Genomic DNA, 51,217 nt, shown 5'->3' with positions numbered 1-51,217 from the left:
AGGTTCTATCAACCCACACACTAAGTTTGAGTCTGAAGTATACGTACTTTCTAAAGACGAAGGCGGCCGTCACACACCTTTCTTCAAAGGTTACCGTCCACAGTTCTACTTCCGTACAACTGACGTAACAGGCGACATCACTCTACCAGAAGGCGTAGAAATGGTAATGCCAGGTGACAACGTTCAAATGACGGTTGAGCTAATCGCTCCAATCGCAATGGACGAAGGTCTACGTTTCGCAATCCGCGAAGGTGGCCGTACAGTTGGTGCTGGTGTTGTAGCTAAAATCTTTGCATAAGATTTGACGAACCACTAGTAAAAAGGGCATCATTTGATGCCCTTTTTCTGCGCTGAAAAAAGAGTTGGATGTTTTGGCATCGATTTTAGCTCTTAGTAAAGAATTAAACGGTCTTTTTGACTAAAATGACTGTTAAATGTGTTGTTTTGCAACGCAAAGGAATGTGCCCTGCAACAGCGGGGTTATTGTCGTCTATATTTAAGACTTATCACAGGTTGGTTTTATGAAAGCAAACGCTGAAACTCCTGATAGCTCAGGTGCAGCAGATACAATGAAGTGGGTCGCCGCTTTTGTTCTGTTAGCTGCTGCTGTTGTGGGTAATTACCTGTATGGTGAATTGTCTGTTGTAATTCGCGCTGCAGGTGTAGTTGTGCTGATTGCTGCCGCATTAGGCGTTGCAGCAACAACAACTAAAGGTAAAGCTGCGATCGATTTTGCAAAAGAATCCCGTATGGAGATTCGTAAAGTAGTTTGGCCTACTCGCCAAGAAACTATGCAAACTACATTGATCGTTTTAGCTGTATGTATTGTTATGTCTCTAGTGCTATGGGGAATTGACGGCATTATGGTCCGTCTGGTTTCTCTAGCGACTGGGGTGTAGAGGGTTCTGATTCATGAGTGAAGCTCCAAAAAAACGTTGGTATGTAGTTCAAGCCTTTTCTGGCTATGAAGGTCGTGTATCTCAATCGCTACGCGAACATATTAAAATGCACGACATGGAAGAATTCTTTGGTGACGTTTTAGTACCTACTGAAGAAGTAGTGGAAATGCGTGCAGGTCAACGCCGTAAAAGCGAACGTAAGTTCTTCCCAGGTTACGTATTAGTGCAAATGATCATGAATGATGAATCATGGCACTTAGTACGTAGCATTCCTCGTGTTATGGGCTTCATTGGTGGTACCTCTGATCGTCCAGCACCAATCACTGATAAAGAAGCTGATGCTATCTTGAACCGTCTAGAGAAAGCGAGCGAGTCTCCACGTCCTAAGACAATGTTCGAAGCGGGTGAAGTGGTTCGTGTGAACGATGGTCCATTTGCTGACTTCAACGGTACTGTTGAAGAAGTCGATTACGAGAAAAGCCGCATTAAGGTATCTGTATCGATCTTTGGTCGTGCAACACCGGTTGAGCTTGAATTCGGTCAAGTTGAAAAACTGGACTAATACTCGAACCTTTGAGCAAGCTGTGGATAATTACTTCATAAGTTGTTCAAAATAAAAGAGTATAAAAAATCACCTTTTTAGGGTTGTTAAAGGCGCGAATTATGATTATAATTTCGCGCCTTTTTACTTCTATGGAAGTAAAGAAGAGTTCATTGAATTTATGGGGAGCTCGCCTTGCGGCTAGCGCATGTACCCAAAATATTAGGAAATATCATGGCTAAGAAAGTTGAAGCTTATATCAAACTGCAAGTTGCAGCTGGTATGGCAAACCCAAGTCCACCGGTTGGTCCTGCACTAGGTCAACACGGCGTGAACATCATGGAATTCTGTAAAGCGTTTAACGCAAAAACAGAATCTGTTGAGAAAGGTCTACCTACTCCAGTAGTTATTACTGTTTACAACGACCGTTCTTTCACGTTCGTAACTAAGACTCCACCTGCTGCTGTTCTTCTTAAGAAAGCTGCTGGCGTTAAGTCTGGTTCAGGTCGTCCAAACACTGAAAAAGTGGGCACAGTAACTGACGCTCAAGTACAGGAAATCGCAGAAACTAAAGCTGCTGATATGACTGGTGCTGACATCGAAGCAATGAAGCGTTCTATTGCTGGTACTGCTCGTTCAATGGGCCTAGTGGTAGAGGGATAAGATCATGGCTAAACTTACTAAGCGCATGCGCGTAATCCGCGACAAAGTTGACGCGACTAAAGAATACGAAATCAACGAAGCTGTTGCTCTTCTTAAAGAACTAGCGACTGCTAAATTCGTTGAGTCTGTAGATGTTGCTGTTAATCTAGGCATCGATGCTCGTAAATCTGACCAAAACGTACGTGGCGCAACTGTGCTACCTCACGGTACTGGCCGTGATATCCGCGTTGCTGTGTTCACTCAAGGTGCAAACGCAGAAGCAGCTAAAGCAGCTGGCGCAGATATCGTTGGTATGGAAGATCTTGCAGAGCTAGTGAAAAAAGGCGAAATGAACTTCGACGTTGTTGTTGCTTCTCCAGATGCAATGCGCGTTGTTGGTCAACTAGGTACAATCCTAGGTCCACGCGGTCTAATGCCAAACCCTAAAGTTGGTACTGTAACTCCTAACGTTGCTGAAGCGGTTAAGAACGCTAAAGCAGGTCAGGTTCGTTACCGTAACGACAAGAACGGCATCATCCACACTACTATCGGTAAAGCATCTTTCGAAGCTAACCAGCTTCAAGAGAACCTAGAAGCTCTTCTAGTTGCTCTTAAGAAAGCTAAGCCTTCTTCAGCGAAAGGTACTTTCCTGAAGAAAGTAAGCATCTCTACTACGATGGGTGCTGGTGTTGCTGTAGATCAGGCTAGCCTGAACACTCAAGCAAACTAATTTGCTTAGGTGCAGATTTAGTGTATACTTCTGCGCCTAATATTTGTGGTTGGGTGGTTTTAAAGCAATTTGAAATCATCTATCCCAAGACCGTAGGCGCCGTCGATTTTCATTAGATTGTTGATGGCTTAATAAAACCTACGTAGGCGATATTGTGGTTTGAAGTGAATTTATTCATTTTTAAATAATATCGTAAACGCTCAATACATTTTGTATTGGGTGCTGTAATCACAACCAGAGGTTAATCCAAATGGCTTTAAATCTTCAAGACAAAAAAGCAATTGTTGCTGAAGTCAACGAAGCTGCCAGTGGTGCACTTTCTGCAGTTGTAGCTGATTCTCGTGGCGTTGAAGTTGGCGCAATGACTTCTCTACGTAAACAAGCTCGCGAAGCGGGTGTTTACATGAAAGTTGTTCGTAACACACTAGCACGCCGTGCGGTTCAGGGTACAGACTACGAGTGTCTAGTAGACACTTTCACTGGTCCAACTCTGATCGCATTCTCTAATGAGCACCCAGGTGCTGCAGCGCGTCTTTTCAAAGACTTCGCTAAAGAGAATAAAGATTTCGAGATCAAAGCTGCTGCATTTGAAGGCGCAGTTACTGATGCTGAAGTACTAGCGACACTACCAACTTACGACGAAGCTATCGCACGCCTAATGATGTGCATGAAAGAAGCTTCTGCTGGCAAGCTGGTTCGTACTATCGCTGCTGTTCGCGACCAAAAAGAAGAAGCTGCGGCATAAGCCTTGCTTTTCACTGGTTGCTATTTAAACTTATTGTTGACTTAAAAGAGAATTGTTATGTCTATTACTAACGAGCAAATCCTAGACGCAGTTGCAGAAATGTCTGTAATGCAAGTTGTTGAGCTTATCGAAGCTATGGAAGAAAAATTCGGCGTTACTGCAGCTGCTGCTGTTGTAGCTGGCGGCGCAGCTGGCGGCGACGCTGTTGCTGAGCAAACTGAATTCGACGTTATCCTAACTGCTGCTGGCGCTAACAAAGTACAAGTTATCAAAGCTGTACGTGGCGCAACTGGCCTAGGTCTTAAAGAAGCTAAAGGTCTTGTAGACTCAGCTCCTGCAGCGCTTAAAGAAGGCGTTGACAAAGCTGAAGCTGAAGCTCTTAAAGCACAGCTAGAAGAAGCTGGCGCTTCTGTTGAAATCAAGTAATTATTACTTAATTTCTTAGCCGCAAGGCTAATGGCTGGTGGTTTATTAACCACCGGCCTTTTTGCGCTGTAGGGCTATGACGAATTTTCCGCTGTTTAACCGTCATAATCCAAGCAAAAAAACAGTCATTTTTTCGAAATGCTTGTTCACTACAGTAAACAGCTGTTTGTCACCACCCCCTCTGAAGAGTGTTTTGGGTGGTTTGGGTCACTTATCAGCGAGCTGAGGAACCCCATGGTTTACTCTTATACCGAGAAAAAGCGCATCCGTAAGGATTTTGGTACTCGTCCACAAGTTTTGGACATTCCATACCTGTTATCGATCCAGCTTGATTCTTTCGATAAATTCATCGAACAGGATCCTGAAGGTCAATACGGTCTTGAAGCTGCTTTCCGTTCTGTATTTCCAATTCAGAGCTACAACGGCAATTCTGAGCTGCAATACGTTAGCTACCGTCTTGGTGAGCCAGTTTTTGACGTTAAAGAATGTCAAATCCGCGGTGTTACTTACTCAAAGCCACTACGCGTAAAACTACGTCTAGTTATCTTTGATCGAGATGCACCAGCAGGTACTGTAAAAGACATTAAAGAACAAGAAGTCTACATGGGCGAAATTCCGCTTATGACAGACAATGGTACTTTCGTAATTAATGGTACCGAGAGGGTTATCGTATCCCAGCTGCACCGAAGCCCAGGCGTGTTCTTCGACAGTGATAAGGGTAAGACTCACTCATCAGGTAAAGTTCTTTATAACGCACGTGTAATTCCTTACCGTGGCTCATGGTTAGACTTTGAGTTCGATCCTAAGGATAACTTATTCGTACGTATCGACCGTCGTCGTAAGCTACCAGCATCGATTATCCTTCGTGCACTTGGTAAATCGACAGAAGAGATCCTAGATCTGTTCTTCGACAAAGTGAACTTCGAAGTGAAAGACCAAACTCTACTTATGGAGTTAGTGCCTGAACGTCTACGTGGTGAAACTGCGTCATTCGACATCGAAGCTAACGGTAAAACTTACGTTGAGACTGGCCGTCGCGTTACTGCTCGCCACATCCGTCAACTTGAAAAAGATGGCGTTGAGCACATCGAAGTACCAGTAGAGTACATCGTTGAAAAGATTGCTGCGAAAGATTACATCAACGAAGCAACGGGCGAGATCATTGTTGGTGCGAACCAAGAAATTAGTCTAGAAGCGCTGGCTAACCTGTCTCAAGCGGGTCACAAGACTCTAGAAGTGCTGTTCACGAATGACCTAGACCATGGTCCATTCATGTCAGACACTCTACGTGCAGATAGCACAGTGGATCGCATTTCTGCATTGGTAGAAATCTACCGCATGATGCGACCTGGCGAGCCACCAACAAAAGAAGCTGCAGAATCATTATTCGAAAGCCTATTCTTCTCTGAAGATCGTTACGACCTATCAACTGTAGGCCGTATGAAATTCAACAGCTCTATCGAGCGTGAAGAAGAAGAAGAGCGCGGTACTCTGGATGAATCAGACATCATTGAAGTGATGAAGAAACTGATCGGCATCCGTAACGGTAAAGGCGAAGTGGACGATATCGACCACCTTGGTAACCGTCGTATCCGTTCTGTAGGTGAAATGGCAGAAAACCAATTCCGTGTTGGTTTAGTTCGTGTAGAACGTGCCGTTAAAGAACGTCTAAGCCTGGGTGACCTTGATGCAATCATGCCTCAAGATCTTATCAATGCTAAGCCGATCTCTGCTGCAGTTAAAGAATTCTTTGGCTCTTCACAGCTTTCACAGTTTATGGACCAAAACAACCCATTGTCAGAAGTGACGCACAAACGTCGTATTTCTGCTTTAGGTCCTGGTGGTCTTACTCGTGAACGCGCAGGCTTCGAAGTACGTGACGTTCACGTAACGCACTACGGTCGTCTATGTCCGATCGAAACGCCTGAAGGTCCAAACATCGGTCTGATTAACTCGCTATCTGCGTTTGCACGTTGTAACGATTACGGTTTCCTAGAAACTCCGTACCGTCGTGTTGTAGATGGTGTAGTAACAGAAGAAGTTGATTACCTGTCTGCAATCCAGGAAGGTCAATTCGTTATCGCACAGGCAAACACAGTTCTTACTGAAGAATCGACGTTTGCAGATGAGCTAATCACGGCTCGTCAAAAAGGTGAATCTGGTCTTCACCCACGCGATCACGTTGACTACATGGACGTTGCAACAAACCAAGTAGTATCTATTGCTGCTTCGCTTATCCCGTTCCTAGAACACGATGATGCGAACCGTGCATTGATGGGTGCCAACATGCAACGTCAAGCAGTACCAACACTGAGAGCAGATAAGCCTTTAGTCGGTACTGGTATTGAACGTAACATCGCTGTTGACTCTGGTGTTACAGCGGTTGCTAAACGTGGTGGTCAAGTTCAGTCTGTTGACGCTTCTCGTATCGTAGTTAAGGTTAACGAAGATGAATTGGTACCTGGCGAAGCTGGTATCGATATCTACAACCTAACTAAGTACACGCGTTCGAACCAAAACACATGTATTAACCAACGTCCAACTGTACTTCCTGGTGAACCAGTTGCACGCGGCGATGTTCTTGCTGATGGTCCTTCAACTGACCTTGGTGAACTCGCGCTTGGCCAAAACATGCGTATCGCATTTATGCCTTGGAACGGTTACAACTTCGAAGACTCGATCTTAGTATCTGAGCGCGTAGTTCAAGAAGACCGTTTCACGACAATCCACATTCAAGAACTGTCTTGTGTGGCTCGTGATACTAAGCTGGGCTCTGAAGAGATCACAGCTGATATTCCAAACGTAGGTGAGTCTGCTCTGTCTAAACTAGACGAGTCAGGTATCGTTTACATCGGTGCTGAAGTTAAGGGTGGCGACATCCTGGTTGGTAAAGTAACCCCTAAAGGTGAAACGCAACTGACTCCTGAAGAGAAGCTACTACGTGCAATCTTCGGTGAAAAAGCATCTGATGTTAAAGATACATCACTACGTGTACCAAACTCTGTTTCAGGTACTATCATCGATGTACAAGTCTTCACTCGCGATGGCGTAGAGAAAGACAAACGTGCACTTGAAATCGAACAGATGCAGCTTAAAGAAGCGAAGAAAGATCTAACTGAAGAGTTCCAAATTCTTGAGGGTGGCCTTCTTAACCGTGTTAAAGCTGTACTTCTGTCTGGTGGTTACTCTGAAGCTAAGCTTGATACGATCGGTCGTAAGCAATGGCTAGAGCAAGTTCTAGAAGACGATGCGCTACAAACACAGCTTGAGCAACTTGCTGAGCAGTGGGACGAGCTAAAAGCAGACTTCGATAAGAAGTTTGAAACTAAGCGTCGTAAAATCACTCAAGGTGATGATCTAGCACCTGGCGTTCTTAAGATTGTTAAAGTTTACCTAGCAGTTAAACGTCGTATCCAGCCTGGTGATAAAATGGCCGGTCGTCATGGTAACAAAGGTGTAATCTCTAAGATTAACCCTGTTGAAGACATGCCATACGATGAGAAAGGTCAGCCTGTAGACATCGTACTTAACCCACTGGGTGTACCATCGCGTATGAACATCGGTCAGATCCTAGAAGTACACTTAGGTTTGGCTGCAAAAGGTATCGGTGACAAGATCAACCAAATGGTTAAGGAGCAACAAGAACTGCATAAGTTCCGTGAGTTCCTACAGAAGGTTTATGATCTTGGTGATACTCGTCAGAAAGTTGATATTGCTGAACTGTCTGATGATCAAGTTCGTACACTGATTAAGAACCTACGTGGCGGTCTACCGATCGCGACTCCAGTGTTCGACGGTGCTTCTGAGTCTCTAATCAAAGAACTACTTAAACTGGGTGATCTGCCAGAATCTGGTCAGCTTAAACTGTTTGATGGTCGTACTGGTGATTCGTTTGAGCGTCCTGTAACGGTTGGTTACATGTACATGCTGAAACTGAACCACTTGGTTGATGACAAGATGCATGCTCGTTCAACGGGTTCTTACAGCCTAGTAACTCAGCAACCACTTGGTGGTAAAGCTCAGTTCGGTGGTCAGCGTTTCGGTGAGATGGAAGTATGGGCACTAGAAGCATACGGTGCTGCATATACTCTACAAGAAATGCTAACAGTTAAGTCGGATGACGTTAACGGCCGTACTAAGATGTATAAGAACATCGTAGATGGCAACCATAGCATGGAACCTGGCATGCCAGAGTCGTTCAACGTACTGTTGAAAGAGATTCGCTCGCTAGGTATCAACATCGAGCTAGAAGACGAAGAGTAATCCCTCTTTTTTATAAAAAAGATTGGATTACTTGGTAAAGGGGGCTCACTTTAGTCGGTGAGCTCCTTTAACTCCTTACAGGAGCTGAACGTGAAAGACTTATTAAACTTTCTAAAAGCACAGCATAAGACCGAAGAATTTGATGCAATCAAAATCGGTCTATCTTCACCAGACACGATCCGTTCGTGGTCTTTTGGTGAAGTTAAAAAGCCAGAAACAATTAACTATCGTACGTTCAAACCTGAACGCGATGGTCTGTTCTGTGCACGTATTTTTGGTCCAGTTAAAGACTACGAATGTCTTTGTGGCAAATACAAGCGCCTGAAGCACCGTGGTGTTATCTGTGAGAAGTGTGGCGTTGAAGTTACACAAACTAAAGTTCGTCGTGACCGTATGGGCCACATCGAGCTTGCTTCACCAGTTGCTCACATCTGGTTCTTAAAATCACTACCGTCTCGTATCGGTCTACTAATGGATATCCCGCTACGTGATATCGAACGTGTTCTTTACTTCGAAATGTACGTAGTAACTGAACCAGGTATGACTGATCTAGAAAAATCTCAGATGCTTACTGAAGAAGAGTATCTGGATCGTCTAGAAGAGTGGGGTGATGAATTCACGGCTAAGATGGGTGCTGAAGCGATCAAAGATCTGCTTTCAACAATGGACCTTCATCAAGAAGTGGAAGAAATGCGCGAAGAGTTGGAAACGACTAACTCTGAAACTAAGCGTAAGAAAGTTACTAAGCGCTTGAAGCTAGTTGAAGCGTTCATCTCATCAGGCAACAAGCCAGAGTGGATGATTCTAACTGTACTTCCAGTGCTACCGCCAGATCTACGTCCTCTAGTACCACTAGATGGCGGTCGCTTTGCGACTTCTGATCTGAACGACCTTTACCGTCGTGTGATCAACCGTAACAACCGTTTGAAGCGTCTTCTAGAGCTAGCGGCTCCAGACATCATCGTACGTAACGAAAAGCGTATGTTGCAAGAGTCTGTTGATGCCCTTCTAGATAACGGTCGTCGCGGTCGTGCGATCACGGGTTCTAACAAGCGTCCTCTGAAATCTCTTGCTGATATGATCAAGGGTAAGCAAGGTCGTTTCCGTCAGAACCTTCTAGGTAAACGTGTAGACTACTCTGGCCGTTCTGTAATTACAGTGGGTCCATACCTTCGTCTGCATCAGTGTGGTCTTCCTAAGAAGATGGCACTTGAGCTATTTAAGCCGTTCATCTACAGCAAGCTAGAAACTCGTGGCATGGCGACGACAATCAAAGCTGCTAAGAAAATGGTAGAGCGTGAAGAAGCGGTTGTTTGGGATATCCTAGACGAAGTTATCCGTGAACACCCAGTACTGCTTAACCGTGCACCTACACTTCACCGTCTAGGTATCCAAGCGTTTGAACCAGTACTAATCGAAGGTAAAGCGATTCAGCTTCACCCACTTGTGTGTGCGGCATACAACGCCGACTTCGATGGTGACCAAATGGCGGTACACGTGCCTCTAACTCTAGAAGCACAGCTTGAAGCTCGTACCCTAATGATGTCGACGAATAACATTCTGTCGCCAGCATCAGGTGATCCGATCATCGTACCTTCTCAGGACGTTGTATTGGGTCTTTACTACATGACACGTGATAAGATCAACGTGAAAGGTGAAGGTATGTACCTTGCTGGCCCTGAAGAGGCTGAAAAGGCATACCGTACTAAGACGGCTGAGCTGCACGCTCGCGTTAAGGTACGTATCACTGAAACTGTAGTAGACGAAGACGGCAATAGCACAACGAATACTGGCCTAGTTGATACGACTGTCGGTCGTGCAATGTTGTGGCAGATTGTTCCAGCTGGCCTACCGTACAGCATCGTTAACCAAAAGCTAGGTAAGAAGCAAATTTCTAACCTTCTTAATGAGTGTTACCGTAAGCTTGGTCTAAAAGATACAGTAGTATTTGCTGACCAAATCATGTACACAGGTTTTGCATACGCGGCACTTTCTGGTGTTTCTGTAGGTATCGACGATATGGTTGTACCTCAAGCGAAATACGATGAAATTGAGTCGGCTGAAGAAGAAGTTCGCGAAATCCAAGAACAATTCCAATCTGGTCTTGTTACTGCGGGTGAGCGTTACAACAAAGTTATCGATATCTGGGCGTCTACCAACGACCGCGTTGCGAAAGCAATGATGGATAACCTATCTTCTGAAACTGTTATTAACCGTGACGGCGAAGAAGAACAGCAAGAATCGTTCAACAGCATCTACATGATGGCCGACTCGGGCGCTCGTGGTTCTGCAGCTCAGATTCGTCAGCTAGCAGGTATGCGTGGTCTGATGGCGCGTCCAGATGGTTCAATCATCGAAACGCCGATCACAGCGAACTTTAAAGAAGGTCTAAACGTTCTTCAGTACTTTATCTCAACGCACGGTGCTCGTAAGGGTCTTGCGGATACAGCACTGAAAACAGCAAACTCGGGTTACCTAACTCGTCGTCTAGTAGACGTTGCTCAAGACGTTGTAGTACACGAACATGACTGTGGCACGCATGAAGGTATCGACATGATGCCTCACATCGAAGGTGGTGACGTTAAAGTTGCACTTTCTGAGCTTGCTCTAGGTCGTGTAGTCGCTGAAGACGTTCTTAAGCCTGGTACTGAAGATGTACTGATTCCACGTAATACTCTGATTGATGAGAAGTGGTGTCAAATCATGGAAGATAACTCAGTAGATAGCATGAAAGTGCGCTCTGTTGTTACCTGTGATGCAGACTTCGGTTGTTGTGCACAGTGTTACGGTCGTGACCTAGCACGTGGTCACCTAGTGAACCAAGGTGAAGCAGTGGGTGTTATCGCTGCACAATCTATCGGTGAACCGGGTACACAGCTAACGATGCGTACGTTCCACATCGGTGGTGCGGCATCTACTGCAGCAGCAGAGAACAGCATCCAAGCTAAGACAACGGGTACTGTGAAACTTCACAATGCTAAGTTCGTAGTTAACAAAGATAAGAAACTGGTTATCACTTCTCGTGCATCTGAGATGACGATTATTGATGAATTCGGCCGTACGAAAGAGAAGCACAAACTTCCTTACGGTTCGATGCTAACCAAAGGCGACAACGCAGCCGTTACGGCTGGTGAAGTTGTAGCTAACTGGGAAGCGCATACCATGCCAATCATCACTGAAGTGGCCGGTCGTATCCAATTCGTAGATATGATCGATGGTATTACCGTTTCTCGTCAAACTGACGATCTAACGGGTCTTTCTTCAAGTGAAGTTACAGACGCAGCAGCTCGCCCAGCAGCCGGTAAAGATATGCGTCCAGCTATCAAACTTGTTGATGAGCAAGGTAACGACGTAATGATCCCTGGTACTGATATGCCAGCTCACTACTTCCTACCTGGCAAAGCGATTGTAAACATCGAAGATGGCGCTGAAGTTGGCATCGGTGACACACTATCTCGTATCCCTCAAAAATCGAGCGGAAACAGAGATATCACCGGTGGTCTACCACGCGTAGCTGACCTATTCGAAGCTCGTAAGCCTAAAGAGCCTGCGATCCTTGCTGAGCACACAGGTACTGTGTCTTTCGGTAAAGAAACGAAAGGTAAGCGTCGTCTAGTTATCACTCGTGAAGGTGGTGACGCTTACGAAGAGATGATTCCTAAGCATCGTCAATTGAACGTGTTCGAAGGTGAGAAGATTGAACGTGGTGATGTAATCGCCGACGGTCCTGAAACTCCACACGATATCCTGCGTCTACGTGGTATCCACGCAGTAACTCAGTACATCGCGAACGAAGTTCAAGAAGTTTACCGCTTACAAGGCGTAAAGATTAACGATAAGCACATCGAGACTATCGTTCGTCAAATGCTACGTAAATGTACAATCACTCATTCTGGTGACTCTCCGTTCCTACCTGGCGAACAAGTTGAGTACCACAATGTTAAGATTGCTAACCGTAAGCTAGAAGCTGAAGGTAAAGAACTAGTACGTTTCGAACGTGACCTACTGGGTATTACTAAAGCCTCTCTTGCAACTGAGTCATTCATCTCAGCTGCATCGTTCCAAGAAACGACTCGCGTACTAACAGAAGCTGCGGTTTCTGGTAAGCGTGATGACCTTCGCGGCCTGAAAGAGAACGTAATTGTTGGTCGTCTGATCCCAGCTGGTACTGGTTTCGCATACCACCAAGAGCGTCAAAAGCAACGTGAAGAAGAGCAAGAAGGTCCTTCAGCTGAACAAGCGACTGACAATCTAGCAGCACTTCTAAACGCTGGTTTCTCTTCAGAAGAGTAAGCTCTACGAGTTATCTCTAAGAGATAAGAAAAGGCACCTTCGGGTGCCTTTTTTGTATCTGGTGTATAAAGAGGCTTATAGATTTGAATCTAATCGATATGTTTGATTACTTGGCGGATAGCGGATAGCGGATAGCGGAGTGTTTTATCTCGGGCAGCTTTGGACCTGACAAGAAGGTTCGTGGTGAAGAGCGAGTTTTGGTTAACGGATAGGCAAAACAAAAAGCTTGCACAGAGGCAAGCTTAGAAGGTGATAAGCCATTAAGCCCCTGGTGGAACCGCTAGGCTGTCGGCAATTTGTTGTATCAACTTGTCTTCAACCGCAAACCTCGCCTCAAGAATCTCACCAACGAGTGATAGCTCGCTATCAAAGCTTTCTAATGTATCGGTCGCTTCAATGGCTGCGTATTTATCGGTGAAGTTGAGCAGTGGATCCGTGGTCAGAACGATGTGACCATATGATTGGTTAATTTCGTCTGTTGCTTTGAAGCCAGTAGACTGCCATCTATCCATCACCATGTCATAGATCTTAAAGTGGCCTTCAGAGATGTAATCCACAAGATGTTGGCTGAATTTTTGGAGCGCTTCTGGAGTGGGAAGTTCAGTGATAGAGGGTGTTTTTGATGATGAAGGCTTTAGAGCAGCAAGCTTACAATACTCAACGATTAGAGACTGTCGAGTTTCGAGCCAATGATCGATGACCTCATTGGAGCCACCCCATTGTTGTTGTACTTGTTTGAATTTATTTAGCATGACCATGTCCTCATGATCTGATCACAACCTTGTGATCAAGTAATTGCCTAAGCAGGGTCCGTTTTATTGGTAGCGACTAAAAGTAATAGTTTGAATTATTCTCTGCTATCACTCTAGTATGAAATTAGATTGCCAGTAAAATGAACGAACTGCAAGCAATGAGGCATAAGGATGTTAAATAAAAGTGATAATGAAATGATAGATCAAGCTTATTGGTGCGTCGTTTCTGGTAGTGATATTTGGGTCAATGATGACCAATTTCCTTTTGGCTCAGCTGAAGAGTTAGGGCTGAGTGTCGAGCATGCTATTTGCATTGGTCAGTATCAGGGTCGTAAGGTGTATTGGCTCAACGATGGTGATGTGGAGAATGAGCTGAATATGGTCAGCCTAAGAGACTTGCTGCACTGGCCTGAATCGAAATTTCTGATGGCAAGTAAAGCGATCCAGTATGGGCACATGACGCAGAGCATACGTTTTTGTCCTCAGTGTGGTGGTCGTAATCATCTCAATCACAATCAGGTGGCGATGCAGTGCGGAGATTGTCGAACGCTCCATTACCCTCGCATTTTCCCGTGCATCATTGTCGCGGTACGAAACGACAACAAGATATTGCTTGCTCAGCACCCAAGGCATAAAACAGGGATGTACACCGTGATTGCAGGTTTCCTCGAGGTTGGAGAGACCTTAGAGCAGTGTGTGGCAAGAGAAGTCAAAGAAGAGACGGGGGTCGATGTGGACAATATTCGTTACTTTGGCAGCCAGCCGTGGGCGTTTCCGTCGAGTATGATGATGGGCTTTCTCGCCGATTATGCTGGTGGCACGCTCAAGCCCGATTACAGTGAATTGTCAGATGCTCAATGGTTTGATGTCACCAATTTACCTGATGTTGCCCCAGCCGGAACCATCGCAAGGCAATTGATCGAAAAAACGGTTGATGATGTGATGCTGAAAGTTTAGCTGGTAAGAAGGTTGATTATTAACTTGAGCCCAAAGAGATCCCAAGTGTACTTGGCTGATGGGAGCCAAAAGTTAAAAAAAACCCTCCACGAGTGGAGGGGGTAAGTAAGATGTCGTTATGAGATGCTGAGTAGTGACTACTCAGATGTTATAATTGTAATTTTCGCTAGCAAACAAATTTTTAACATGCTCTCTTAAGTGGGTGCAAATTAACCATTGATTTAAAAGTTAATAACTTGATCTAGGTTGCAAAGCACACAGCTTTTACCTATTAATCAGTGTTAGAATACTTGCCATTAAAACTAGACAAGATTGAATTGGAATTTAACGGAATGACCGAATTAAAAAACGATCGCTATTTACGCGCACTTTTGAAACAGCCTGTTGATTACACACCGGTATGGATGATGCGCCAAGCTGGCCGCTATCTTCCAGAGTATAAAGCAACGCGCGCTGAAGCCGGCGATTTCATGTCTTTATGCAAAAATGCGGAGCTGGCATCAGAAGTCACGCTTCAACCTTTGCGTCGTTTTCCGCTTGATGCGGCAATCTTGTTTTCTGACATCCTAACCATCCCTGATGCGATGGGCTTAGGCTTGTACTTTGAAACGGGCGAAGGTCCTAAATTTGAGCGTCCTATCACGTGTAAAGCGGACGTAGAGAAGATTGGCCTACCGGATCCAGAAGGCGAGCTTCAATACGTAATGAATGCGGTTCGTCAGATCCGTAAAGATTTAAAAGGCGAAGTGCCACTGATCGGTTTCTCGGGCAGTCCATGGACACTGGCGACATACATGGTTGAAGGTGGAAGCTCTAAAGCGTTCACTAAGATCAAGAAGATGATGTACGCAGAACCACAAACCCTACACCTGCTGCTAGATAAGTTGGCTGACAGTGTTATCGAATACCTGAACGCGCAAATTAAAGCGGGTGCTCAATCGGTCATGGTCTTTGATACTTGGGGTGGGGTACTGACGCCTCGTGACTATAATCTATTTTCACTGCAATACATGCACAAAATCGTTGATGGTCTAATCCGTGAGAATGAAGGTCGTCGTGTGCCAGTGACTCTGTTTACTAAAAATGGCGGGATGTGGCTTGAGTCTATCGCAGCAACGGGCTGTGATGCGGTTGGCCTAGACTGGACAATCAACATCGCAGACGCAAAAGCTCGCATCGGCGACAAAGTGGCACTGCAAGGTAACATGGACCCTTCGATGCTTTACGCTCAACCTGAACGTATTCGTGAAGAAGTGGGCAGCATTCTTGAAGGCTTTGGCGACGGCGGTACAGGTCATGTATTTAACCTTGGCCACGGTATCCACTTAGATGTGCCGCCAGAGAACGCAGGCGTATTCGTTGACGCTGTTCACGAATTGTCTAAGCCTTACCACAAGTAATTCTGAGTCAGTTTATTGAAAGCGCTGTTGGGGAACCAACGGCGCTTTTTTATTGACGAACCTCTTTCAGTAGCGAAGAGTGCATCAGTAACCTTTGTCAAAATCGATGACATGATTCAGTGTAAAGCCATCTCGCCACTGTTTGTAATTCTCGGCGAAGATCTCGACGACTTGTCTTGGCTCACTGAGTGCAGCGATGTGTGGAGTGATGGTGACTTGCGGTAGTTTCCAGAAAGGGTGTTCCTGAGAGAGGGGCTCACTTTCAAACACATCTAAAAATGCGTGTTCTACCCATCTGTTTTTTATGGCGAGCAACAAGGCTTTATTGTCGATGCTTTCCCCTCGACCGACATTAAACAGCAACACATTAGAGCAGTAACCTAACGTGGTTTGGTTCAATAGCTGATAGGTTTCAGCGGTTGATGGCAAGGTGTTGACCACAATATCGGCCTGCTTAAGGGCAGCCTCTATCTCATTGATGTGGAAAGTCTCTTTAAAGGTTTCTTGTTTGGATGGGATGCCGGTACGGTTGACACCTATGGTATGAATACCAAAAGCCGCCGCGGTTTTTGCTAAATGACTGCCGATTGAGCCTGTTCCTAAAATCACCATAGTTTTGTCAGTTAGGCCAGTATAAAGCTGTGGCTGCCAGTTTCGTTGTTGTTGATGCTGGTGGTAATGAGGGAAGTGTCTACAGTGACTGATTGTGTAACCCAATACGTATTCTGCGATAGCCGGGCCAAAGATGCCTTTGACGTTGGTTAGCGTATAGTCCTGACGCAGATCTGGCTGAGTGAGTTTATTGATGCCAGCATAGGTACTCTGTACCCAGTCTAGCTCTTTAAACTCGTTGAGGTGCTGTGCGATTAGGGGCGGTGACGCTAATACAATCTGTGCTGATTCGGGGGTTTGAGTGATTTCTAGATCGGGTAACTCCTGGTTTAGAATCAGTTGCGTATAGGTATCGTCATGCTCAGTAAGAATATAGAGCTTATTCGTAAAATTGTTCATCGGCTTATCTTTTCCCCTCAGGGTTTATCAAGTACACTTTCGCTGTCTTTTTCTGCAATTATTGAGTGACTATGCTTCAGAATCCATTGCAGGTTCGTCTTGAAAAGTTAGAACCTTGGCAACAAATTACCTTTATGGCGTGTCTATGTGAGCGTATGTACCCTAACTATGCCATGTTTTGTGAGAATACCGAATTTGCGGAAGATCGAATTTATCGTGATGTTTTGGATAGTGTCTGGGAAATTTTAACGGTTAAAACGGCAAAGGTGAACTTTGAGCGTCAACTTGAAAAAGTAGAAGAGCTCTTCCCTAGCGGTGATGATTTTGATTTTTATGGGGTTTATCCAGCAATGGACGCCTGCCAAGGTTTGGCGACGCTCATTCATGGTCTGCTTGACCGTGAACATATGCTTGAAGCGGTCATTAAAGTCAGTCAACAATCGGTGAAGACGGTTGCTGAGCTTGAGTTTGCTCAAGGCGCAGATGAAGTGACGAACGAAAACCAGAAAGAAAACGAAGCGGTGTGCGAAGAGTGGGACGTTCAGTGGGCGATTTTCCGACCTCTACGTGAAACGACGGAGCGTGACTTAGAGCTGATCAAAGATCTACGCCACGAACTGCGTGAAGATCCAGTCAGTAACATTGGTGTTGCGTTATAATTCGCAATAGCACCAAAACATGAATAAAAACAAAGGCTCCCTAGGGAGCCTTTGTTGCATTTGACGGTATCACATTGAGATTAAGCGTCTTTTTTGTCTTCGTTCTGCACTTTGTCTTTTGATGCCTTATCTTTGGATTCGTTGTTGTCATCCGCTGACTTTGTGTCTGAAGAGTGGTTGTCAGTTGGAGTGTCTTGCTCTTGCTCATCCTCGTCATCGCGGTTTTCGATAACACCGTGTGTTTCTTTCCATTTTTCCCAGCGTTGGAACGCCAGTTCTTGCATGTCAGTCGTCTTGTCCGCCTCGTCGACAATCTCTTCGCCCACTAGGTGCTCAAAGATATCTTCTAGGGTGATGATGCCCTGAATGGTGCCGTACTCGTCCACAACCAAAGACAGTTGTAGGCGGTTTGCCATCATCTGGTCAAAGGCTTTCGCTAAGCCCATGTTGTTCAGCAGTACATGGATAGGGCGCATGACTTCACCTAACGCTTTCTCACCACAACCTGCTTGCTGCAATCTAAACAGCTCTAAGCGGTGAACAAAACCGATAATGTTGTCGCTCTGATCGCTGTAAACCAGTGGACGTGAGAATGGCGTATCTTTATGTTGCTCTAGGAAGGTATTTACACTCATTTCTGCATCAACACGGAATACCACGGGGCGCGGTGTCATGACTTGAGTCACAGGGACATCTTGAATACCCAGTAGGTTACTCAGAATTTTTGATTCGCCTTCTGCAAACTCACCACTCTCTTTTGCCAAAATCGCCATCGCCGATAGCTCTTCTCGCATTTTTGGTGCTTGGTGACCGCGAGCTAGGCGCTTCGTGATTTGCTCAGAGAACCATACAAACGGTGTCAGGAAGAATACCATCCAACGAAGCACATTTTCTGACGTTGGAGCCAGTTGACGCCAGTAGGTTGCACCAATGGTTTTGGGAACAATTTCAGATAAGACTAAAATACCCAGTGTTAGCACGGCAGAGAAGACGCCTAACCATTGGCTACCAAAAACGACCGCCGCTTGTGCACCTGCTGTCGCCGCGCCGATAGTATGTGCAATGGTGTTGAGCGTTAAAATTGACGCAAGTGGGCGATCAATATCTGTTTTCAGTTTGTCTAAAGACTTTGCTGCAGGGTGCCCATTTTGTTTTAGTTGAGCAATGTAGCTCGGACTAATACTCAAAAGTACAGCTTCCAAAACAGAACAAATGAAAGAAACTCCAATAGCAATGGAGACGTAAATAGTTAGCAGCAGCATGTTTGCCCTTAAATTAAATTGTACGCTTTAGCAGCGATTCAGCGTGGATTATAGAGAATAAATACTCGTTAGGTCATCATTAATTTCACTCTCAAGCCCTTTTAAACAAGGGGTCGCTGTAGAAAATCAGTAACAAATTGTGAGTTATTACTCATATTGTGGCTAAAACTACGGCATTAGAGCTAAAGATCGACGACAAACCTTTGCCAGATAGGGCATTTATGTTTTAGAGTGAATTGAATTCAAAATTACAAAGAAGGGAAACCTAAATGAACAAGACTCAATTAATCGACTTTATTGCTGAAAAAGCGGACCTTTCAAAGGCGCAAGCGAAAGCGGCTCTAGAGGCGACTCTTGGCGGTGTTACAGATGCGCTTAAAGATGGCGATCAAGTTCAGCTAATTGGTTTTGGTACTTTTAAAGTAAACCACCGTGCAGCTCGTACGGGTCGTAACCCAAAAACGGGCGATGAGATCCAAATCGCTGCGGCAAATGTTCCTGCATTTGTAGCAGGTAAAGCACTGAAAGATTCTGTGAAATAATCTAAACTGTACCGAGGTAGTCGTATTTCACCTCGGTACAGGTTTTTATGAAAAAAGCATTCATTCTCGTTTCACTGTTATCTACATTTCTTATTGGCTGTTCTTCAACAAGCCCTCACACAAGTTTAGAGCAATTCGAAACCTACACCGGCGGCCAAGTTATGGGCGACGCGACAAGTTTCTACTGGGTTACTAACCAATCAACACAACCTCACACCTCCGCTGACTACGTCATTATGGGCGATTACGGTTGGTACAAAACCGATTATGTCTGGTCGAACGGTATACTTCGCGAATTTGTTCGTGAAGGCGAACAGCGAAATGCATCGATTGAGCGGGTTCCTTACCATGTCCACGTACGCTTTAATAAGTCAGGCGAAGCTGTGTATCAACAGTATCGTCTCGGTAGTAAGGTATTACCCATTCAAACAAAGCAGCTTGAAAACTATCAGGCAGAAGCTCGGTCAGTTCTAGAAACCGTCAGGGAGCAAAATGATGAGGGGCTAAGAATGATTCAGGGTTACTGGAATGGTCACTCTTTTGATGTCTGCTCAGAGGATGAGCTTGTTCGCTTTGAGTTCAATCAACCCTTACCAAGTTTCGCGACCGATAGCTTAGCACCTGTGAAAAGCTATGCCGCATTTCTTGGCAGCAATTCACGGAGTAACGTGACGGTTAAAGAGTTATTGATGTTAGGTGATGGTAGCCATGGTTGTGTGACAAGACCATCATTGCTCAAAAAGTAGAGTTCAAAAGACTAAGCAATAAAAAGGCGCCGATTAAGGCGCCTTTTCTTGTTATTCAGTACTGCTTATACGGAACTATACGAGTGATGCAGTGGATTACTGCTCTTGCTCGCGCGCAATCGCACGGTAACCTATGTCATTACGGTGGAACATACCATTCCAGCTAACCTGCTTAGTTAACGCGTAGGCGCGCTCCTGAGCCTCAGAAACCGTGTTACCCAGTGCGGTAGCACACAGTACACGACCGCCGTTTGTCACCACATCGCCAGCTTCGTTATTTGTCGTACCTGCATGGAAAATCTTTTGGCCTTCAACTTCGCTTGTTGGGAGTGAAATAACGTCACCTTTTGCGTAGTCAGCCGGGTAACCGCCAGCCGCAAGAACAACACCGATAGACGCGCGAGGATCCCACTTTGATTCGGCTTGGTCGAGTTTCTCGTCGATAGCCATTAGGCAAAGTTCAACAAGGTCTGACTCCATACGCATCATGATAGGTTGCGTTTCAGGGTCGCCGAAGCGGCAGTTGTATTCGATAACCTTAGGGGTGCCGTCAGCATCGATCATTAGGCCTGCGTAAAGGAAACCCGTGTAAGGTGCGCCTTCTGCGTCCATACCACGTACCGTTGGGTAGATAACTTCCTCAAGGATACGGTTGTGGATTTCAGGCGTCACAACTGGAGCTGGAGAGTAAGCCCCCATACCGCCAGTATTAGGCCCCGTGTCTTTGTCGCCAACACGTTTGTGATCTTGGCTGGTGGCCATAGGAAGAACGCTAGAACCGTCAACCATTACGATGAAGCTTGCTTCTTCGCCTTCAAGGAACTCTTCGATAACCACGCGGCTGCCAGCTTCGCCAAATGCGTTGCCCGCTAGCATGTCTTTGATTGCGTCTTCAGCTTCTTCAAGGGTCATCGCAACGATAACGCCTTTACCCGCCGCAAGACCGTCAGCTTTTACTACGATTGGAGCGCCTTGCTCACGTACGTAAGCAAGAGCTGGCTCAATCTCAGTGAAGTTGGCGTAGTAACCCGTTGGGATGTCATGACGAGCTAGGAAATCTTTAGTGAATGCTTTCGAACCTTCAAGCTGTGCTGCCGCTTGAGTTGGACCAAAAATAGGCAGACCCACTTCTCGGAATGCGTCAACCACGCCAATGACTAATGGTGCTTCTGGGCCCACGATAGTCAGTTCGATTTTTTTCTCTTGAGCAAACGCGACTAAACCAGCGATGTCTTCAACGCCGATGTTTACGTTCTCAAGTTTCGGCTCAAGGGCAGTGCCTGCGTTACCTGGAGCGATGAAGACTGTTTCAACGTTTGGGTTTTGTGCTGCTTTCCAACCTAGTGCGTGCTCACGACCGCCGGCACCAATAATTAGTACATTCATGTTTTAAAATCCTTATAGCTGCTTCAGAGCCTTTATTTCTGTGTCAAACATGCTCACTTATGGTCATAAGCTCCGCGTGTTTTCCTTGAACTAAAGTCTCTGACTTGCTCTACGTATTTCAAATATTGGAATATTTAAAAAAACAAAATTATAAGTCTTGCTCAAAGTAGTCGGTGCTTACGTCATTCAACTATTTGAGGTCTCTTTAAATCAGTGGGAGCGCTAACAAGGCGACAAGCGAGCTTATCCCTATGAGCATAGCCCGCTATGTGATTAGGGTAAGCGAGCGTAGTCAACGCAGTTACCGCCCCAATGATGACAAGAGAATTAGTGGCGGAAGTGACGCATGCCCGTAAAGATCATCGCCATGCCGTGTTCATCTGCAGCTGCGATAACTTCGTCATCACGCATAGAGCCGCCCGGTTGGATAACACACTTGATGCCCGCTTCTGCTGCCGCGTCGATACCGTCACGGAATGGGAAGAACGCGTCAGATGCCATCACACAACCTTCAACCTGTAGACCTTCGTCTGCCGCTTTGATGCCAGCGATTTTCGCAGAGTAAACGCGGCTCATTTGGCCAGCACCCACCCCAATCGTCATATCGCCTTTCGAGTAAACAATCGCGTTAGATTTCACGTATTTCGCGACTTTCCAGCAGAATAGGGCATCTTTCAATTCTTCAGCGGTTGGTTGACGTTTAGACACCACTTTCAGGTCATCTTCAGACACCATACCTTGGTCGCGGTCTTGAACGAGTAAGCCACCGTTAACGCGTTTCACGTCAAAGCCAGTCGTCTTCGTTGTCCACTCACCACATTCAAGTAGGCGAAGGTTTTTCTTAGCCGCTACGATTTCTACTGCTTCAGCAGAAACTGATGGTGCAATGATAACTTCAACGAATTGACGCTCAGTGATAGCCGTTGCTGTTGCCGCGTCTAGCTCACGGTTGAAAGCAATGATGCCGCCAAATGCAGACGTTGGGTCTGTTTTGAATGCGCGGTCGTAAGCTTCTAGGATGTCTTCACCTAGTGCAACACCACATGGGTTAGCGTGCTTAACGATCACACATGCTGGCTCATCGAACTCTTTCACACACTCAAGTGCAGCGTCAGTGTCAGCGATGTTGTTGTAAGAAAGGGCTTTACCTTGAATTTGGCGAGCAGTAGAAACAGATGCTTCTTCAGGGTTTGCTTCAACGTAGAATGCGGCTGCCTGGTGGCTGTTCTCACCGTAGCGCATGTCTTGTTTTTTCTCGAACTGCTGGTTGAACGTGCGAGGGAATTTAGACTCTTCGTCTCCTTCCTTGTTCTCACCGTAGCTAGGAACCATAGTGCCGAAGTAGTTAGCGATCATGCCGTCGTAAGCAGCGGTGTGCTCGAATGCTGCGATAGCGAGATCAAAGCGAGTCTCTAGCGTTAGAGATTGCTCGTTCGCGTCCATTTCAGCCACAACACGCTCGTAGTCGTGTGCGTTAACAACGATAGTCACGTCTTTGTGGTTTTTCGCTGCAGAGCGAACCATTGTTGGGCCACCGATGTCGATGTTCTCAACCGCGTCAGCAAGGGTACAACCTTCTTTAGCCACGGTTTCTGCGAATGGGTATAGGTTTACAACTACCATATCGATAGGGTTGATACCGTGAGTTTCCATCACGTCATCATCTTGACCACGACGGCCTAGAACACCACCATGAACTTTTGGGTGCAGAGTCTTAACACGGCCATCCATCATTTCTGGGAAACCAGTGTAGTCAGATACTTCTGTAACAGAGATGCCTTTTTCAGCAAGCAGGCGAGCAGTGCCACCGGTAGATAGGATATCTACACCACGGTGAGTAAGAGCTTGTGCAAATTCAACGATACCAGTTTTGTCTGATACGCTGATGAGAGCGCGGCGAATTGGACGAGCGTTATTCATGCTTCCATTTCCTCAAATTCATGGGGTTAAAATAAAGATATTTGCCAAAAAAGAACTTGTTTCTATCTTCTCAGCGTGGAGTATCTTAGATACCAGTAAGAGATAAAATATTGGTCAGTTTTGGTAAAGACCTTTTGGGTTCGTCTTATGATTAAGCGATAAGATAACCAACACCAAATTTGATGGCGCAGATTCTAACTAATTTATTACAAAAAAGCTCGCGCAATCGTTTGGCATCTCAAAATTAATTATGAAAAGTGTCATTTCAGCTTGAAAAGTAACAACAAGGTTAATCGTGGAATGGACGAAAGAATAGGACAGAACATGTTTCAGATTGGTGAATTAGCGAAAAGATGTGGCGTGACAGCCGATACCTTACGATTTTATGAGAAGAATAACCTGATCGCGCCAGCTGGTCGCAGTGAATCGGGTTATCGTCTATATGATGAAAATAACCAGAAACAGGTGACGTTTATTCTCAAATCTAAAGCGTTGGGGCTAAGTTTGGATGAGATTAAAGAATTGCTTGAGATTCGCCTAGAAGCAACACAGCACAGTTGCGCCGAAGTGAAGTCGATTACCTCAGCAAAACTAGAGATGATCGATGAGAAGATTTCCGAGTTAACTAAGATTCGTACCGCACTTAAAAAGATTAATGATGCGTGTTGTGGCCATGTAGACGATGATGCAAGCCATTGTTCGATTCTGGCAGCCTTAGACTCAGCCAACGTCGACAAAGGGCGCTGTTGCCGCTAACCGGTGTTGTATCAAGAGGAGGGGCATCTCCCGTACAGTCTGCTCTCAGCGACACTATCGACCGGGCAAAAAAAAAGCCAAGCTCAAAAAATGAGCTCGGCTTTCAATTCAAAAAATTACGAAAGAACGATTAGTTCATGCCGTATTTTTTAAGTTTCTTGCGAAGAGTACCGCGGTTAATACCCATCATGGTTGCTGCGCGAGTTTGGTTGCCGCGAGTGTACTGCATGATAGTGTCTAGTAGTGGCTGTTCAACTTCAGCTAATACTAATTCGTATAACTCGCTGACTTCTTGACCGTTTAATTGAGCAAGGTAATTTTTCAATGATGCTTTAACTGAGTCACGTAGTGGCTTCTGCGTGATTTGGTCTTGTGATGTAACTGTAGTTACTGTCAATGCTTCTGAAGTCAGATTTTGTTCGAACATATTCGGTCTAGCTCTTCTCGTAATTATGGTGCAACGTTATCAAAAAAACCTTCGAGCGCTTCAAGCTGCAGATCACCTGCTTCGAATGCGTTGAAGGTACGGCGAAACTCACTCGCTTGTTCATGTTCTTTTAGGTACCAACCCACATGCTTGCGGGCAATTCGGGGGCCTAAAAACTCACCATAAAACTCATGGAGAGCGTTCACATGACCAAGCATGATGTCTTTCACTTCCGAAATCGGGAGCGGATCCATCGTGGTGCCGTTTTCCAAATAGTGTTGGATTTCATTAAAAATCCAAGGACGTCCTTGGGCAGGTCGACCTATCATTAAAGCGTCAGCGCCAGTGTACTCCAGCACAAACTTCGCTTTTTCCGGGCTATCGATATCACCGTTAGCGATAACCGGAATAGATACGGCTTGTTTTGCCGCTTTAATGTGTTTGTATTCTGCCTTACCTTTGTACATACAAGCGCGAGTTCTCCCGTGAAGGGCAAGAGCTTGTATGCCACAGTGTTCGGCTATTTTAGCAATTTGGACACAGTTTCGATTGTCTGTATCCCAGCCCGTGCGCGTTTTCAACGTTACTGGAACATCGACAGCATTTACCACCGCTTTCAGAATATCTTCGATGAGTTCTGGATGCTGTAGTAGGGCTGAGCCCGCAAGCTTCTTATTCACTTTTTTGGCTGGACAACCCATATTGATATCGATGATTTGCGCACCGTTAGCAACATTGAATTGAGCAGCTTCGGCCATAAGCTGTGGATCCGCACCAGCGATTTGTACTGAACGAATGCCCGATTCGCCTTCATGTACCATACGCTGCTGAGACTTTGACGTTTTCCAAACTTGCGGGTTGGAGGACATCATTTCACTGACGGCCATCCCCGCACCATAGCGAAGACACAACTCACGGAATGGTCTATCCGTTACGCCAGCCATTGGAGCGACGATTAGATTGTTCTTAAGTTGATAATTTCCGATTTTCAAAACGTCATCACAGTTCTGTACCAGCAAGGGCGCGCATTTTACGCATTTTTTCGCTGCGTGAAAAGACTAATATTTGAGCATTTACAATTTGTTTTTGTAATTAGCATAAAATTCAATCAATTAGCGCTGAAAGTCTTGTCTAGCCTTGTTTGCGACCAGAGATTCGACACCACTCTTGTTGCTCGATAATTGGATCAATGTGAAGCTCATCACGATAATATGTCGCGACATCTTCCGCTTGGGTATCTAAAACGCCCGACATGGCGAGCACACCATTTGGCTTAACTAGGCCCTTGATGATGCTTGATAGGTCGCGTAATGGACCGGCAAGGATATTGGCAACGACGACGTCCGCTAACAAACCTTCCGGTTGATCTTGTGGTAAGAACACGTCTAATTGATCAGCCACGCCGTTGCGCTGTGCATTATCTTTTGAGGCCAGCAGAGCTTGAGGATCAATGTCGATCCCGATAACTCTTGCGGCGCCCAGTTTGATCGCAGCAATTGCTAGGATGCCAGAACCACAACCGAAGTCGATAACCGTTTTGCCTGTTAGATCGAGACCTTCAAGCCACTCAAGACACAATGCGGTGGTTGGGTGAGTACCGGTACCAAATGCAAGACCGGGATCCAGCATTACATTTACAGCGTCTGGTTCTGGGATATCGCGCCAGCTAGGGCAGATCCAAAGACGCTCACCAAACTTCATTGGGTGGAAGTTATCCATCCATTCACGCTCCCAATCCTTGTCTTCAATTTGCTCTACTTTATGAGCAAAGTCCGCAGGGAACATGTTGCTGGCTTTAATCTGTGCTAGGACAACGCCTGTATCAGTCTCAGCGTCGTAAAGCGCGAGAATGTCAGTGTCACCCCAAAGGCGAGTTTCACCCGGCAGAGGCTCAAATACAGGGGTATCTTGTGCATCAAGGAAAGTTACGGAAAGAGCACCTGTCTCTTCCATTAACATGTCGCCGATCTGTTCGGCATTTTCATTGGTCGCATTAAGCTTGATTTGAATCCAAGGCATGGCTGCATCTTCTATATGAGAAAAATTGGATGGGGAGTCTAGCAGAAAATATGAGCAAATTCATCAAAACACCGTGGATTATAAGAGGGATTATGGCGGGGATTTTCACGAGTGTTTAAAAACAAAAATGCCCACCTAAGTGAGCATTTATTACCGTCCTACAGAGAACGTATTACCGATGGCTAGCTTCTATTGCAGACCAAGCTTCTTCTCAAGGTAGTGGATGTTTGCACCACCGTGTTGGAAGTTTTCGTCGTTCATTATCGCGAGTTGTAGTGCAGTGTTGACATTGATTCCTTCAACAATCATCTCACCCAATGCGTTCTTCATACGAGCAATAGCCACATCACGGTTCTCACCGTAAGTGATCAGCTTACCAATCATTGAATCGTAGTGTGGTGGCACTGTGTAACCCGTGTAGATGTGAGATTCCCAACGTACGCCCATGCCGCCTGGTGCGTGGAAACGTTCAATCTTACCTGGTGAAGGTAGGAAACGAACAGGATCTTCAGCATTGATACGACATTCGATTGAGTGGCCGCGTAGCTTAATATCATCCTGAGTGAATGATAGAGGCTGACCGGCAGCAATACGCAGCTGCTCTTTCACTAGGTCGATACCTGTTACCATTTCAGTAATCGTGTGCTCAACCTGGATACGAGTGTTCATTTCGATGAAGTAGAACTCACCGTTCTCGTATAGGAATTCAAATGTACCAGCACCGCGATATCCAATCTCAATACACGCACGAGTACAACGTTCGCCGATGTACTTGCGCATCTCTTCAGTGATACCTGGAGCGGGTGCTTCTTCGACAACTTTCTGGTGACGACGCTGCATAGAACAGTCACGCTCACCTAGGTGGATAGCATTACCTTGACCATCTGCAAGCACTTGTACTTCAATGTGACGAGGGTTTTCTAAGAATTTCTCCATGTAAACCATGTCGTTGTTGAAACAGGCTTTTGCTTCAGCACGAGTCATTGCGATGGCTTCTGTTAGCTCTTTTTCAGAACGAACAACACGCATACCACGACCGCCGCCGCCGCCCGATGCTTTGATGATTACAGGGAAACCAATGCGTTTAGCGTGCGCTTTGTTTTTCGCGTCGTCGTCGTCAAGAGGGCCGTCAGAGCCAGGTACACAAGGTACGCCCGCTTTCTTCATTGACGTGATAGCTGACACTTTGTCACCCATCATGCGAATGGTTTCAGCTTTAGGACCAACGAAGATAAAGCCACTGCGCTCTACCTGTTCTGCAAAGTCGGCATTTTCAGATAGGAAGCCGTAGCCAGGGTGAATAGCGACAGCACCAGTCACTTCAGCCGCGCTGATGATACGAGGAATGTTCAAGTAGCTATCGATACCACGAGCTGGACCGATACAAATGGTTTCATCCGCAAGCAGTACGTGCTTAAGGTCGCGGTCTGCGGTTGAGTGAACCGCTACCGTTTTAATGCCCAGTTCTTTACATGCACGCAAAATACGCAGTGCAATTTCACCGCGGTTCGCGATGACTAATTTATCTAACATAATGAGTGCTCTCTATTATTCGATAATTACTAGAGCTTGATCGAATTCTACTGGTTGACCATCTTCAAGTAGAATTGCCGTGACAACACCAGACTTGTCAGCTTCGATTTGGTTCATCATTTTCATTGCTTCAACGATACATAGTGTTTCGCCGGCAGTAACCGATTGACCAACCTTAACGAATGGTTTGGCATCAGGGCTTGGCGCGCCGTAGAAAGTACCAACCATTGGAGAAAGAACTTGGTGGCCTGTTGGTGCCGCAGGTGTTTCCGCTACAGCAGGTGCTGCTACAGGAGCTGGAGCGGCGGCTGGAGCTGGAGCGGCGGCTGGAGCTGGAGCGGCGGCTGGAGCTGGAGCCGCTGCATATTGAACCGGTGCGACAGGTGCTGTGCTGTTACGACTGATTCGTACTGACTCTTCACCTTCAGAGATTTCTAGCTCAGAAATACCAGACTCTTCAACCAATTCGATTAGCTTTTTGATTTTGCGAATATCCATTGTTTCTTTCTCTTTATCTGTTAATTGAACTTACTCTATGACGGAGTAGGTTAGTAATAGTTTGTTGTTTATGTTTACTTTGCGTTGAGCTTGCTGAGTGCAGCGGTCAAAGCAAATTGATAACCTTGGGCACCTAAGCCACAAATCACCCCTTCTGCTTTATCAGAGAGGTAAGAGTGGTGACGGAATGGTTCACGCGCATGAACATTCGATAGATGAACCTCAATAAATGGGATTGCAACTCCAAGTAATGCATCACGCAGTGCCACACTGGTATGTGTAAAGGCCGCTGGGTTGATAATAATAAAATCAACATTTTGATAAGCACTATGGATAGCTTCAATCAGTTCATACTCACGATTTGACTGTAAGTGAGACAGCTCAACATCGTGTGCTTTCGCTTGCTCGGTCAATGAGCTAATAATCTGGTCAAGTGTTTGAGAGCCATAGTGTGCCGGCTCTCTAAGGCCTAACAAGTTAAGGTTTGGGCCATTTAAAACTAGAATGCGAAACTTTGTAGACATTATGGGGCTATCTTCCTTTATCGTGTTTACGAACGTGAATGTTGCCATTTTATTGAAAATTTGGGATTGATTTCCAGTGAGAAAAACCCAAATTTAAAAATTAGAACCAGATTATAGCTAATTCAGCGCAAATCGCAGCAATTTACTGGTCTAATCTCCTATGAGCGTTGAATTCAATTGTTATCAACTTAACAAAAAAAAGCAATGACCTTAATTTTATCGAAGAGATTTGAGATCAAGAGCAACCATAAAAAAACCGCCACAGAGGTGACGGTTTAAGGCGGAATGGTTTAAACAGTAAGTCGCCGATGCGCTTTATTATTTAGGCAAGTTCTGCTTTTTCGGCAATCAGTTTATCAACCACGCTTGGGTCGGCGAGGGTTGATGTATCACCGAGGTTACTGGTATCGCCGGTGGCAATTTTACGTAAAATACGACGCATGATCTTACCTGAACGAGTTTTTGGCAGTGAGTCTGTCCAATGCAGAACATCGGGTGTTGCGATTGGGCCTATCTCTTTGCGTACCCAGTCTTTTACTTCTTTATGAAGTTCAGCCGTTGGGAACTCGCCATCATTGAGTGTGATGTATGCATAAATGGCTTGGCCTTTAATATCATGAGGAATACCGACAATCGCAGCTTCTGCAATTTTATCGAATGCGACGAGAGCTGATTCTATCTCAGCGGTCCCCATACGGTGACCCGATACGTTCAGTACGTCATCGACACGGCCCGTAATCCAATAGTAGCCGTCTTCATCACGACGAGCTCCATCACTGGTAAAGTACATGCCTTTAAAGGTTGAGAAGTAAGTCTGTTCAAAGCGGTCATGATCACCGTGAACAGTACGCATTTGCCCCGGCCAAGAGTCGAGGATTACGAGGTTGCCGTCTGTTGCACCCTCAATGATGTTACCCATGTTATCAACCAGCGCGGGTTGTACGCCGAAGAATGGACGAGTCGCTGAGCCCGGTTTTAGGGCTGTTGCCCCCGGCAGTGGTGAGATTAATATACCGCCCGTTTCTGTTTGCCACCATGTATCAACAATCGGAGACTGCTCATTACCAATTGTTTTGTAGTACCACTCCCACGCTTCTGGGTTGATGGGTTCACCCACAGAGCCCATAATTCTTAGGCTGTCACGTGAAGTACCTTCAACGGCTTCATTGCCTTTCGCCATCAGTGCACGAATAGCTGTTGGCGCAGTATAAAGAATATTAACTTGGTGCTTATCGACCACTTCACTCATGCGGCTGGTGTTTGGATAATTAGGCACACCCTCAAATAAAATGGTTTTTGCACCATTGGCGAGGGGGCCGTAAACCAGGTAAGTGTGGCCGGTGATCCAACCCACATCGGCTGTACACCAGAAAGTCTCGCCTTCTTGGTAATCGAATACGTATTTGAAGGTCATCGCTGCATAGACAAGGTAGCCACCTGTGGTGTGCATAACGCCTTTCGGTTTACCTGTTGAGCCTGACGTATAAAGGATGAATAGTGGATCTTCGGCGTTCATCTCTTCTGGTGGGCAATCTGCAGATACATTAGCAATTGCATCGTGCCACCACACATCACGGTGTTCGTGCCAAGCCACATCACCGCCAGTGCGTTTGAATACCACAACCTTCTCGATGTTTTTCACTTCAGGGTTGGTCAGTGCTTCATCGACATTCTTCTTCAGTGGAACCGCACGGCCGCCACGCACGCCTTCATCAGCCGTGATAACGACTTTAGAATTGGAGTCGATAATACGACCAGACAGTGCCTCTGGTGAGAAACCACCAAATACTACTGTGTGAACCGCCCCGATACGGGTACACGCCAGCATGGCTACTGCCGCTTCTGGCACCATTGGCATGTATAAACAAACCACATCCCCTTTGCGTACGCCTTGCTCTTTTAAAGCATTCGAAAATAGGCACACTTCTTTGTGCAGTTCATTAAACGTTAGAGTTTTGTCATCAGCCGGGTCATCGCCTTCCCAGATGATAGCGATTTCATCACCGCGCTCTGCAAGGTGGCGGTCGATACAGTTAGCCGAAACGTTAAGCGTGCCGTCTTCAAACCAACGAATATCAATGTGGCCAGGATCGAAAGAGGTGTTTTTTACCTGTGTGAAAGGCTTGATCCAATCCACGATTTTTCCGTGTTCCCCCCAAAAGCCTTCAGGGTCAGAAACCGATTGCTGGTACATGGCTAGGTAAGTGTCATTATCCGCGTGTGTGGTTGATTGAATATTGTCTTTTACCGGATAAACGTGGGCTTCACTCATTGCATCTCTCCTTGTGCCTACATTCCTAATGAACTGGCAACTTCCTTTGTGTTCAGTTTTTAAGTCAATTTCAGGACTGTCTTTGTGCTATCACTCTCGGCTAGGATGGCGATTTTCACAATTAGACTTTAGGATGAGACGCAGTTTTTCACTTACAAAATAGCGAGTTAAGTTCATTTTTGAGAGGTTGCTCTCTATGTGAAGAGGCTGTGGTTGAATTAAGAATATGAAGAGTTGAAACGGGGCAGGTCACCATGTTTCAGGCGAACGAAAATCAGTGCAGCGGAGATAGCGTCTTGTAATGCATCATGTTTATTGACCGGGATAGGCAAATCGAGTTGGCGACAGATGGCGTCGATACTGAGATCGAAATAGGCGTTGGGCAGCTGTCTTTCCAGTTTATCTTGATAAAGCTGACTCACTTCGATCAATCGGTTAGGCAGTGGAAATCCGAGCTGTTTTAAGCAGGCTCGGTCGAGAATTTTTTTATCATAGCGGATGTGGTAGCCGACTAAAGGGCGGTTACCGATAAACTCGAGCAGTTCGATTAAAGCTTGTTTTTCTTCGATGCCGTGCTTTAGATCTTGATGGCGAATGCGGTGGATTTTGATTGAATTGCAATCGAGCGATTGAGGTGCTTGCAGCCGAACCTCAAAGGGCTGGCTGGTTATGATGCGGTTACCGATGATCTTTGTTGCGGCGATGGTGACTAACTCCGCCTGATTGGGGTCTAGGCTGGTGGTTTCACAATCGAGCGATACATATTCATGATCAATAGGCGCAGTAAACAGAGGCTGGTAAAGAGAGCCTTTGAGCTTGTGGTACCAGCAATAGCGAACTAACCTATTCATCGTTCAATCGCCTAATCCCGTATCTGATAGTGGTAGCCGAGCCATTGCTTGAATTTCTTCACCACATGCAGGCTATGACGAAGCAGATCTCTGTCTGCCCGCTCCATCAGTTTGACGTTAATCTTGTTGCTGCTGTGCTGCTGTGCTGCTGAGAAAGCCTTTGGGCTAAGCGCCACTTAAAGAATTGCTTGAGCGCTTCACTGAGATTATCCGCGGTACTTTGCTCGAGTACTTTTTGGCTGACCAACTGTTCAAGACGTTTGAAGGTATTGTTTACGGTGACACCATGCTCCAGACAAAGCGCTCTCACACCATGCACGATAGGGAAAATACCACCTTGTTTGATATCGAGCCCTGACTTGGATTGTTTGACGTTGCCAAATAGGGTGAGGGGAACCGAGAAGTTCAGCGCCGGGCGGCAGAATTCCGCCAAAATCAGTTCCTGTCCTAGCATTAAATCACTGAGGTGCTGTTTGACTGGTTTTAATAACTCTCTATTACCCGCCACTGCGTGTGCATCTGCCATGATCGCAATATCCATTACGGTGTCTGGCGTGGCTTTTTTTACCCAACGGGTGAGGGTCTGTTTCCACTCTTGTTCTGAGTGTACCCACTTCGGATTGTTGACCATCACATTGCCCGGGCACAGTGGGTAACCCAATTGTTGAAGGGTATGAGTGAGATCGTTCATCGCACTTTGGCATTGATGCCACTGCAAACCATCTTGAATGATTAGTGCGTTGTCTTGATCGGTTTTGAGAATTTGTTCGCCGCGACCTTCGGAACCTAACACGATGAGGCAGCAGTGATTATGCAGTGCTGGCGGGATAATCAACTCAAAAGCCTTCTCTATGATCTGCTCATTAACCGCAGAAATCAGCGCCATGATAAAGCGTGTTCGAATCCCATTACGGAGTAAGCTTTCGACCAGTTGACGCTGTTTGTTAGAGGCCATTGCCAATTCTTCAACGCTGGTGGCGCGTGCAATACGTAAAGTGAGAACGTGGGAGTGTGTGGAGAATGCACTGAGGATCTGTGTCATATCCACCATGCCGACCGCATTTTTACCATCACAAACCATCAACCTTTTTACTCGATTTCTGGTCATGGTAATCATGGCGTTAAACAGGAAATCGCCTTGGTTCACGTGCATCACTGGAAACGTTGCGATCTCACCAACGGGTGCATCCAGCGGGAAATCATCGAGCATTACAGCGTGCAATAAATTGGTTCGAGTGACGATTCCATATGGTAAGGAACATAATGATCCAAAAGTTTTTGGATCATTATGTTCTAAATGAATGAGAGCCGAGTCCAAGCCTTGTTCTTTAAGGGTTTGAGTGACTTGGTTGATAGGTTGGTTTGGTTCAAGTATCAGTGGTGGGTGATAGATAGAGTCATCCACTTTGGTCAATATAAACTCGGCTAGATTTTGCTGTTGCTGGGCTGCTTCAATCAGTGCTTTACGTGTCGATAGGTTGCTATCAAAGTAGGCGGCGAATTGGCCGTTAGCGTGGTAAAGCTCGAGAAAAATATCGGTGGGCAGCAGATAACTTAATGTATCTTCGAGCGCGATATATTGGTGTTTAGTGTGAGGTTCAAACTGACTGCGGACATCAAAAATATCTTCATTGGCATAGTGAGCGTAAATCTCACCGTCACTGCTCGCGCGCTCTTCAACAGCCCCTTTGATTAAAATGTGCAGGTGTCGGCTTGGCCTATCAGCTTCCAGTATCACTTCCTGAGAGCAGTAATACACTACGTCTAATGAAGCACGAAGCTTCAACTGTTCCACGTCGGATAGGCTATTGAAGGGTGGGTGCTGCATATTAAATTTGTCAGGCATAAGCATCACAACAAGAAATGGGCGTCTTTAATCAGTCTGACAAAATACCAGAGAAGCTCCAGACGACTTTAGTCTAAATGCGAGTGTGGGTATCGGTGAGTGTGAAATGATTCATTGAAATGCGATATCCAAATCCATTGAATACGGAAATACTATCTCAGTAATAATTCCCTTTTTCATCGCATGTGAGATAGGCATAATTGGTGCTGCTTTTTTCGCACACTTTATAGGTTATGCATGTTTAGTCCTTCTCCCTATGGCTGGATCTCTCAGTATTTTCTTGGTTTCTTTTTTGCCTATGGCGTTTATTTGCCATTTTGGGCGCTGTGGTTTGAAAACCAAGGCGTGTCTGCGGGTGATATTGGCGTATTGATTGGTATCGGCTTTGCAACTCGTTGTGTGGCTAACTTAGTGATTACGCCACGTATTCATAAAGTGGAACATTTAATGCCTGCCTTACGTTGTCTCAGTTTTGCTGCGTTACTGTTTGTTGGGTTCTACTTCTTTACCGGCGGCAGCTTTTTATTGATGTTACTTGCCACGGTACTGTTTAACCTATGCTGTGGACCGATCGTTCCACTTTCGGATGCGATGGCGAACCATTACAGTCGTCTGAAGATGCTTGATTACGGGCGAACTCGCCTTTGGGGGTCGATTGCCTTTATCGCCGGTTCAACGGTTGTCGGTTATTTGGTGGCACAATTTGGCACTGATATGATTTTGTATACGGCGCTTGCCGGGGTGTTGTTGTCATTGGTTCTGGCGATGCGAAATCCTAATGTGATGCCAGTTACGCAATCTGAGCAACAAGCGGCGCGACCAAAACTAGGTGAACTGCTGCGTGAGTCGTCAGTGGTGAAATTTTTAGCCTTGGTGGCATTGTTGCAAGGGAGTCACGCGGCTTATTACAGCTTCAGTGCGATTTATTGGAAAGAAGCCGGGCACTCTGAAGCGATTATTGGTTATTTGTGGAGTTTAGGCGTGGTCGCGGAAGTGGCGGTGTTTGCGCTAAGTAAGCGATTATTCTCAGGCTGGTCACTGCGTACTCTGTTTGTCATTGCTGCACTCGGTGTGATAGCTCGCTGGGGGATCACGGCTTCGACGACCGCCATTGTTGCTTTGGTTCTCGTTCAGCTTCTGCATGGCGTGACGTTTGCTATGGCACATATTGCCGCGATTCAATACATTCAATCTCAAGAACAGAACAAGATGGTGGCACTACAAGCTCTGTATAACGCGATCCCTCTCGGGGCCTTTATCGCACTCATGACCACCTTAAGTGGCTGGGGGTATGAGCGATGGGGAGCGAACATTTTCTGGGGTATGGCTGCAATGGGTGCGCTTGCTCTGTTTATTAAGTTGGATGAGAGAAGTTCAGTGGTTGAGATGAATCAATCCGATTTAGAATCGTCAGAATCACATAGCCAATGCTGATAATTAGAGTCTAAAGCACAGAATTTAAGCGATGCGATTGAGTTAATCACCCATCCTTAGTTAAATGAAACCTCTCCCTTATGGAGAGGTTTTTTTATGGATGAAAAAAGGATTTTCAATGCAAGGATGGATAGTCATTCCCGTCTCTTTAGCCTACTTGGGCGTGTTATTTCTGATCGCTTGGTATGGAGACAGACAAGTTCGTTGGCTATCACGTTGGCGACCGTGGATCTATAGTCTTTCGATTGCGGTGTATTGTACCTCTTGGACCTTCTATGGCACGGTCGGGCAGGCGAGCAATAACCCTTGGTCCTTTTTACCTATTTATCTCGCCCCGATTCTGGTCTTTACACTGGGGTGGCGGATCTTGGCTCGGCTGATTCTGATCGCTAAGCGTGAACACATCACTTCAATTGCCGACTTTATCGCGGCTCGTTACGGAAAGTCTCAGGGCTTAGCGGTCGCGGTGACGGTTATCGCCGTGGTCGGTATTCTTCCTTATATCGCTCTGCAACTGCGTGGTATTACCATGGGGTTAGATATCGTCGCGCCTAACCTGGCGGCTGATTTCGGTTATCAGGATGTTCATGTCTCTTGGTTTGTGGTCGGCGCCTTGGCTATTTTTACGATGCTGTTTGGTACAAGACACATTGACAACACGGAGCACCATCGTGGCATGATGATGGCGGTGGCATTTGAATCCATCGTTAAGCTCGTAGCATTCTTGATTGTCGGTTTGTTTATCCTGTATCTGGCGATGAGCAGCGATAAAATCGACCTGCTTGATGTGGCGACCTCCACTTATCAATCGCCCAATATCCCCACCTTAATCATCCATACGATGTTAACCATGTTGGCGATTGTTTGTTTACCACGTCAGTTTCATACCATGGTGGTTGAGAACGAACGCCCACAAGATTTACACACGGCACGTTGGGTGTTTCCTATTTACCTAATCTTGATGGGGTTGTTTGTGTTACCCATCGCTTGGGCTGGTCAGGGGTTGATCTCTCACCTGCCAGCAGACAGTTATGTTATCAGTGTGCCAATGGCTGAAGGGGCGAATCATATTGCTTTGTTGGCCTTCCTTGGCGGTACATCCGCGGCGAGTGGTATGGTGATTGTTTCAACGATTGCATTAGCCATCATGGTGTCGAACGACTTAGTGATGCCACTACTGTTGCGTCGCGTGCGTCTGACTCAAAGAACACATAAGCATTTTTCGGGTTTGTTATTGGTGATTCGCCGTGGGTTAATCTTGCTGCTTTTGCTTGGTGCCTGGGGTTTTTATCAGGTATTGGATACGATTCATTCCTTATCTGCTATCGGCTTCCTTTCTTTCGCGGCCATTGCACAATTTGCCCCTGCATTACTCGGAGGTTTGTATTGGCGCCCGGGCAATCGAAAAGGCGTGTATGTCGGCTTAATGGTTGGCTCGTTGATTTGGTTGATTACCTTGATGAGCCAAACCAGTATGTTGGCGGGTGATAGTGAAACTAACCTATTGTTGTGGATTATTACGCCGCCAGAGTTATTCAGTCGTTGGGATATCAGCCGCTCAAATTGGGGCATGGTATTGAGTATTGTGCTCAATACTTTGTGTTATGCCGTGGTTTCGATGACAACCAGACCAAGCTTAAGTGAGCGCTTACAATCAGCAGCATTCGTTGGTACACCATGGCCTGAGAATGAAAACATGAGCCTCTATCAGAGCCGTGTCACTGTTGCTGAACTGGAGATGCTGGCATCGCGTTTTGTGGGGCGCAAGCGAGCCAAAAGTGCCTTAAACAGTTATTGGCAACAGCATGGTCAGCCGCTACTCCCTAATCAACAAGCCCCTGCGAGTTTGATTCGACATGCCGAACGTGTACTTGCAGGGGTGTTTGGTGCTTCGTCTGCTAAGTTAGTACTTACTTCTGCTTTGCAGGGCAGAAATATGCAACTTGAAGAAGTGGCGACCATCGTTGATGAAGCTTCAGAATTGTATGACTTCAGCCGTGGCTTACTGCAAGGTGCGATCGAACACATTAGTCAAGGTATTGCGGTGGTCGATAAACGGATGCGTTTGGTTGCATGGAACCAACGTTATTTAGAATTGTTTGAATTCCCGGTCGGTTTGATTCAAGTTGGCCGCCCCATCTCAGATGTTATCCGTCACAATGCGGAGCAAGGTTTGTGTGGCCCGGGTGACCCGGAAGATCATGTTCGCCGCCGCATTTCTCACCTTGAACAAGGCACTCGACATACCTCTTCCCGCATTCGCCCAGATGGCCGAGTCATAGAAGTGCAAGGTAATCCAATGCCCAGTGGTGGCTTCGTGATGAGCTTTACCGACATCACGGTATTCCGACAAGCAGAGCAAGCACTAAAAGAGGCCAACGAGAGCTTAGAATCAAGAGTGCACGAGCGAACTCAGGAGTTGGAAAAGTTGAATCACCGTTTGGTGAAGGCGACACAAATATCGGATCAAGAATCACAATCGAAGAGTCGCTTTCTTGCCGCGGTGAGTCACGATTTGATGCAACCTCTGAATGCTGCTCGTCTGTTTGCTTCGTCGCTTTCAGAGGTGGCTAAAGAACAAGAGGTAAAACAACTTTCGTCTCATATTGAAAGCGCGCTGGGTGCCGCTGAAGATCTGATTGGTGACTTGTTGGATATTTCTCGATTGGAATCCGGCAAATTAGAAACCAATGTTCACGCGATTGCGGTGCACGATGTTCTCACTCATTTGAATGCGGAATTCAGCGCTCTTGCTACACAACAAAAGATTCAATTCAAGATGATCCCATCATCACTGTTTATTCATTCAGATCCTAAGTTGTTAAGGCGTGTGATTCAGAACTTTTTGACCAATGCTTTCCGCTATAACCCTGAAGGAAAAGTGGTACTTGGTGCGAGACGCGTCGACGGACAGGTACGAATTGATGTGTGGGATAACGGAACCGGCATCGATGAAGATAAACAGCAAGAGATCTTTGAAGAGTTTACGCGAGGCAGTCAAGTACGTGCTGATCAAGGTCTAGGTTTAGGGTTAGCCATCTCTAAAGGTATCGCCCATGTACTGGGTCATCAAATATCGATGCGTTCATGGCCCGGTCAAGGCAGTGTCTTTTCCATTACCTTAGCTCGAGCGGAAAAAGTGGCTCCGGTTGTGCAAGCTTCGATGCCAATGGCGACCAGTGACATCGAACACCTGAAGATATTGTGCGTCGACAATGAGCGAGAGATTTTAGTCGGCATGGAAAACTTGATTGGTCGTTGGGGCTGTGAGGTTAAGACGGCGGTTGATCTGGTTGAAAGTTTGAAGTGTTTAGATGAGGGGTGGCAGCCAGATGTCATTTTCTCGGATTATCGTTTGGATAATGGTAGAACCGGGCTGGAAGTTTTACAACAGTGTCGTTTACGTCTTGGCGGTGCTTTCGAAGGCGTTATTATTAGCGCGGATAGAACCGATGAGATGTTGGCCGTGATAAAGGCCAATGGCTTTAGCTTTATCGCTAAGCCTGTGAAGCCACTCAAACTAAGGGCAGTCTTAAATCGAGTGATGTAGATAAAGATCATGTGGGATCGATAAGATCTCGGCTAGCCTTTAAATAAGGCGTGTTCGACGGTTGCGGGGGCATGAAAAGATCCTCATAAAAAAGCCGACACATGAATCATGCATCGGCTTTCTGGAGTCAGTACCTAATCCCTATAATGTCAGTACTGATTCATTATTTGCTAAACATCTTTGTTTAGTGGTCGTGCTTAGTGGTCGTGAGCTTCACCTGCACCTTTCGGGTAACGGATATTCTCAACCATATCTTGTACATCTTGTGGTACTTCAGCGGTTACTTTGTTTACCACAATCGATACGACGAAGTTTAGACACATACCTAGCGTACCGATGCCTTCTGGACTGATACCAAACCACCAGTTTTCAGGTGTGCTTGCGGCTGGGTTTATGAACTTGAAGTAGATGATGTAGCTTGCTGTGAAGGCTATACCTGACAGCATACCTGCAATTGCGCCTTCCTTGTTCATCTTCTTGTAGAAGATACCTAGGATAATCGCAGGGAAGAAGGATGCGGCGGCTAAGCCGAAGGCAAACGCGACAACCTGTGCTACAAAGCCTGGTGGGTTAATACCTAAGTAACCGGCACCGACAATCGCGATGATGGCTGCTAGACGAGCGGCTAACAGCTCCTGCTTGTCGGTCATGTTGGGTCTGAAGCCTTTCTTCAACAAGTCATGAGAGATAGATGTTGAGATGACCAATAGTAGACCTGCGGCTGTTGATAGTGCAGCTGCTAGGCCACCTGCAGCCAGTAGTGCGACCACCCAGTTTGGTAGTTTCGCTAGCTCTGGAGATGCCAGTACGATGATGTCACGGTTAATCTTCATCTCATTGCGTTCATCGCCCGAGTAGAACATTTTGCCATCGCCGTTCTTATCTTCCCAACCGACTAGGCCAGTGCTTTCCCAGTTTTTATACCAGCTTGGTGCATCTGCTGCTGTGACACCTTGCATGTCAGGGCCGTTGATTGTTTCGATCATGTTGACACGAGCGAATGCTGCAACGCCGGGTGCGGTGGTGTATAGCAAGGAGATGAACAGTAGAGCCCAACCCGCAGAGATACGAGCATCACGTACTTTTGGTACCGTGAAGAAACGAATGATTACGTGTGGAAGACCCGCAGTACCGACCATGAGAGCGGCACAGATGAAGAAGACATCTACCATACTCTTGTTACCTTCGGTATAGGCGGTAAATCCGAGTTCTTCGGTGAGTTCATCCAGTTTATCAAGTAAGTAAACATCCGTGCCTGACAGCGTTGAACCCATACCAACTTGTGGAAGCGGGTTACCTGTCATCATGATTGAGGTAAAGATTGCAGGAACCAGAAAGGCGAAAATGAGGACACAGAATTGCGCTACCTGCGTGTAAGTGATGCCTTTCATACCACCCAGTACAGCGTAGAAGAACACAATACCCATACCAATGATGATGCCCAGATTAATATCGACTTCTAGGAAGCGGGAGAATACAACACCCACACCACGCATCTGGCCGGCCACGTATGTGAACGATATAAAGATCGCACAGAAGACCGCGACCATGCGTGCTGTTTTCGAGTAGTAACGCTCACCGATAAAATCAGGAACCGTAAACTGACCGAACTTACGTAAGTAAGGGGCCAAACATAGCGCAAGCAGTACATAACCACCGGTCCAACCCATTAGGTAAACCGCACCGTCGTAACCTACGAATGAGATGATACCTGCCATTGAAATGAATGATGCTGCTGACATCCAGTCAGCGGCGGTCGCCATGCCGTTTGCTACTGGGTGTACGCCGCCGCCAGCAACGTAGAACTCACTGGTTGACCCTGCACGAGCCCAGATTGCGATGCCGATATATACCGCGAAAGTAATACCGACGAGAATAAACGTCCAAGTTTGAATATCCATGTTCTAGCCTCTAGTCTTCCTGTACGTTGTATTTTTTGTCGAGCGCATTCATGCGAACAACGTATATAAATATCAGCGCCACGAAGGTGTATATCGAACCTTGTTGAGCGAACCAAAAGCCGAGCTTGAACCCGCCAAATTGAACGGCATTGAGGGCATCCACAAATAAGATGCCAGCGCCGTAAGACACTGCAAACCAAACCGCGAGCAGTGTTCCCATAATTCCCAAGTTTTCCTTCCAGTAGGCTTGAGCATGTTCTGTCGATTCGAACGCCATTGCCTTCTCCTTTATTCCGTTTTCGTAGAAATCGTTTCTGTCGAATATTACCGTGTTAACGTAATGTTACGATTTAGAATGTAGCAAGAATAAGTCAAGGGATCTGTGCAACTTTAGTAGGGAGTGTATTAGCACTCATTGACTGAAATATGGGACATAGGAGACAGAACTGCACAAAAGTGTGATGTTGCAATCTTGTTAAATTAGCCAAAAGTCTAAGTTTCGGATGGATTTGCAGTGAGGCGAATAGAAAAGAGTCTAAATTGGTACTATTGACGGCTTGATGCACTGGAGCAATTGGAAGCTCTAAAGGCGCATGACCGTCTTGGGCGCTTCCAATTGCTAGGATGAAGGACTAAAGATAAAAGTTTTTAATGCCCATTAGGAGGTTATTGACCGCGACGGCAGCAAGGATCAGCCCCATCACTCGACTTATGATCGCAGCGCCTACATTACCAATCACTTTCTGGATCTTAGTGGCACCAAATAAAAGCAATAGGGTAATGACTAAAACAGCGACCATGACACCGGCCGTGATGCTCTGGTCGATCAGAGAGTAGCGGTTGTTGTCGGTAAGCATCACAATGGCCATCATCGCCCCTGGAGATGCAATCGATGGTATCGCTAAAGGGTAGACGGCTAAATCCGCCAACTCAGAATGACAGATTTCTTCTGATATTTTTTGTTCTTGCTCTGGTTTGCTTTCACCAAAAATCATCGTCAATGCGAACAATAACAGGACCAATCCCCCCGCCGCCTGAAAGGCTGGAAGTGGGATTTGCATTGCTTCTAGTAACAGTTGACCAGCAATCAAGAAAAACAAGAGAACCCCTGTTGCGATAGCGACAGCTTTGAGTGCAACAATGCGTCTTTGTTTTGGAGTGAGGCGTTGAGTTTGAGATAAGTAGACGGGAACAGAACCGATTGGGTCGATAACGGCCCATAAAACAACAAATTGAGTAACAATAAGGCTAGTAAGCAAGGAAAATCTCCCAGAGTTAGTGACAGAGGGACAAAAGGTGTCTAGATAGCCACCGAATCCATTATAGTGTTTATTATTCTCTTTAAGTCATTTTTGTGTGAGAGGTTCATGCTAATTTAACGTTAATGGCGCCACTTTATTGGTATTTCGCTACTTTTCATGAATTTTAATTGCTTTTATCTTGAGTGGCTAACCTTGGGTTTCCATCTGTTGCAGCAAGATAACCGCTTGAGTTCGGTTTTTGACATTCAGTTTACGGAAGATGGCCGTCATATGCGCTTTGATCGTTGCCTCTGAAACATTCAATTCATACGCGATTTGCTTATTCAGCAAACCGTCAGAAAGCATCCCTAATACCTTGTACTGCTGAGGCGTCAATGTGGAAATCTTTTCCGCAAGGTCGCTACACGCTGCATTATTGGTGATCAGCCCTTCAGGGAAGAACGGGTCGCCATTCAGCACTTGATTGAGTGCGTTCACTAACTCACACATATCGCTTGATTTAGGAATGAAGCCAAAAGCACCATGACTTTTAACTTGGCTGACAACGCTGGAATCTTCGCTGGCAGAAATCACCACAATCGGTAACTCTGGGTATTCAGCACGCAGTTGAATCAAGCCTGACATCCCATTTGCGCCCGGCATTTTCAGATCAAGAAGCAGTAGGTCTGGTTCATCTTCTTTTTTTAATAGCGCCAATAGGCCATCAAGAGAATCAGCCTCAAGCAGGTTCGCGCCACTGATCGCCATATGAACTGACTGAAACAGGGCGTTGCGAAAGAGTGGGTGGTCATCAGCAATAATGATGGTATAGGTCGAGTCCATGACATTCATACTTTTAACAATTTAGTTGATATTTATTATCATCTTGATTGAGTGGGTGGACAATATTTATCCATTAAAAGTCTGAACCATATCGAGTTTTATCCTCAGAATAAGACGCGGTTACTCTTAATCGCAAAAAAGCCACACAGCTATCTCGTTACTGAGCAGCGGTGTGGCTTTCGTCAATGCTTATATTCGGACGAATTACGACGTTATAGCTGGTGGTGTTGCAGGTGTTTTAAGAACTCATCAGCAGGCATAAACCCCGTCACTCGAGCGCTGGGAATAGGGGTGCCTTCGCTATCCCAAAACTCTATCGTTGGCAAACCGAGTACCTGTAGCTGCTTCAGTAGCTGAATGTCTTGAGGTGTATTCTTGGTGACATCGGCCTGAAGTAGTACAAAGTCAGAAAGCTTGTTCTCAACATCCGCTTGATGGAAGGTGTACTTCTCAAACTCTTTACACGCCACACACCAATCCGCGTAGAAATCGAGCATCACCGGTTTCCCCAGTTTTCTTGCTTCGCTTAGTTGCATCTCTAATTCTTCAACGGTGTGAATACGAGAAAACTGTACCTGTTGCTGTGCCACGATGTTCTTTTCTGCGAACCAGTAATTCAATGCCGGTTGAGCTGATGCGAATAGGCCGAGCATCGCGATGATACCAACGAAACTCTGTTTCCAGCCACCGAAGGGCAGTGCATTTTTAGTGTGGTAAAGCCAACCAAATGCGATGAAGCCAAGGCCAGACCAAAGCACCGTCGCCCATAATTCAGGAATGATGCGTTCTAGTAAGAAGATCGGTGCCGCAAGCAAGACAAAACCAAATACGACCTTCACTTTCTCCATCCAGCTTCCCGCTTTCGGCAGTAGCTTATTCCCAAAGACGGCAACCAAGATCAGCGGGATACCCATACCTATCGCTAAGGCATACAGAGCAATCGCTCCAGTCAATAGGTCGCCACTTTGAGCCACATACAGCAGCGCGCCTGACAATGGTGCCGTGGTGCAAGGCGAGCAGACTAAGCCAGAGATCGCGCCCATTGCGAATACGCCCAAGGTATTACCACCTTGCTGCTTGTTGCTTTGATTGTTAAGCCAAGTTTGGATGCTGCTCGGCAGTTGCAGGTTATAAACGCCAAACATCGACATGGCTAACGCCACGAACAGAACACTCAGTGTGATTAACACATATGGGTGCTGCATGGCAGCTTGAAACTGCATGCCTGCTGAAGCAACGACTAAACCTAATAAGGTGTAGGTTAACGCCATGCCTTGCACATAAATAAAGGACAGCATCAGCGCACGACCTTGGCTGAGCTTGCCACCACCTAAAACGATACCCGTCAGAATCGGATACATAGGCAGTACACACGGCGTAAAGGCTAAACCAACACCGAGCGCTAAGAATAAGAGAGGGGTCCACCAACTGTCACCGAGCTTATCGGCTAAGCTTACTTCCTTTGAAACAGGGGCGCTTGGCGGTTGAGTCGTGTTACTTACAACGTCTGCTTTTGGAGACGTTGGTTGCGTAGAAACATCGGTCTCGTGGCTAGCAGAAAATGAAGCTTGTGAGTCACTACCTTGCGAACTAGGAGAACCCGTTGCTGTAAATGGCTGAATATCAATGATGCGGGTTTCTGGTGGATAACAGAACCCCGCATCTGCACAACCTTGATATTGAACGATCAGCTGAGAGCCATCTTGGTAATTCTGTAATGGAACTTGTACGAATAATGGTTGAGTGTAGATGTTCACCTCACCAAAGAATTCATCTTGGTGTGGTTGGCCATCTTCCATTTCAACAGGGCCGATCGCGAGGTTTTTGCCACTAAAAGAGAGGCTGTGTTGGTAGAGGTAGTAGCCCTCCTTTACTTGCCAGTCGAGAAGGACCTTGCCATCTTTTTGGTAGTAATTGAAAGGAAAAGCTTGGTCGACAGGGACAAAGCCATTGTTATTGGCGCCAAAGCTTGGCTGGGCGTTATTGTTCCCAAAAGCAGCCAAGACTGGTTGAGTGAATAGGGAAACACAAACAAAAAGTAATGTGGCAAGTCGTCGCATACTATCAGTCATAAAAGTGGGGTTAGAGATATCTTAACTCATCAGACCGTAATAGTTTGCGATTAGTTTCATCGACGAACAACCCTCTAAGGTGACGGGGTTATTTTCTTGGGGATTCGAGACAGGACTTGGAGTCCGACATGCGCCATTAGTCCTTGTCAATACAACGTTTAGGCAACGCCCAAGCGTGCCCTTACGACTTGTTCGCAAGCTTCAATATTACTCGTGTCTTTCGGAATAATTAATACCGTATCGTTACCACCAACCGTTCCGATTATTTCGGTATGCGGATCGATATCAACTAACCTTGCCACCAGTTGCGCGCAACCTGGATTTGTCTTTACGATCACCATGGCTTGATTGTGAGTAATCAGTTCGATTTGCGATGAGATTGACGCATCAACACGGACCGGTGCGCTTTCCACGGTGATACAGTACACCTTTTTCCCACAGGCGTTTTGAATTTTTACGACACCTAACTGTGACAAAATGCGCGAGACGGTCGATTGGCTTATACCATTATAGCCAATGTCGACGAGCTTCTCTCGAAGTTGATTTTGGGTCGAGAAGCTTTGTTGTTGCAGTAAGCGCTTACACGCAGCCGTCAGTGTTTTATCTTCCGCTGAATACAAACAACCGTGCTCAGTGATTTGGTTCATGAACAACCCCTTAAAGTTACGGTGTGGATATTGCTCATCCATAGTGTTAAGCACACTCTTAAAGCCATAGAGTGCGATTCTAAAGATGAATTCCAAAGTAAATGGCAGAAGGTATGTATGATGTGTTATCTCCTGCATATGCAGTCTACCACTAAAGGATAGTTATCTTTTTGAGGGCGATCACCAAATAAAATTCTATTTGATTCGGTTTAAGTTGGATTTTTACTCTTCGGTGGAATGGATATTTATTCCGAGGAGCTTGGCATAAATATCCATTGATATTAGGGGGCTGTGGTGTGCGTGATAATAGTGCTAAGGGTTAGCGAATTTCACTCATGATCTCGCGAGAGAATACTTTTTCACAGTAATGGCATTTTAGCTGCACATTTTCCTGTTTTAGCTGCACTTTAAAGTGACTTTCGACAGGCTCACCGTGTGAAATACAGTTGCTATTTGGGCAAGCGAACACACTGTTGATTTGATCTGGCAGCACCAGGGTTAGCTTATTGACGACTTTGTACTCTTCAATTTGATTCACGGTCGCTTGCGGAGCATACAGAGCCAATTGATTGGCTTGTTCCTTAGTCAGAAAGATATTCTCAATCTTGATCAGATCTTTATGGCCCAGTGCGGATGAAGGCAAATTTAGCCCTATCGTGATGCGTTGCTCGGTTTTGTGTAATTTAAACAGTTTGAGGATCTTGATCCCAAGGTGAGCAGGGATGTGGTCAATGACACTGCCGTTACGAATGGCTTCTACTTGTAGCTGAGTTTGTTTAACCATGACTGTTTCTCCTGCTTATAAAGTGTCGTTAAGAACTAGGGCTAGTAAAGCTTCACGTGCATACACACCGTTTTCAGCTTGTTCGAAATAGTAAGCGTGTGGTGTTTTATCGACGTCGGTTGTGATTTCATCGACACGTGGTAGTGGATGCAGCACCTTCATGTTTTGGCGAGCGTCTTTCAGCGTATCAGCCGTTAGAATGTAAGCGGATTTCATATGAGCGTATTCTGACGCATCAAAGCGCTCTTTCTGTACGCGTGTCATGTACAGAACATCCAGCTCTGGCACCACATCTTCAATGCTGCTGTGCATGCTGTATTGGATGCCCATCTCTTCCAGTTCTTCACAGATGTAATCCGGCATGGCTAACACTTCTGGTGCGATAAAGAAAAAACGTACGTTGTTGAATTTTGACAGTGCTTGTGTCAACGAGTGCACGGTGCGGCCATATTTTAGGTCACCAACGAATGCCACATTGAGGTTGTCGAGTGTGCCTTGCGTTTCGTAAATCGAGAACAGATCCAACAAGGTTTGAGTCGGGTGCTGGTTTGCACCATCGCCGCCATTGACAACCGGAACACCGTTAGAAAATTCAGAGGCTAAGCGTGCAGCGCCTTCTTGTGGGTGACGCATCACAAAGGCATCGACGTAAGAAGAGATAACCTGCACCGAATCGGCCAGGGTTTCGCCTTTTTTCGCCAATGACGTGTTACCGCCATTATCAAAACCGATGACGGTACCGCCTAGGCGTTGAACAGCGGTTTCAAATGAAAGGCGAGTTCGAGTTGAAGGCTCAAAGAAGCAGCTTGCCACCACCTTATTTTTCAACAGCTCTGGATTTGGCTCGGCTTTGAGTCTTGCTGCAGTATCGACGATAAGCTCCAGTTCATCGCGAGAGAGCTCTGGAATGGAGATGATGTGCTTGTTAAATAACGAATGCGCCATAACGGGTCTTCCTTTTTTATGCATACAGTCAAATTGCGGACAAAAAAAAGCCCCCTAAAAATAGGAGGCTTCGAAACGATCAATAGAGCAAAATAAAAATGATACCAACGCCACTCTTTGACGTGTCGTTTGACAATTATGTGCGACAGAATTGCGGTTCATTTTTTGCTCTCTTAAGACAAATTGCGGAGGATTATACTGAGATAAAAATACCATGCAATACTTTCTGTAAAGTATTCATTTAATAGATTTTTATGCGAGATAGCGTCTATTTGTTGAGGCTGTTTAAGTCTTTGTTAGGACTAAAAATCTCTGGGTTTATCGGGTCGTAACATCTTCGGGTGTGTGAAAAAAAATGCGGGTTTTATCCAAGGTCAAAATCCCAAGAACGCCACCCGCATTTCCCTGCTAAGGCACTTCACTTGTCAATGTCTTGTGAACAAGTGCGTGCTTCATTTCTTAACTAACTAATGTCGCTACCATGACTGCTTTGATAGTGTGCATGCGGTTTTCTGCTTCATCGAAGACGATTGAGTATTCAGATTCAACCACTTCATCGGTCACTTCAACGCCATCTTTTAGTTGCGGATATTCAGCAGCAAGCTGTTTACCAACCGTAGTATCTTCGCCGTGGAACGCCGGTAGGCAGTGCATGAATTTCACATGCGGGTTGCCTGTTGCCTTGATCATATCCATGTTGACTTGGTAAGGCATCATTAGGTTGATACGCTCAGCCCACGCTTCTTTTGCTTCGCCCATCGATACCCAAACGTCGGTGTATAGGAAGTCACAACCCTGCACGCCTTCTTGAACATCTTCTGTTAGCGTGATTTTGCCGCCCGTGTGTTCTGCGATTTCACGACATTGAGCCAATAGCTCTTCTTGTGGCCAGAATTGTTTTGGAGCAACAAGGCGAATGTCCATGCCCATTTTCGCCGCGCCTACCATCAGAGAGTTACCCATGTTGTTGCGAGCATCACCTAGGTAAGCAAAGCTGATTTCATGCAACTGTTTACCACGGCCGTATTCCGTCATAGTGAGGAAGTCAGCCAGGATTTGTGTTGGGTGGAATTCATCAGTCAGGCCATTCCATACTGGCACACCAGCGTAAGCGCCTAGCTCTTCAACGATTTCTTGACCGAAGCCACGGTATTCAATGCCATCGTACATACGGCCAAGAACGCGAGCAGTGTCTTTCATTGATTCTTTGTGGCCAATTTGAGAGCCTGATGGGCCTAAGTAAGAAACGCGAGCGCCTTGGTCGAATGCCGCTACTTCAAATGCGCAGCGAGTACGAGTTGATGTTTTCTCAAAGATAAGCGCAATGTTCTTGCCAGTCAGTGTTGGCTGTTCGTAACCGTTGTACTTCGCTTTTTTGAGTTCCATTGAAAGATCCAACAAGTGTTGAATTTCGCGTGGAGTGAAATCTAGTAATTTTAGGAAGTTACGATTGCGTAGGTTAAAAGCCATGATGTATTCCTTCTTAGATTTAGGCGCTTTCTTGTTACAGGGAAAGAAAAGTCAAGAAAGCGCGATTCAATTTTTAAGTTAAATTTATTTAGTTCGATTGGTTCTATTTTTTTACAAGGTTATAGAAACTTGTTAGCACATTAATCTTTAGTGATATTGGTACCCGCTAGGCCTTGCAGGATTTGCAAACCATCTTCGAGTGCGCCGATACCGACCACCTTGCCGCCTTGCTGAATGAATTCGCACGATGCTTCAATTTTTGGCCCCATGGAGCCGGCATCAAATTCGAATTGCGCCAGTTCACTTGGTGTGGTGCTACGCAGTGCGTGTTGAGTTGGTTTGCCCCAATCAAGGTAAACCGCGTCCGCATCAGTCAAGATAAGCAGCGCATCCGCATCCAGTTGTTTTGCCAAGAAAGCCGCAGACATGTCTTTATCGATAACCGCTTCGACACCGACTAATTTGCCGTTTTCTTTCTTCACTGGGATGCCACCACCGCCAGTACAAATCACGAGATGGCCCGCATCGATAAGTTGGGTGATCGCTTCGTGCTCAACAATGCCAGTAGGACGTGGGCTTGGTACCACGCGACGGAAGTGTTGGCCGTCGGGTTTTACGATCCAGTGGAATTTCTCAGCTAATTCACGCGCTTCCGCTTCTTCGTAGATCGGGCCAATCGGCTTGGTTGGATCAGCGAATGCAGGATCGTTTGGATCAACGGTCATTTGCGTCAACATGCACGAGATGTTGCGGTCAGGCAGGTAATTCTTGAACTCTTGCATCAGCATATAGCCGATCATGCCTTGTGTTTCACTGCCCAAGACATCTAGCGGATACGGGTTTACTTTTTTGTATTCCAAACCTTGCAGAGCAAGTAGGCCAACCTGCGGGCCATTACCGTGTACTAGAACCACGTTGTACACTTTCGCGATTTCAGAGATGGTTTTAACAGCGGTTTCAATATTACGGCGTTGAACATCAGCTTCTAACGGTTCACCGCGACGAAGTAGGGCATTACCGCCGAGTGCAACAACAACTGTTTGCTTAGTCATAATTGTGTTCTCTCATTTTGGTCAAGTTGAAACGATTTAAGATCGTTCAACTTGACCGTTTCGTCTTAGTGATTAGATACCATCACGCTCAATTGGGCAGCTCATGCAGCGTGCGCCACCGCGACCGCGGCCCAGTTCATCTCCTGGAATAGGAAGAACGGTGATGCCTGCTTTGTCGTATTTCTCGTTGGTGTAAGTGTTGCCTTCGTAGCCGATAACTACGCCTGGTTTCACTGTAAGAACATTGTTCGCGTCATTCCACTGCTCACGTTCTGCGTGGAAGTTGTCACCACCGGTTGTGATAAGGTTTAGCTTGTCTACGCCAAGTGCTTTCTCGATAGCCGTTACGAAGTAGCCTTCTTCTTTGACGTTAACTGCGCCCGACTCATCGCCAGTTAGGCTCCAGCACTTCACATCTTTACGTACCACTTCTGGGTAGACAGAGAAGGTGTCTTCGTTCATGTGCGTCATTACGGTATCTAGGTGCATGCAAGAACGGTGTTTCGGAAGCTCCATCGCAATGATCTGCTTCGCCTGGCCATGTTTGAATAGGCCTGATGCTAAGTGCTCAACACCTTGTGCGGTGGTACGTTCAGACATACCGATAAGTACTGTGCCGCGACCGATAACCAATACGTCACCGCCTTCGATGGTTGAGTTGTCGTAGTGGATGTTTTCGTCATCGCCAAAGTATTTGATGAAGTCTTGGCCGGCGAATGTTGGGTGCCAGCGGTAAATTGCGCGAACATGGTTTGTTTCACGTTGACGAGCAGGTTTCGCCATCGGGTTGATAGAGACACCACCGTATACCCAGCAAGAGGTGTCGCGTGTAAATAGGTGATTTGGTAGAGGTTCGATAATGAAGTCTGTTGGTGCGTGCATGCCTTGCATCATCGAAGAAGACGTCATTGGCATTTCAGCGTAAGACAGGCCACCGGTTAGAATTTTGGCTAATTCCAAATTTGGCAGATCGCCTAGGTAGCAGCGCACATCATTGGCGAAGGTTTTACCCAAACGGTAATCAGATACCTGGCAGTTTAATAGCCAATCTTTCGCTTCTGGCACTGCTAGTGTATCAGCGAGCAGGTCAGTAAGAAGAAGAACTTCGACACCTTGATCACGTAACGTTTGAGTAAATACGTCATGCTCTTGACCTGCACGCTCAACAGCCAGTACGTCATCAAATAGCAAATCGTGACAGTTAGAGGGTGTTAGGTGAGTCAGTGCACGTCTCGGGCGGTGAACTAGAACGCGGCGTAATTGACCTATTTCAGAACCAACATAGAACTTACTCATGATCGTCTCTCTCTTATATATTTGAATTACTTTTATCGCTAAGAGTAATTATTTATTTTCAGTTGAGAATAATGAATTGAAT

General features: G+C 46.1%; 41 protein-coding genes and 1 pseudogene. 17 read left to right on the top strand and 25 right to left on the bottom strand.

Features of this window, described 5'->3' with window-relative positions:
* The 9 genes from L4B77_RS08190 to rpoC form a co-directional block, all read left to right on the top strand.
* The coding region (locus L4B77_RS08190; RefSeq protein ID WP_486994379.1) for an EF-Tu C-terminal domain-related protein at nucleotides 1-298 on the top strand (298 nt) is incomplete at its 5' end.
* Nucleotides 299-521: 223 nt separating this feature from the next.
* Nucleotides 522-899, top strand: coding sequence for a preprotein translocase subunit SecE (gene secE / locus L4B77_RS08185; protein WP_261838333.1), 378 nt, complete (start codon nucleotides 522-524; stop codon nucleotides 897-899).
* A gap of 13 nt (nucleotides 900-912) precedes the next feature.
* The gene (gene nusG, locus L4B77_RS08180; RefSeq protein WP_012605006.1) at nucleotides 913-1,461 is read left to right on the top strand and encodes a transcription termination/antitermination protein NusG; all 549 of its coding nucleotides are present in this window, start codon (nucleotides 913-915) and stop codon (nucleotides 1,459-1,461) included.
* 213 nt (nucleotides 1,462-1,674) lie between these two features.
* A complete protein-coding gene (rplK, locus tag L4B77_RS08175; RefSeq protein WP_010435555.1) occupies nucleotides 1,675-2,103 on the top strand; it encodes a 50S ribosomal protein L11 in 429 nt (142 codons plus the stop codon).
* A gap of 4 nt (nucleotides 2,104-2,107) precedes the next feature.
* Nucleotides 2,108-2,812, top strand: a complete 705-nt coding sequence (gene rplA / locus L4B77_RS08170; protein ID WP_261838332.1) for a 50S ribosomal protein L1 — start codon at nucleotides 2,108-2,110, stop codon at nucleotides 2,810-2,812.
* Between the two features lie 250 nt (nucleotides 2,813-3,062).
* A complete protein-coding gene (gene rplJ, locus L4B77_RS08165) occupies nucleotides 3,063-3,557 on the top strand; it encodes a 50S ribosomal protein L10 (protein WP_010435550.1) in 495 nt (164 codons plus the stop codon).
* Between the two features lie 57 nt (nucleotides 3,558-3,614).
* A complete protein-coding gene (rplL, locus tag L4B77_RS08160) occupies nucleotides 3,615-3,983 on the top strand; it encodes a 50S ribosomal protein L7/L12 (RefSeq protein ID WP_429749686.1) in 369 nt (122 codons plus the stop codon).
* A 234-nt stretch (nucleotides 3,984-4,217) separates the two neighbouring features.
* Complete coding sequence (rpoB, locus tag L4B77_RS08155) at nucleotides 4,218-8,246, top strand: DNA-directed RNA polymerase subunit beta (protein ID WP_261838331.1); 4,029 nt, start codon at nucleotides 4,218-4,220, stop codon at nucleotides 8,244-8,246.
* Nucleotides 8,247-8,336: 90 nt separating this feature from the next.
* On the top strand, nucleotides 8,337-12,539 hold the full coding sequence (gene rpoC, locus L4B77_RS08150; protein ID WP_429749684.1) for a DNA-directed RNA polymerase subunit beta': 4,203 nt from the start codon (nucleotides 8,337-8,339) through the stop codon (nucleotides 12,537-12,539).
* Between the two features lie 260 nt (nucleotides 12,540-12,799).
* Here the strand turns inward: rpoC and rsd are convergent, their stop codons facing one another.
* Nucleotides 12,800-13,297, bottom strand: a complete 498-nt coding sequence (gene rsd, locus L4B77_RS08145) for a sigma D regulator (RefSeq protein ID WP_429749682.1) — start codon at nucleotides 13,295-13,297, stop codon at nucleotides 12,800-12,802.
* 165 nt (nucleotides 13,298-13,462) lie between these two features.
* Here rsd and nudC point away from each other — a divergent pair, with 165 nt between their 5' ends.
* Nucleotides 13,463-14,248: an NAD(+) diphosphatase gene (gene nudC / locus L4B77_RS08140; protein WP_429749680.1), complete on the top strand. Its 786-nt coding sequence runs from the start codon at nucleotides 13,463-13,465 to the stop codon at nucleotides 14,246-14,248.
* A gap of 332 nt (nucleotides 14,249-14,580) precedes the next feature.
* Nucleotides 14,581-15,648: a uroporphyrinogen decarboxylase gene (gene hemE / locus L4B77_RS08135; RefSeq protein WP_017060530.1), complete on the top strand. Its 1,068-nt coding sequence runs from the start codon at nucleotides 14,581-14,583 to the stop codon at nucleotides 15,646-15,648.
* An 84-nt stretch (nucleotides 15,649-15,732) separates the two neighbouring features.
* Here hemE and L4B77_RS08130 read toward each other — a convergent pair whose 3' ends face one another.
* Nucleotides 15,733-16,659 (bottom strand): D-2-hydroxyacid dehydrogenase, encoded by a 927-nt coding sequence (locus L4B77_RS08130; protein WP_429749677.1) that lies wholly within the window; start codon nucleotides 16,657-16,659, stop codon nucleotides 15,733-15,735.
* A gap of 71 nt (nucleotides 16,660-16,730) precedes the next feature.
* On the opposite strand from L4B77_RS08130, the gene L4B77_RS08125 reads away from it, so the two are divergent.
* Entirely contained in the window at nucleotides 16,731-17,318 is a 588-nt protein-coding gene (locus L4B77_RS08125) for a YjaG family protein (RefSeq protein ID WP_429749675.1), read from the top strand.
* Between the two features lie 80 nt (nucleotides 17,319-17,398).
* On the opposite strand, the gene L4B77_RS08120 is transcribed toward L4B77_RS08125, so the two are convergent.
* Nucleotides 17,399-18,580 (bottom strand): CNNM domain-containing protein, encoded by a 1,182-nt coding sequence (locus L4B77_RS08120; protein WP_429749673.1) that lies wholly within the window; start codon nucleotides 18,578-18,580, stop codon nucleotides 17,399-17,401.
* 269 nt (nucleotides 18,581-18,849) lie between these two features.
* Between L4B77_RS08120 and hupA the strand changes: the two genes are divergently transcribed.
* Nucleotides 18,850-19,122, top strand: a complete 273-nt coding sequence (hupA, locus tag L4B77_RS08115; RefSeq protein ID WP_004729753.1) for a nucleoid-associated protein HU-alpha — start codon at nucleotides 18,850-18,852, stop codon at nucleotides 19,120-19,122.
* Nucleotides 19,123-19,169: 47 nt separating this feature from the next.
* A complete protein-coding gene (locus L4B77_RS08110) occupies nucleotides 19,170-19,868 on the top strand; it encodes a DUF1481 domain-containing protein (protein WP_429749670.1) in 699 nt (232 codons plus the stop codon).
* 96 nt (nucleotides 19,869-19,964) lie between these two features.
* Here L4B77_RS08110 and purD read toward each other — a convergent pair whose 3' ends face one another.
* Nucleotides 19,965-21,254: a phosphoribosylamine--glycine ligase gene (gene purD / locus L4B77_RS08105; RefSeq protein ID WP_429749668.1), complete on the bottom strand. Its 1,290-nt coding sequence runs from the start codon at nucleotides 21,252-21,254 to the stop codon at nucleotides 19,965-19,967.
* 327 nt (nucleotides 21,255-21,581) lie between these two features.
* Nucleotides 21,582-23,174: a bifunctional phosphoribosylaminoimidazolecarboxamide formyltransferase/IMP cyclohydrolase gene (purH, locus tag L4B77_RS08100; RefSeq protein ID WP_429749666.1), complete on the bottom strand. Its 1,593-nt coding sequence runs from the start codon at nucleotides 23,172-23,174 to the stop codon at nucleotides 21,582-21,584.
* Between the two features lie 324 nt (nucleotides 23,175-23,498).
* On the opposite strand from purH, the gene zntR reads away from it, so the two are divergent.
* Nucleotides 23,499-23,930: a Zn(2+)-responsive transcriptional regulator gene (gene zntR / locus L4B77_RS08095; protein ID WP_261838321.1), complete on the top strand. Its 432-nt coding sequence runs from the start codon at nucleotides 23,499-23,501 to the stop codon at nucleotides 23,928-23,930.
* A 130-nt stretch (nucleotides 23,931-24,060) separates the two neighbouring features.
* Here the strand turns inward: zntR and fis are convergent, their stop codons facing one another.
* From fis to L4B77_RS08050, 9 genes and pseudogenes are all read right to left on the bottom strand, one after another.
* Nucleotides 24,061-24,357, bottom strand: a complete 297-nt coding sequence (gene fis / locus L4B77_RS08090; RefSeq protein WP_004729744.1) for a DNA-binding transcriptional regulator Fis — start codon at nucleotides 24,355-24,357, stop codon at nucleotides 24,061-24,063.
* Between the two features lie 23 nt (nucleotides 24,358-24,380).
* Nucleotides 24,381-25,349 (bottom strand): tRNA dihydrouridine synthase DusB, encoded by a 969-nt coding sequence (dusB, locus tag L4B77_RS08085; RefSeq protein ID WP_261838320.1) that lies wholly within the window; start codon nucleotides 25,347-25,349, stop codon nucleotides 24,381-24,383.
* Nucleotides 25,350-25,488: 139 nt separating this feature from the next.
* Nucleotides 25,489-26,376 carry a 50S ribosomal protein L11 methyltransferase gene (prmA, locus tag L4B77_RS08080; RefSeq protein WP_372067260.1) on the bottom strand — a complete coding sequence of 296 codons (888 nt, stop codon included), beginning with the start codon at nucleotides 26,374-26,376 and terminating at the stop codon, nucleotides 25,489-25,491.
* 189 nt (nucleotides 26,377-26,565) lie between these two features.
* Complete coding sequence (accC, locus tag L4B77_RS08075) at nucleotides 26,566-27,909, bottom strand: acetyl-CoA carboxylase biotin carboxylase subunit (protein WP_429749663.1); 1,344 nt, start codon at nucleotides 27,907-27,909, stop codon at nucleotides 26,566-26,568.
* 15 nt (nucleotides 27,910-27,924) lie between these two features.
* Nucleotides 27,925-28,407 carry an acetyl-CoA carboxylase biotin carboxyl carrier protein gene (gene accB / locus L4B77_RS08070; protein ID WP_429749661.1) on the bottom strand — a complete coding sequence of 161 codons (483 nt, stop codon included), beginning with the start codon at nucleotides 28,405-28,407 and terminating at the stop codon, nucleotides 27,925-27,927.
* A 74-nt stretch (nucleotides 28,408-28,481) separates the two neighbouring features.
* The gene (gene aroQ, locus L4B77_RS08065; RefSeq protein WP_429749659.1) at nucleotides 28,482-28,931 is read right to left on the bottom strand and encodes a type II 3-dehydroquinate dehydratase; all 450 of its coding nucleotides are present in this window, start codon (nucleotides 28,929-28,931) and stop codon (nucleotides 28,482-28,484) included.
* Nucleotides 28,932-29,253: 322 nt separating this feature from the next.
* Nucleotides 29,254-31,203, bottom strand: coding sequence for an acetate--CoA ligase (gene acs / locus L4B77_RS08060; protein ID WP_429749657.1), 1,950 nt, complete (start codon nucleotides 31,201-31,203; stop codon nucleotides 29,254-29,256).
* 218 nt (nucleotides 31,204-31,421) lie between these two features.
* Complete coding sequence (locus L4B77_RS08055) at nucleotides 31,422-32,054, bottom strand: 3'-5' exonuclease (RefSeq protein ID WP_429749655.1); 633 nt, start codon at nucleotides 32,052-32,054, stop codon at nucleotides 31,422-31,424.
* An 11-nt stretch (nucleotides 32,055-32,065) separates the two neighbouring features.
* Nucleotides 32,066-33,906: pseudogene (locus L4B77_RS08050) on the bottom strand (DUF294 nucleotidyltransferase-like domain-containing protein).
* A gap of 231 nt (nucleotides 33,907-34,137) precedes the next feature.
* Between L4B77_RS08050 and L4B77_RS08045 the strand changes: the two are divergent.
* Complete coding sequence (locus L4B77_RS08045) at nucleotides 34,138-35,334, top strand: 3-phenylpropionate MFS transporter (RefSeq protein ID WP_429749653.1); 1,197 nt, start codon at nucleotides 34,138-34,140, stop codon at nucleotides 35,332-35,334.
* Nucleotides 35,335-35,452: 118 nt separating this feature from the next.
* On the top strand, nucleotides 35,453-38,884 hold the full coding sequence (locus tag L4B77_RS08040; RefSeq protein ID WP_429749651.1) for a hybrid sensor histidine kinase/response regulator: 3,432 nt from the start codon (nucleotides 35,453-35,455) through the stop codon (nucleotides 38,882-38,884).
* Between the two features lie 197 nt (nucleotides 38,885-39,081).
* Here the strand turns inward: L4B77_RS08040 and L4B77_RS08035 are convergent, their stop codons facing one another.
* From L4B77_RS08035 to arcA, 11 genes are all read right to left on the bottom strand, one after another.
* On the bottom strand, nucleotides 39,082-40,785 hold the full coding sequence (locus L4B77_RS08035) for a sodium:solute symporter family protein (RefSeq protein WP_429749649.1): 1,704 nt from the start codon (nucleotides 40,783-40,785) through the stop codon (nucleotides 39,082-39,084).
* Between the two features lie 10 nt (nucleotides 40,786-40,795).
* Nucleotides 40,796-41,062, bottom strand: a complete 267-nt coding sequence (locus L4B77_RS08030) for a DUF4212 domain-containing protein (protein ID WP_261838310.1) — start codon at nucleotides 41,060-41,062, stop codon at nucleotides 40,796-40,798.
* A gap of 355 nt (nucleotides 41,063-41,417) precedes the next feature.
* On the bottom strand, nucleotides 41,418-42,044 hold the full coding sequence (locus tag L4B77_RS08025) for a MarC family protein (protein ID WP_261838309.1): 627 nt from the start codon (nucleotides 42,042-42,044) through the stop codon (nucleotides 41,418-41,420).
* A gap of 189 nt (nucleotides 42,045-42,233) precedes the next feature.
* Nucleotides 42,234-42,869: a response regulator gene (locus tag L4B77_RS08020; RefSeq protein ID WP_261838308.1), complete on the bottom strand. Its 636-nt coding sequence runs from the start codon at nucleotides 42,867-42,869 to the stop codon at nucleotides 42,234-42,236.
* 212 nt (nucleotides 42,870-43,081) lie between these two features.
* Complete coding sequence (locus L4B77_RS08015) at nucleotides 43,082-44,929, bottom strand: protein-disulfide reductase DsbD (RefSeq protein ID WP_429749646.1); 1,848 nt, start codon at nucleotides 44,927-44,929, stop codon at nucleotides 43,082-43,084.
* A gap of 170 nt (nucleotides 44,930-45,099) precedes the next feature.
* Nucleotides 45,100-45,588 carry an arginine repressor gene (locus L4B77_RS08010; protein WP_261838306.1) on the bottom strand — a complete coding sequence of 163 codons (489 nt, stop codon included), beginning with the start codon at nucleotides 45,586-45,588 and terminating at the stop codon, nucleotides 45,100-45,102.
* A gap of 319 nt (nucleotides 45,589-45,907) precedes the next feature.
* A complete protein-coding gene (gene pyrI / locus L4B77_RS08005; RefSeq protein WP_261838305.1) occupies nucleotides 45,908-46,372 on the bottom strand; it encodes an aspartate carbamoyltransferase regulatory subunit in 465 nt (154 codons plus the stop codon).
* 15 nt (nucleotides 46,373-46,387) lie between these two features.
* Nucleotides 46,388-47,317: an aspartate carbamoyltransferase gene (pyrB, locus tag L4B77_RS08000; protein WP_261838304.1), complete on the bottom strand. Its 930-nt coding sequence runs from the start codon at nucleotides 47,315-47,317 to the stop codon at nucleotides 46,388-46,390.
* 459 nt (nucleotides 47,318-47,776) lie between these two features.
* Nucleotides 47,777-48,787, bottom strand: a complete 1,011-nt coding sequence (locus L4B77_RS07995) for an ornithine carbamoyltransferase (RefSeq protein ID WP_429749643.1) — start codon at nucleotides 48,785-48,787, stop codon at nucleotides 47,777-47,779.
* 140 nt (nucleotides 48,788-48,927) lie between these two features.
* Nucleotides 48,928-49,839, bottom strand: coding sequence for a carbamate kinase (arcC, locus tag L4B77_RS07990; RefSeq protein WP_261838303.1), 912 nt, complete (start codon nucleotides 49,837-49,839; stop codon nucleotides 48,928-48,930).
* Nucleotides 49,840-49,911: 72 nt separating this feature from the next.
* Nucleotides 49,912-51,135 carry an arginine deiminase gene (gene arcA / locus L4B77_RS07985; RefSeq protein WP_261838302.1) on the bottom strand — a complete coding sequence of 408 codons (1,224 nt, stop codon included), beginning with the start codon at nucleotides 51,133-51,135 and terminating at the stop codon, nucleotides 49,912-49,914.
* Between the last annotated feature and the right edge of the window lie 82 nt (nucleotides 51,136-51,217).

Source organism: Vibrio minamisatsumaniensis, assembly GCF_050337445.1.
GTDB lineage: Bacteria > Pseudomonadota > Gammaproteobacteria > Enterobacterales > Vibrionaceae > Vibrio > Vibrio artabrorum.
The sequence above is the reverse complement of the archived record's forward strand: the minus strand, read 5'-3'. Positions and strand labels throughout refer to the sequence as shown.

Coding starts and splice junctions, on each gene's coding strand:
- secE (WP_261838333.1), top strand. CDS start 522: ATGAAAGCAAACGCTGAAACTCCTGATAGCTCAGGTGCAGCAGATACA.
- nusG (WP_012605006.1), top strand. CDS start 913: ATGAGTGAAGCTCCAAAAAAACGTTGGTATGTAGTTCAAGCCTTTTCT.
- rplK (WP_010435555.1), top strand. CDS start 1,675: ATGGCTAAGAAAGTTGAAGCTTATATCAAACTGCAAGTTGCAGCTGGT.
- rplA (WP_261838332.1), top strand. CDS start 2,108: ATGGCTAAACTTACTAAGCGCATGCGCGTAATCCGCGACAAAGTTGAC.
- rplJ (WP_010435550.1), top strand. CDS start 3,063: ATGGCTTTAAATCTTCAAGACAAAAAAGCAATTGTTGCTGAAGTCAAC.
- rplL (WP_429749686.1), top strand. CDS start 3,615: ATGTCTATTACTAACGAGCAAATCCTAGACGCAGTTGCAGAAATGTCT.
- rpoB (WP_261838331.1), top strand. CDS start 4,218: ATGGTTTACTCTTATACCGAGAAAAAGCGCATCCGTAAGGATTTTGGT.
- rsd (WP_429749682.1), bottom strand. CDS start 13,297: ATGGTCATGCTAAATAAATTCAAACAAGTACAACAACAATGGGGTGGC.
- nudC (WP_429749680.1), top strand. CDS start 13,463: ATGTTAAATAAAAGTGATAATGAAATGATAGATCAAGCTTATTGGTGC.
- hemE (WP_017060530.1), top strand. CDS start 14,581: ATGACCGAATTAAAAAACGATCGCTATTTACGCGCACTTTTGAAACAG.
- L4B77_RS08130 (WP_429749677.1), bottom strand. CDS start 16,659: ATGAACAATTTTACGAATAAGCTCTATATTCTTACTGAGCATGACGAT.
- L4B77_RS08125 (WP_429749675.1), top strand. CDS start 16,731: ATGCTTCAGAATCCATTGCAGGTTCGTCTTGAAAAGTTAGAACCTTGG.
- L4B77_RS08120 (WP_429749673.1), bottom strand. CDS start 18,580: ATGCTGCTGCTAACTATTTACGTCTCCATTGCTATTGGAGTTTCTTTC.
- hupA (WP_004729753.1), top strand. CDS start 18,850: ATGAACAAGACTCAATTAATCGACTTTATTGCTGAAAAAGCGGACCTT.
- L4B77_RS08110 (WP_429749670.1), top strand. CDS start 19,170: ATGAAAAAAGCATTCATTCTCGTTTCACTGTTATCTACATTTCTTATT.
- purD (WP_429749668.1), bottom strand. CDS start 21,254: ATGAATGTACTAATTATTGGTGCCGGCGGTCGTGAGCACGCACTAGGT.
- purH (WP_429749666.1), bottom strand. CDS start 23,174: ATGAATAACGCTCGTCCAATTCGCCGCGCTCTCATCAGCGTATCAGAC.
- zntR (WP_261838321.1), top strand. CDS start 23,499: ATGTTTCAGATTGGTGAATTAGCGAAAAGATGTGGCGTGACAGCCGAT.
- fis (WP_004729744.1), bottom strand. CDS start 24,357: ATGTTCGAACAAAATCTGACTTCAGAAGCATTGACAGTAACTACAGTT.
- prmA (WP_372067260.1), bottom strand. CDS start 26,376: ATGCCTTGGATTCAAATCAAGCTTAATGCGACCAATGAAAATGCCGAA.
- accC (WP_429749663.1), bottom strand. CDS start 27,909: ATGTTAGATAAATTAGTCATCGCGAACCGCGGTGAAATTGCACTGCGT.
- accB (WP_429749661.1), bottom strand. CDS start 28,407: ATGGATATTCGCAAAATCAAAAAGCTAATCGAATTGGTTGAAGAGTCT.
- aroQ (WP_429749659.1), bottom strand. CDS start 28,931: ATGTCTACAAAGTTTCGCATTCTAGTTTTAAATGGCCCAAACCTTAAC.
- acs (WP_429749657.1), bottom strand. CDS start 31,203: ATGAGTGAAGCCCACGTTTATCCGGTAAAAGACAATATTCAATCAACC.
- L4B77_RS08055 (WP_429749655.1), bottom strand. CDS start 32,054: ATGAATAGGTTAGTTCGCTATTGCTGGTACCACAAGCTCAAAGGCTCT.
- L4B77_RS08045 (WP_429749653.1), top strand. CDS start 34,138: ATGTTTAGTCCTTCTCCCTATGGCTGGATCTCTCAGTATTTTCTTGGT.
- L4B77_RS08040 (WP_429749651.1), top strand. CDS start 35,453: ATGCAAGGATGGATAGTCATTCCCGTCTCTTTAGCCTACTTGGGCGTG.
- L4B77_RS08035 (WP_429749649.1), bottom strand. CDS start 40,785: ATGGATATTCAAACTTGGACGTTTATTCTCGTCGGTATTACTTTCGCG.
- L4B77_RS08030 (WP_261838310.1), bottom strand. CDS start 41,062: ATGGCGTTCGAATCGACAGAACATGCTCAAGCCTACTGGAAGGAAAAC.
- L4B77_RS08020 (WP_261838308.1), bottom strand. CDS start 42,869: ATGGACTCGACCTATACCATCATTATTGCTGATGACCACCCACTCTTT.
- L4B77_RS08015 (WP_429749646.1), bottom strand. CDS start 44,929: ATGCGACGACTTGCCACATTACTTTTTGTTTGTGTTTCCCTATTCACT.
- L4B77_RS08010 (WP_261838306.1), bottom strand. CDS start 45,588: ATGAACCAAATCACTGAGCACGGTTGTTTGTATTCAGCGGAAGATAAA.
- pyrI (WP_261838305.1), bottom strand. CDS start 46,372: ATGGTTAAACAAACTCAGCTACAAGTAGAAGCCATTCGTAACGGCAGT.
- pyrB (WP_261838304.1), bottom strand. CDS start 47,317: ATGGCGCATTCGTTATTTAACAAGCACATCATCTCCATTCCAGAGCTC.
- L4B77_RS07995 (WP_429749643.1), bottom strand. CDS start 48,787: ATGGCTTTTAACCTACGCAATCGTAACTTCCTAAAATTACTAGATTTC.
- arcC (WP_261838303.1), bottom strand. CDS start 49,839: ATGACTAAGCAAACAGTTGTTGTTGCACTCGGCGGTAATGCCCTACTT.
- arcA (WP_261838302.1), bottom strand. CDS start 51,135: ATGAGTAAGTTCTATGTTGGTTCTGAAATAGGTCAATTACGCCGCGTT.